This window comes from Sorangium sp. So ce887 (genome assembly GCF_051521455.1).
GTDB lineage: Bacteria > Myxococcota_A > Polyangia > Polyangiales > Polyangiaceae > Sorangium.
On record NZ_CP150354.1, the window covers coordinates 2,710,563 to 2,767,386 of the forward strand.

Annotated in this window: 50 protein-coding genes (2 of these 50 only partly in view); 15 read left to right on the forward strand and 35 right to left on the reverse strand. The window is 71.8% G+C overall.

Going from position 1 to position 56,824, the window contains the following annotated elements:
• From WMF36_RS10315 to WMF36_RS10330, 4 genes are all read right to left on the reverse strand, one after another.
• Positions 1 to 377, reverse strand: partial view of a DUF2169 domain-containing protein gene (locus WMF36_RS10315; RefSeq protein ID WP_437579436.1) — the beginning only. It extends 2,053 nt beyond the left edge of the window; only the first 377 of its 2,430 coding nucleotides appear in the window; it begins with the start codon at positions 375 to 377; its stop codon lies off the left edge, out of view.
• Between the two features lie 25 nt (positions 378 to 402).
• Positions 403 to 1,497: a hypothetical protein gene (locus WMF36_RS10320; protein WP_437579437.1), complete on the reverse strand. Its 1,095-nt coding sequence runs from the start codon at positions 1,495 to 1,497 to the stop codon at positions 403 to 405.
• Positions 1,498 to 1,551: 54 nt separating this feature from the next.
• The gene (locus WMF36_RS10325) at positions 1,552 to 2,811 is read right to left on the reverse strand and encodes a hypothetical protein (protein WP_437579438.1); all 1,260 of its coding nucleotides are present in this window, start codon (positions 2,809 to 2,811) and stop codon (positions 1,552 to 1,554) included.
• Positions 2,812 to 3,007: 196 nt separating this feature from the next.
• Positions 3,008 to 4,129 (reverse strand): DUF4419 domain-containing protein, encoded by a 1,122-nt coding sequence (locus WMF36_RS10330; RefSeq protein WP_437579439.1) that lies wholly within the window; start codon positions 4,127 to 4,129, stop codon positions 3,008 to 3,010.
• Positions 4,130 to 4,557: 428 nt separating this feature from the next.
• Between WMF36_RS10330 and WMF36_RS10335 the strand changes: the two genes are divergently transcribed.
• Complete coding sequence (locus WMF36_RS10335) at positions 4,558 to 5,304, forward strand: Bax inhibitor-1/YccA family protein (protein WP_437579440.1); 747 nt, start codon at positions 4,558 to 4,560, stop codon at positions 5,302 to 5,304.
• Between the two features lie 133 nt (positions 5,305 to 5,437).
• On the forward strand, positions 5,438 to 5,833 hold the full coding sequence (locus tag WMF36_RS10340) for a cupredoxin domain-containing protein (RefSeq protein ID WP_437579441.1): 396 nt from the start codon (positions 5,438 to 5,440) through the stop codon (positions 5,831 to 5,833).
• A gap of 43 nt (positions 5,834 to 5,876) precedes the next feature.
• Here the strand turns inward: WMF36_RS10340 and WMF36_RS10345 are convergent, their stop codons facing one another.
• On the reverse strand, positions 5,877 to 6,383 hold the full coding sequence (locus WMF36_RS10345) for a hypothetical protein (protein ID WP_437579442.1): 507 nt from the start codon (positions 6,381 to 6,383) through the stop codon (positions 5,877 to 5,879).
• A gap of 362 nt (positions 6,384 to 6,745) precedes the next feature.
• On the opposite strand from WMF36_RS10345, the gene rplC reads away from it, so the two are divergent.
• Together rplC and WMF36_RS10355 are read left to right on the forward strand one after the other, a co-directional pair.
• Complete coding sequence (gene rplC, locus WMF36_RS10350) at positions 6,746 to 7,447, forward strand: 50S ribosomal protein L3 (RefSeq protein WP_437579443.1); 702 nt, start codon at positions 6,746 to 6,748, stop codon at positions 7,445 to 7,447.
• 77 nt (positions 7,448 to 7,524) lie between these two features.
• Positions 7,525 to 8,142, forward strand: a complete 618-nt coding sequence (locus WMF36_RS10355) for an SAM-dependent methyltransferase (protein WP_437579444.1) — start codon at positions 7,525 to 7,527, stop codon at positions 8,140 to 8,142.
• Between the two features lie 18 nt (positions 8,143 to 8,160).
• On the opposite strand, the gene WMF36_RS10360 is transcribed toward WMF36_RS10355, so the two are convergent.
• From WMF36_RS10360 to WMF36_RS10410, 11 genes are all read right to left on the reverse strand, one after another.
• Entirely contained in the window at positions 8,161 to 9,345 is a 1,185-nt protein-coding gene (locus WMF36_RS10360; RefSeq protein ID WP_437579445.1) for an acyl-CoA dehydrogenase family protein, read from the reverse strand.
• A gap of 92 nt (positions 9,346 to 9,437) precedes the next feature.
• On the reverse strand, positions 9,438 to 11,375 hold the full coding sequence (locus tag WMF36_RS10365; protein WP_437579446.1) for a L,D-transpeptidase family protein: 1,938 nt from the start codon (positions 11,373 to 11,375) through the stop codon (positions 9,438 to 9,440).
• 201 nt (positions 11,376 to 11,576) lie between these two features.
• Positions 11,577 to 13,475, reverse strand: a complete 1,899-nt coding sequence (locus tag WMF36_RS10370) for an SUMF1/EgtB/PvdO family nonheme iron enzyme (protein ID WP_437579447.1) — start codon at positions 13,473 to 13,475, stop codon at positions 11,577 to 11,579.
• A 608-nt stretch (positions 13,476 to 14,083) separates the two neighbouring features.
• Entirely contained in the window at positions 14,084 to 14,878 is a 795-nt protein-coding gene (locus tag WMF36_RS10375) for a creatininase family protein (protein WP_437579448.1), read from the reverse strand.
• Positions 14,879 to 14,881: 3 nt separating this feature from the next.
• Positions 14,882 to 16,579, reverse strand: coding sequence for a benzoate-CoA ligase family protein (locus WMF36_RS10380; protein WP_437579449.1), 1,698 nt, complete (start codon positions 16,577 to 16,579; stop codon positions 14,882 to 14,884).
• 2 nt (positions 16,580 to 16,581) lie between these two features.
• On the reverse strand, positions 16,582 to 18,066 hold the full coding sequence (locus WMF36_RS10385; RefSeq protein WP_437579450.1) for an NADH:flavin oxidoreductase: 1,485 nt from the start codon (positions 18,064 to 18,066) through the stop codon (positions 16,582 to 16,584).
• Between the two features lie 2 nt (positions 18,067 to 18,068).
• On the reverse strand, positions 18,069 to 19,346 hold the full coding sequence (locus WMF36_RS10390) for an acyl-CoA dehydrogenase family protein (protein ID WP_437579451.1): 1,278 nt from the start codon (positions 19,344 to 19,346) through the stop codon (positions 18,069 to 18,071).
• Complete coding sequence (locus WMF36_RS10395) at positions 19,343 to 20,263, reverse strand: enoyl-CoA hydratase family protein (RefSeq protein WP_437581885.1); 921 nt, start codon at positions 20,261 to 20,263, stop codon at positions 19,343 to 19,345. Before WMF36_RS10395 ends, WMF36_RS10390 begins: the two co-directional genes overlap by 4 nt.
• Positions 20,260 to 20,835: a MarR family winged helix-turn-helix transcriptional regulator gene (locus tag WMF36_RS10400; RefSeq protein ID WP_437489184.1), complete on the reverse strand. Its 576-nt coding sequence runs from the start codon at positions 20,833 to 20,835 to the stop codon at positions 20,260 to 20,262. The genes WMF36_RS10395 and WMF36_RS10400 overlap by 4 nt, the downstream gene beginning before the upstream one ends.
• Positions 20,832 to 21,290 (reverse strand): RidA family protein, encoded by a 459-nt coding sequence (locus WMF36_RS10405; protein ID WP_437579452.1) that lies wholly within the window; start codon positions 21,288 to 21,290, stop codon positions 20,832 to 20,834. Before WMF36_RS10405 ends, WMF36_RS10400 begins: the two co-directional genes overlap by 4 nt.
• Complete coding sequence (locus WMF36_RS10410; protein WP_437581886.1) at positions 21,287 to 22,048, reverse strand: SDR family NAD(P)-dependent oxidoreductase; 762 nt, start codon at positions 22,046 to 22,048, stop codon at positions 21,287 to 21,289. Before WMF36_RS10410 ends, WMF36_RS10405 begins: the two co-directional genes overlap by 4 nt.
• Positions 22,049 to 22,513: 465 nt before the next feature.
• On the opposite strand from WMF36_RS10410, the gene WMF36_RS10415 reads away from it, so the two are divergent.
• Positions 22,514 to 24,526 (forward strand): hypothetical protein, encoded by a 2,013-nt coding sequence (locus WMF36_RS10415; protein WP_437579453.1) that lies wholly within the window; start codon positions 22,514 to 22,516, stop codon positions 24,524 to 24,526.
• A complete protein-coding gene (locus tag WMF36_RS10420) occupies positions 24,523 to 25,284 on the forward strand; it encodes a hypothetical protein (RefSeq protein WP_437579454.1) in 762 nt (253 codons plus the stop codon). The genes WMF36_RS10415 and WMF36_RS10420 overlap by 4 nt, the downstream gene beginning before the upstream one ends.
• Before the next feature lie 14 nt (positions 25,285 to 25,298).
• Here WMF36_RS10420 and WMF36_RS10425 read toward each other — a convergent pair whose 3' ends face one another.
• From WMF36_RS10425 to WMF36_RS10440, 4 genes are all read right to left on the reverse strand, one after another.
• Positions 25,299 to 25,529 carry a hypothetical protein gene (locus WMF36_RS10425; protein ID WP_437489200.1) on the reverse strand — a complete coding sequence of 77 codons (231 nt, stop codon included), beginning with the start codon at positions 25,527 to 25,529 and terminating at the stop codon, positions 25,299 to 25,301.
• Between the two features lie 183 nt (positions 25,530 to 25,712).
• Entirely contained in the window at positions 25,713 to 26,354 is a 642-nt protein-coding gene (locus tag WMF36_RS10430) for a Uma2 family endonuclease (RefSeq protein WP_437579455.1), read from the reverse strand.
• Positions 26,355 to 26,621: 267 nt separating this feature from the next.
• Positions 26,622 to 28,019 (reverse strand): Si-specific NAD(P)(+) transhydrogenase, encoded by a 1,398-nt coding sequence (gene sthA / locus WMF36_RS10435; RefSeq protein ID WP_437579456.1) that lies wholly within the window; start codon positions 28,017 to 28,019, stop codon positions 26,622 to 26,624.
• Between the two features lie 43 nt (positions 28,020 to 28,062).
• Positions 28,063 to 28,590: a tetratricopeptide repeat protein gene (locus WMF36_RS10440; protein WP_437579457.1), complete on the reverse strand. Its 528-nt coding sequence runs from the start codon at positions 28,588 to 28,590 to the stop codon at positions 28,063 to 28,065.
• A 61-nt stretch (positions 28,591 to 28,651) separates the two neighbouring features.
• Here WMF36_RS10440 and WMF36_RS10445 point away from each other — a divergent pair, with 61 nt between their 5' ends.
• From WMF36_RS10445 to WMF36_RS10460, 4 genes are all read left to right on the forward strand, one after another.
• The gene (locus WMF36_RS10445; protein WP_437579458.1) at positions 28,652 to 30,712 is read left to right on the forward strand and encodes a hypothetical protein; all 2,061 of its coding nucleotides are present in this window, start codon (positions 28,652 to 28,654) and stop codon (positions 30,710 to 30,712) included.
• A 70-nt stretch (positions 30,713 to 30,782) separates the two neighbouring features.
• The gene (locus tag WMF36_RS10450) at positions 30,783 to 31,550 is read left to right on the forward strand and encodes an esterase/lipase family protein (RefSeq protein ID WP_437579459.1); all 768 of its coding nucleotides are present in this window, start codon (positions 30,783 to 30,785) and stop codon (positions 31,548 to 31,550) included.
• A 37-nt stretch (positions 31,551 to 31,587) separates the two neighbouring features.
• A complete protein-coding gene (locus WMF36_RS10455; RefSeq protein WP_437579460.1) occupies positions 31,588 to 32,154 on the forward strand; it encodes a hypothetical protein in 567 nt (188 codons plus the stop codon).
• Between the two features lie 1,451 nt (positions 32,155 to 33,605).
• Positions 33,606 to 34,049, forward strand: coding sequence for a helix-turn-helix domain-containing protein (locus tag WMF36_RS10460; RefSeq protein WP_437579461.1), 444 nt, complete (start codon positions 33,606 to 33,608; stop codon positions 34,047 to 34,049).
• A gap of 46 nt (positions 34,050 to 34,095) precedes the next feature.
• Here the strand turns inward: WMF36_RS10460 and gcvPA are convergent, their stop codons facing one another.
• From gcvPA to WMF36_RS10505, 9 genes are all read right to left on the reverse strand, one after another.
• Positions 34,096 to 35,460 carry an aminomethyl-transferring glycine dehydrogenase subunit GcvPA gene (gene gcvPA, locus WMF36_RS10465; protein ID WP_437579462.1) on the reverse strand — a complete coding sequence of 455 codons (1,365 nt, stop codon included), beginning with the start codon at positions 35,458 to 35,460 and terminating at the stop codon, positions 34,096 to 34,098.
• 43 nt (positions 35,461 to 35,503) lie between these two features.
• A complete protein-coding gene (gene gcvH, locus WMF36_RS10470) occupies positions 35,504 to 35,905 on the reverse strand; it encodes a glycine cleavage system protein GcvH (RefSeq protein WP_437579463.1) in 402 nt (133 codons plus the stop codon).
• 103 nt (positions 35,906 to 36,008) lie between these two features.
• Complete coding sequence (gene gcvT, locus WMF36_RS10475) at positions 36,009 to 37,130, reverse strand: glycine cleavage system aminomethyltransferase GcvT (RefSeq protein ID WP_437579464.1); 1,122 nt, start codon at positions 37,128 to 37,130, stop codon at positions 36,009 to 36,011.
• A 104-nt stretch (positions 37,131 to 37,234) separates the two neighbouring features.
• Positions 37,235 to 37,795 (reverse strand): hypothetical protein, encoded by a 561-nt coding sequence (locus WMF36_RS10480; protein ID WP_437579465.1) that lies wholly within the window; start codon positions 37,793 to 37,795, stop codon positions 37,235 to 37,237.
• Entirely contained in the window at positions 37,774 to 41,391 is a 3,618-nt protein-coding gene (locus WMF36_RS10485; protein WP_437579466.1) for a hypothetical protein, read from the reverse strand. The genes WMF36_RS10480 and WMF36_RS10485 overlap by 22 nt, the downstream gene beginning before the upstream one ends.
• A gap of 16 nt (positions 41,392 to 41,407) precedes the next feature.
• The gene (locus WMF36_RS10490; RefSeq protein WP_437579467.1) at positions 41,408 to 41,947 is read right to left on the reverse strand and encodes a hypothetical protein; all 540 of its coding nucleotides are present in this window, start codon (positions 41,945 to 41,947) and stop codon (positions 41,408 to 41,410) included.
• Positions 41,948 to 41,997: 50 nt separating this feature from the next.
• Positions 41,998 to 43,341: a PilW family protein gene (locus WMF36_RS10495; protein ID WP_437579468.1), complete on the reverse strand. Its 1,344-nt coding sequence runs from the start codon at positions 43,339 to 43,341 to the stop codon at positions 41,998 to 42,000.
• Positions 43,338 to 43,949, reverse strand: a complete 612-nt coding sequence (locus WMF36_RS10500; RefSeq protein ID WP_437579469.1) for a type IV pilus modification PilV family protein — start codon at positions 43,947 to 43,949, stop codon at positions 43,338 to 43,340. Before WMF36_RS10500 ends, WMF36_RS10495 begins: the two co-directional genes overlap by 4 nt.
• Entirely contained in the window at positions 43,946 to 44,779 is an 834-nt protein-coding gene (locus tag WMF36_RS10505; RefSeq protein ID WP_437579470.1) for a pilus assembly FimT family protein, read from the reverse strand. Before WMF36_RS10505 ends, WMF36_RS10500 begins: the two co-directional genes overlap by 4 nt.
• 137 nt (positions 44,780 to 44,916) lie before the next feature.
• Here WMF36_RS10505 and WMF36_RS10510 point away from each other — a divergent pair, with 137 nt between their 5' ends.
• Complete coding sequence (locus WMF36_RS10510) at positions 44,917 to 45,936, forward strand: DUF6599 family protein (RefSeq protein WP_437579471.1); 1,020 nt, start codon at positions 44,917 to 44,919, stop codon at positions 45,934 to 45,936.
• A gap of 79 nt (positions 45,937 to 46,015) precedes the next feature.
• Here the strand turns inward: WMF36_RS10510 and WMF36_RS10515 are convergent, their stop codons facing one another.
• The 5 genes from WMF36_RS10515 to WMF36_RS10535 all read right to left on the reverse strand — a co-directional run bounded on the left by WMF36_RS10515 (position 46,016) and on the right by WMF36_RS10535 (position 51,286).
• Positions 46,016 to 46,738 (reverse strand): peptidylprolyl isomerase, encoded by a 723-nt coding sequence (locus WMF36_RS10515; RefSeq protein WP_437579472.1) that lies wholly within the window; start codon positions 46,736 to 46,738, stop codon positions 46,016 to 46,018.
• A 51-nt stretch (positions 46,739 to 46,789) separates the two neighbouring features.
• Positions 46,790 to 47,638: a MaoC/PaaZ C-terminal domain-containing protein gene (locus WMF36_RS10520; protein ID WP_437579473.1), complete on the reverse strand. Its 849-nt coding sequence runs from the start codon at positions 47,636 to 47,638 to the stop codon at positions 46,790 to 46,792.
• A 121-nt stretch (positions 47,639 to 47,759) separates the two neighbouring features.
• The gene (locus tag WMF36_RS10525) at positions 47,760 to 48,605 is read right to left on the reverse strand and encodes a hypothetical protein (RefSeq protein WP_437579474.1); all 846 of its coding nucleotides are present in this window, start codon (positions 48,603 to 48,605) and stop codon (positions 47,760 to 47,762) included.
• A 4-nt stretch (positions 48,606 to 48,609) separates the two neighbouring features.
• Positions 48,610 to 50,871, reverse strand: coding sequence for a protein kinase domain-containing protein (locus tag WMF36_RS10530; RefSeq protein ID WP_437579475.1), 2,262 nt, complete (start codon positions 50,869 to 50,871; stop codon positions 48,610 to 48,612).
• 112 nt (positions 50,872 to 50,983) lie between these two features.
• The gene (locus WMF36_RS10535) at positions 50,984 to 51,286 is read right to left on the reverse strand and encodes a hypothetical protein (protein WP_437579476.1); all 303 of its coding nucleotides are present in this window, start codon (positions 51,284 to 51,286) and stop codon (positions 50,984 to 50,986) included.
• Between WMF36_RS10535 and WMF36_RS10540 the strand changes: the two genes are divergently transcribed.
• Together WMF36_RS10540 and scpB are read left to right on the forward strand one after the other, a co-directional pair.
• A complete protein-coding gene (locus tag WMF36_RS10540) occupies positions 51,273 to 52,670 on the forward strand; it encodes a segregation/condensation protein A (protein ID WP_437579477.1) in 1,398 nt (465 codons plus the stop codon). The two genes, WMF36_RS10535 and WMF36_RS10540, sit on opposite strands and share 14 nt — an antisense overlap.
• Positions 52,657 to 54,441 carry an SMC-Scp complex subunit ScpB gene (gene scpB / locus WMF36_RS10545; RefSeq protein ID WP_437579478.1) on the forward strand — a complete coding sequence of 595 codons (1,785 nt, stop codon included), beginning with the start codon at positions 52,657 to 52,659 and terminating at the stop codon, positions 54,439 to 54,441. The genes WMF36_RS10540 and scpB overlap by 14 nt, the downstream gene beginning before the upstream one ends.
• 42 nt (positions 54,442 to 54,483) lie before the next feature.
• Here the strand turns inward: scpB and WMF36_RS10550 are convergent, their stop codons facing one another.
• Positions 54,484 to 54,828 carry a helix-turn-helix domain-containing protein gene (locus tag WMF36_RS10550; RefSeq protein ID WP_437579479.1) on the reverse strand — a complete coding sequence of 115 codons (345 nt, stop codon included), beginning with the start codon at positions 54,826 to 54,828 and terminating at the stop codon, positions 54,484 to 54,486.
• A gap of 77 nt (positions 54,829 to 54,905) precedes the next feature.
• Between WMF36_RS10550 and WMF36_RS10555 the strand changes: the two genes are divergently transcribed.
• On the forward strand, positions 54,906 to 56,498 hold the full coding sequence (locus WMF36_RS10555; protein WP_437579480.1) for a lamin tail domain-containing protein: 1,593 nt from the start codon (positions 54,906 to 54,908) through the stop codon (positions 56,496 to 56,498).
• A 200-nt stretch (positions 56,499 to 56,698) separates the two neighbouring features.
• On the forward strand, positions 56,699 to 56,824 hold the 5' end (the start) of the coding sequence (locus tag WMF36_RS10560) for a helix-turn-helix domain-containing protein (protein WP_437581887.1). It continues 501 nt past the right edge of the window; 126 of the gene's 627 nt are visible here — the first part of the coding sequence; the start codon lies at positions 56,699 to 56,701; its stop codon lies off the right edge, out of view.

Sequence of the window (56,824 nt, forward strand, 5' to 3'; positions counted from 1 at the left end):
TCCATCCACACGCGCTCGCCGACCACGCGCAGGATCTTCGACCAGGACCCGACGCCGAACCGCACAGGACACTCGGTCACGCGCGCCTTGCCCGGCGTGTGGCACGTGCCGAGCAAGAGCACGTCGGCGTGAGGCTTGTAGTCCGCGAGATCGCTCGGATAGAGGCACTCGCCCGTCTGGTCGTGATCGTCGTCGTGGAACACGTTGCCCCGCAGCGTCTCCTGCGCGAGCACCGGGTGGCCCTCGGGCAGGGAGAGCGGCGCTCCGGGCCTGAGCGTGAATTTCGCCCGGACGATCAGGGTCATCTCCGGCTGGGGCGGTCTCCGCGAGGTGACCTTGCTGCCGAAGAGGAAGGGGGTGAGGTTCTTGTTCGCCATTCGTGGGCTCGCCGCTCCTCGGGCGTCACACGATGAGGTGGACCGCCGAGATATTCGTGCGGACGGGCGCGGCCTTGCTCCGGTCCAGGGAGACCTTCTCCCGCGCCGGCCCCATCGAGAGCCTGGGGCCGACGCTGGCCTCGAGGGTCGCGGTCACGCTGATGGACGCCTCCAGCCCGAGCGTCGCGTCGACCGTGGCCCCGATCGACAGCGTGGCCTCCCCGCCGAGCGTCGCCTCGATCATCGCCCCGAGGACGACCTCGTTCACCACGCCGAGGTTGATCGTGGTCTCGATCCCGTCGACGACGGTCTTGCTGTTGCCCTGCGTGTAGGAGTCGGCGTCGCCGTACTTCTCGTCCTCGGTGTCGGCGCGCGTCTCGGAGATGATCTTGTCCGCCGTGGTCTTGTTCCTGATGGTCCCGGCCTTGGTCGTATCCGAGAGGGTCTGTTCGACCGTGGTGGTGGACGTGATCGACCCGGCCTTCATGGTCTCTTTCGACGGTCCCTTGACGGTCGTCTCATCGGTCATCGTCTTGACGTGGGTCTTCGACTCCATCGTCTCGGCCCAGGTCTCTTCCTTGATCGAGGGCACGGGCAGCTTCGCGGAGCCGGTATAGGACGAGATGCTCTTCGCCCACGTCCTGGCGATCATCGTGGGGTTCTCCGTCATCACCGACGGGTAATCCTCGATCGGGGTCGGCGTGTCCTCGTGGCCGGTGCGGCTCACCAGCTTGGGGCCGTAATGGTACTCGAAGGAGTCGCCGTGGTAGGTCGAGTGCACCTCGCCCTTCACGGTCGTCTCGCGGATCTTCCTCTGGCCGCGGGCGCCCTTCACGAACTCGATATCGCTCCGCCCCTGGAAGGTGATGCCGCCCTCCTTGATCCGCCCCTCCTCCACCTCCGTGGTGGCCTTGAAGGCCCGGCGGCCGAGCACCTTCATCGTGTAGGTGCCCCCGATGACCTCGATCTTGTCGCCCCGGGTGGTCGTGATCCGGTTGCCGTCGGTCTCGTCCCGCCAGGTGTTGTCGTCGTCCGGGGTCGCGCCGACGCGGAGGTACGACGACATGCCGTCGCCGAAATCGGGGACATGGAGGATACCGTACTTGCCATCGCCGGCCATGGGAGCTCCGTCATCCGGTGGGAGCGTGGAGCGTCGTGCTCGCCGCTCGCGCCCTCAGAAAAAGAGATTGAACGGCGAGAGGACCTTGTTCATGAGCGAGACCTCCGTCTTGCTGAGGTGGAGCTCCACCCCGGCGGTCCCCAGCTCGAGCTTGGGACCGACCGAGAAGTCGACGCTCGCGGTCATGCTGAGCTCCACCTTGGCGCCGATGGTCACGTCGAGGGAGCCCCCGGCCGTGAACGTCACCTCCCCGCCGAGCGTCGTCTCGATCATCGCCCCGAGGACGACCTCGTTCACCATGCCGAGGTTGATCGTGGTCTCGATCCCGTCGACGACGGTCTTGCTGTTGCCCTGCGTGTACGAGTCGGCGTCGCCGTACATGTCGTCCTCGGTGTCGGCGCGGGTCTCGGAGATGATCTTGTCCGCCGTGGTCTTGTTCCTGATCGTCTTCGCCTTGGTCGTGTCCTCCATGGTCCCGTCGACCGTGGTGGAGGACGTGATCGACTCGGCCTTCATGGTGGAGACCGACGCTTCCTTGACGGTCGTCTCGTCGGTCATCGACGTGGCGTTCGTCGTCGAGACCATCACCTCCGCCCAGGTCTCGTTCGTGATCGTGGGCACCGGCAGCTTCGCCGAGCCGGTGTAGGACGAGATGCTCTTCGCCCACGTCTTGTCGATGATCTCGGGGTTCTCGGTGGGGATCGCCTGGGGCGAGGGCGGGTTCGTGTCGTCGAGGTAGTCGTCGGTGACCTGCAGCGTGGGGAACGTGTCCGTGCCGGTCTGGCTCTGCTTGATCTTGCCGTAATACGTGTCGTAGACATCGCCGTGGTAGGTGGTGTGCACCTCGCCCTTGATGGTCGTCTCGACCACCTTCCACGTCCCGCCGTAGTTCTGCACCCACTCGATGGTGGTGCCGCCGCCGAAGGTCTCGCTCACCTCGGTGAGGTGCCCTCCCGAGATGTCCCAGCCGGCCTGGGTCTTCCCGCCGCCGTGGCCGAGGATGAGCAGGCGGTAATTCCCCCCGATCACCTCGACCTTGTCGCCCGCGGTCGTCGAGATCCGGTTGCCGTCCGAGTGGTCGCGCCAGCCGCCCTTCGTGTGCAGCTTCGCCGTCTCGGCCTGGCGCTCGCCTTCGGGCACGAAGTCGGGCGAGCCGTCGCGCTTTCGCGTGTCGTCGGTGAAGGTCTGAATCCGCTCTGCGAGGTCGTCGCCCGCGCTCTCGCCGAGCGGCGCGGCCGCCCCGAGGCGCAGGTACGACGGCTGTCCGCCATTCAGATCCGGTACTTCGAGGAGAGCGAACTTGCCTCCGGGCACTGGAGCCTCCGTGTCGAGCGTGATGAACGGCGCATGGCGTCGCCCCGTCGCGAGCGCCCTATCCTAGGTCACGGTGAGCCGGCCGTCCATGCCGAACCGCTCGCCGCGTCCTTCCGCGTGGCGCGCGGTCCGTTGCCATGCGCCATGCGCATGGCGCATGCGCGGGCGGCATGCGCGGGCGGCATGCGTGGGCGGCTCAGGAGGCCGCGGCGGGGCGCTCGGCGATCGACTCGGCTGCTTGGTGCACGACGGCCCACGCGAACTCGGGGAGGAGCGCGAGCGAGTGCGGGTCCTGCGTGACGCCGATCAGGCCGCTGATGAACTCCATGCGGTGCGCGCGGCGGCCCCGGTCGACGAAGCGCAGCTGGGCGCTCGTCAGCCCGGGCGGCAGCTCGGAGAGCCCGGGCCCCTGCGGGTTGCCCAGCCCTGCGAGCGCGTCGCTGCGGGCCTCCGCCTTCAGCCATCGCTCGTGCCAGGTCTCGATATAGGGGTTCGGGGCGAAGTAGTCGTTGGGCCAGGCGCGCAGGTAAGGAAACAACACGTGGATCCACCCGGTGATCTCGTCCGCCGGGGGCTCGCACCTGAAGAAGGCGCGCCAGAACGCCCTGTCGGCGCGCCCCTCGGACGAGGCGGCGATCTGGTCGAGCACGGGCAGGAGGGCGCGCGTCCAGCGCTCCTGCCCGACGGCGCCGAGCATCGCCACGCGCTGGCGCACCCAGCGCCAGTCATCGGAGGTGCCGAGCAGGTACACGCGCGGAATGCCGCGCTGCGGGCGCGCGAGATCGCCCGGAGACGGCGGCTCCCAGTCGAAGTGCGGCGCGAGCGGGGTCGCCACCGTGAGCTCCGACGACACCCGCTCGACAGGACCCGTGGTGGAGAAATTGCTTGCCACGAGATCCCGCAACGGGCCGACCCGCGCCGAAACCTGCCTGGAAAAGTCCGGAAACAATGCGGGCCACGGGTTCACCTCGCCGAGGGTGAAGTCCGGCCGCTCGACGACGAGCTCGAAGGGGTGATCTTCGGCGAGGAAGCGGCGCCGTTGCTCGTTGTTCGCGGCGAGGTGGAGCGTGAAGCCGCGCGCCAGGCAGAACCAGACCACGTCCGGCGAGATCACGAGGGGATAGCGCCGGGTGAAGGCGGTATAGGCCGCCTGGACGAGCGGGTGCAGGTCCGTTCGTCCCACGAGCGGCAGCCGGTGCCGGTAGGTGGCCTCGATCGGCGCGACCAGCAGGCTTTGCACGGCAGCTTCGCTGTCGAACCCCGGCAAGGGCGCCGTCGCTGGCTCGACCTCCGCGACGGCGATCGTCGTAACGTTCATGACCCCTCGTCCTCCTGGCCCGGCGCGACGCCGTCGTGATCTGGCGCTGTCCTTTGTCCTTCCGTACACGAGCGTGCTGCGCGCGACAACCGGACGGGTCGAGCGGCCCATGTCGTCGGCGCAGCATGAAACCAAGGCGAAGCGTCCTCGGAGGCGCGTGATGCGAAGGCCGCGCGATGGCCGGTGGCCTCGCGGACCCGACACCCCGCCGGGGCGCCCCTCGTGCGAGGTCCGCCTCGGGCCGGCGGCGCGCCGTTCACGCCCCGCCGCCGCTCGCGTCGCGCGCGGTGCCTGAGGGTGTGTGATTTTTCGTGGATGGCGGACATTTTTGGGGCCTCACCGCGGCGGTGTTGCACGTCCGTGGCGAATGGTGCACGACTAGACGATCGCGCAGCCGCGGCGATCACCTTGAAGGAGGAGCGCAGCAGATGAGTTCACGCCAGGCGGGGTCGTACGTGGCGGGGGCACCGGCCAACCCGAAAGCGGCGCTGCGGATCGACTTCCTCAAGAAGGTGTATGGGCTCTTCACGGCGAGCCTGGTCGTGTCCTCCCTGGGCGCCATGTGTGCGCTGTACATCGGGGCGCCGGACGCGGACGAGGTGGCCCCGGGGCGCGCGATGCCGCCGGTGGTCGAGCTCTTCGCGGATCACCCGATCCTCTCGATGGGCGTCGTGTTCGGCGTGATGTTCGGCGCCCGCGCCGTGCGCCGCATCCCCGGCGTCAACGTCCTCGCGCTCTTCGGGATGGCGGCCCTCCTCGGCGTCACCACGGCGCCTGCGCTCTACATGGCCCAGGTCGCCGCGGGCCTCGGCGGCACCCTGTCGTCGGCCCCGGTGCGGGACACCTTCATCCTGACGGTCCTCACGTTCGGCAGCCTCACGCTCGGTGTCTTCCTCTCGAAGGAGGACCTGTCGTTCCTGGCCAGCGGGCTGGTGATGGGCGCCATGGTCGTCCTCGGCGCCATGCTGCTCAACGTCCTGCTCGGGAGCACGCTCCTCGGACTGGCCATCTCCAGCGTGTCGGTCCTCGTGTTCGGGGGATACGTCCTCTACAACACGTCGCGCCTGCTCCACTCGGACGACGACGACCCTGTCGGCGGCGCGCTCGACCTCTATCTCAACTTCATCAATCTCTTCTCGTCGATTCTGCAGATCCTCTCGGGCCGCCACGTCTGACCGGCCGTCGTCGCGGCGCGCCCGCCTGCGCCTGATCGTGCGTACCCGGGGCCCGGGCCTCGAGCGCGCCCCGGGCGGACGCCGGGGAGGGCGGCTTGACGTCCCTTTTCCGCTGGGTAAGAACGCGCGGACCATGGGTCGTCCGCTCCTCCTCGCCGCGCTTGCCCTCTCCCTGTCGCCGCTCGCCGGCGTCGCTTGCAGCAAGCCCGTCGAGGAGACGAAGGTGGTGGCGGCCGCCGAGCTCGCCGCGCCGGCGAACGTCAAGCGCGTCGACATCGCCGTCAACGACAGCGGCTTCTCCCCGTCGACCATCGAGCTGAAGAAGGGGGAGCCGGTGGTGCTGCGCTTCACCCGGACGACGAAGAGCGAGTGTCTGAAGGCGATCGCGATTCCGGATCTGAAGATCGAGAAGGACCTGCCGCTGAACACGCAGGTCGAGGTGGCCGTCACCCCCGAGAAGGAAGGGAAGATGGTGCTTCAGTGCTGGATGGCGATGGTCAAGGCGACCATCAACGTGGTCGGCTCGTGACGCGGCCGCGCCCTCGTCCGGGGCGCGGCGCCGCGCGGAACCGTCAGAGGATGAGCCAGAGCTCGGCGTCGTAGCGCCTCGCGCCGCCGCCCGCGTCCCGCGCGGCGCGGCGCGGCCCGGAGGCGGGCGCCTCGGCGCGGCCCGGCTCGCCGGGGGAGCCGGCCTCCCGCGCCGCCGGCGCGCCGGTGTGGGTCAGGTCGATGCCCGAGGCGGCGCAGCGGGCCACGGCGAAGCGGAGCATCTCGCGCACGTCGCTCGCGGCGAGCATGCCCCTCGTCCGGTGGCGGGCGAACGCGGCCGCGCGCTCCACGCACGCGACGCAGGGCGCCGACTCCGACCTGAACCTGAAGAGCAGCGTCCCCTCGGGCCATCCGAGCCATGTCGCCTCGATGCTCACCACGACGAACTCGCCGTCACGGACCACCTGTGTGCCGGCCACGCCCGCGCCGTCCTCGCCGGCGCCGGGCCCGCCGCCTCTCAGCAGAAACCAGTAACGTTCCATGAGGCGCTCGACGTCGCGCGGCTCACCGTGAGCGATGATGTCTGTCATCCACGACCTCCGACGTCGGAATTTGAGGCCTGCTTCCCGGTTCGGCGATGCCGCGGAGAGTCAGGAAATGTCCGTCGAGACGGACAATGTCCGGGTGGCCTCTGTTGTGTGAGAATGTGATAAATCTCACGAGAGACGCGGATGCGTGATCCAGGTCACGTCAGAAGCGGAAACTTTCGCTTCCCTTTGGGTTTGCCGTGGGTAAGCTCTGCGCCCCCCAACGCACCCGGCGGGCGACCGCCCCGGTTCTTCGCTCCGAACCGGCTCGTACAGAGGCGTGCCGAGGGGATCACGCTCGCGGCGCGCTGCGCGCGCGGAGCCAGTCCGAGCCACCCCAGACGGAGCGAAGAGGCAATCGCATCATGAATCAGCATCCCGGCATCATCGGCAAGAAGATCGGCATGACGCAGATCTTCAGCGAGACGGGCGAGGTCCTGCGCTGCACGGTCGTGCAGGCGGGCTGCGTCGTCATCGGCAAGCGCACGCTCGAGAAGGACGGCTACAGCGCCCTCATCCTCGGCCTCGGCGAGCGGGCGGAGCGGCACACGACGAAGCCGCTCGCCGGCGCCTTCAAGAAGGCGGGGCAGACGCCGAAGCGCATCGTGCGCGAGCTGCGCTGCAGCCCCGAGCACGCGGCGAAGTACGAGCTCGGGCAGACGCTCAAGGTCGACGAGATCTTCGAGGTCGGCCAGCGCGTGGACGCGCAGGGCCGCTCGCGCGGCCGCGGCTTCAGCGGCGTCATCCGCCGGTGGAGCTTCGCCGGCGCGGTCAGCTCGCACGGTACCCACGAGTACTTCCGCCACGGCGGCTCGATCGGTACGAACATGACCCCCGGCCGCACGCTGCCCGGCCTGAAGATGCCCGGCCACTACGGCGACGAGACGGTGAGCGCGCTCAACCTCAAGATCGCGAAGCTCCTCCCCGAGGACAACCTCATCCTCATCGAGGGCCCCGTCCCCGGCCCGAAGAACCAGGTGGTCACGATCCGTGGCGCCGTGAAGAAGCGCGGCGGCAAGGGTCTCCCCAAGCCGGTGCAGCCGACCGGCAAGAAGAAGGCCGGCTGAGCCCCGTCCGCTCGGCGGGACGCGCGCGCCGCTGAGCGAGCGCGCGCGTCCCGCCGGCGGAGCCCTCCGGTCCTCCCGTGCCGCCGAAGTCCAGGAACCCGTACCAGCGCCCCGACGCCTTCACGAAGGCGGCGAAGGCGCAGGGCTACCCTGCGCGCAGCGTCTTCAAGCTCGAGGAGATCGATCGCCGGGTGCGGCTGCTCCGCCCCGGCCAGCGCGTGCTCGACCTGGGCGCGGCGCCCGGCTCGTGGTCGATGTACGCGGCGCAGCGGATCGGCGCGGCGGGCAAGCTGCTCGCGGTCGATCTCTCGCCGATCACCGCGGCGCTCGGCCCGCAGGCGACGGTGGTGCAGGGGGACGCCCTGTCGCTGACGAACGAGGCGCTGGCGCAGTTCGCGCCGTACGACGTGGTGCTGTCGGACATGGCGCCCGCGACGAGCGGCAGCAAGATCGCCGACCAGGCCCGGAGCTACGAGCTGTTCATGCGCGCCGTGGCCGTGGCCGAGGCGCTGCTCGCGCCGGGCGGCGCGTTCGTCGGCAAGATCTTCATGAGCGAGGACTTCGTGAAGGCCCGGGACGCGCTGCGGAACCTGTGCGAGGAGGTCCGGAGCATCCGGCCCGAGGGGACGCGGTCGAACAGCGTGGAGCTCTTCCTGGTGGGGTTGCGGCGGAAGGCGCCGGGGAAGACGGGATAGACGCGCGGGGCTACCCCCTCAGAACGCGCTGTGCCCCGTGATCGCGTTCCCGAGGATCAGGCAGTGCACCTCGTCGGTGCCCTCGTACGTGTACACGCTCTCCAGGTTGAGCATGTGCCGGACGACCGGGTAATCGAGCAGGATCCCGTTGGCGCCGAGCACGCTCCGCGCGGTCCGCGCGATCTTGAGCGCCCAGGCCACGTTGTTCCGCTTGCACAGGGAGACCTGCACCGGGCTGATCCCGCCGGCGTCCTTCTGCCGCGCGAAGTGCAGCGCCATGATCTGCCCCTTCGCGATCTCGGTCGCCATCTCCACGAGCTCCGCCTGGATGAGCTGCCGCGACGCGATCGGCTGGCCGAACTGGACGCGCTCGCGCGCATAGGAGACGGCGGTCTCGTAGCAGGCGCGCGCGGCGCCGAGCGCGCCCCACGCGATCCCGAAGCGCGCCTGCGTCAGGCAGCCGAGCGGGCCCTTCAGGCCGACCACCCCCGGCAGCAGGTTCTCCTCCGGGACGCGCACCTCGTTCAGGACGATCTCGCCGGTCGGGCTCGCGCGCAGGCTCATCTTGCCGTGGATGAGCGGCGTCTCCAGCCCCTTCATCCCTCGCTCCACCACGAAGCCGCGGATCGACTCGGCCCCTCCGTCATCCACCTTGGCCCACACCACGCAGAGGTGCGCGATCGGCGCGCTCGTGATCCACATCTTCGTGCCCGTGAGCACATAAGAGCTCCCGTCCTTCCGGGCGCGCGTCTTCATCGAGCTCGGGTCCGAGCCGCTGTCGGGCTCCGTCAGGCCGAAGCAGCCGATCAGCTCGGCGGCGGCCATCCCCGGCAGCCAGCGCTGCTTCTGCTCCTCGGAGCCGTATTTCCAGATCGGATACATCGCGAGAGAGCCCTGGACGCTGACGAAGCTGCGCAGGCCGCTGTCGCCGTACTCGAGCTCCTGCAGCGCGAGGCCGTAAGCGACCGAGTTCATGCCGGCGCAGCCGTAGCCGGTCAGCGAGCCGCCGAGCAGGCCGAGCGCGGCGATCTCGGGGATGAGGTCGGTCGCGAACTCCTCCCGGGCGAACAGGCTCGCGGCGCGCGGCAGGTACCGCTCGCGCACGAAGCGACGGACGGCGTCGCGGATCATGCGCTCCTCGTCGGAGAGCAGCGGATCGATCGCCATGAGCTGATCGAGCGAGACGGGCTCCTGCGTGGCCATGGAGCAAGCGTGTAGCGTGCCTTCGAACGGCGCGGAAGACGGAAGGGGCACAGCGCCGGCGAGCGCCGCGGCTCACGGGCGGATGGGCCGGCTCACGGACGGATGGAGACGAGCGTGCCCTTCCGCAGCGAGAGCGCGCCGTGCCAGTCGGCCGGCACCTCGGGGGTCGTCCACTCGAACAGCCAGGCGGCGTCGAGCGGCGAGAGGTTCACGCAGCCATGGCTGCGCGCGGTGCCGAAATCGTCGTGCCAGTAGGCGGCGTGGAACGCGAAGCCCCCGGTGAAGTACTGGACGAACGGCACGTCGCGGAAATCGAACGGATCCTCCTCCTCCTCGTCGCCATCCATCGTGACCGTGACGTGCTTCGTGTGGATGCGGAACAGGCCCTGGATCGTCGAGCGCGTCGTCTCGGGGTCGCCGAGGCCGTCCGCCCCGGTCGAGACAAGGGTCACGTAGACAGGGCGGGTGCCCTCGTACGCGACGAGGCTCTGCTGGTGGATGGAGACGTCGATCCACTTGCGCCCGCGCACCGCCCACGCGGGCGTCCTGGGGAGCGGGTCGACGCGCACGAGGTCGTCGGCGCGGACGAGCGAGCCGTCCCGCGCCTCGAGGTAATCGATGCCGCCGACGCGCCGGGAGGCGCCGGACAGCGGGAGCGCCTCGCGAAAGCGGAGCGGGGTGCGGGTGAGGCCGCCGCGCTCGCCCGGGACGAGGCGCACGGCGTGGCGGCGCCGGGAGAAGGCGACGGGCAGGGGGACGTCCTCCGGGAGCAGGAGCCCGGAGAAGGCGCTCGGCCGGATGACGCGGGTGCGGTCGAGCGGCAGGGCGGCGAGGTCGGTGGTCAGGCCGAAGCGGCGCCCGTCGTGCTCGAAGGTCGAGAGCAGCGCGAAGCCGGAGCGCGTCCGGGCGCGGCCCAGGACGAGCGCGTCGGGCGCACGGCGGTCGCCGGCGAGCCCGGGCGCCGGACGGCCGTAGAGCAGGACCGAGGGGGTCGCGTCGAGGGGCGGCGGCGCGACGAAGTCCGGCGCGCGCGCGGCGGTCGCGGCGCGGAGCAGGTGCGCGGCGAGATCGGGCTCGGCGCCGCGCTGCTCATCCTCGCTCGGCAGGCGCGCATAGAGCGGCGGGGTGGGGGAGCGCGACATCACGTACGTGTAGGGCAGCCCGCCGAGCAGAGCTGTGGTGTCGCGCGCCTCCGGCGCGGTATCGCCCGCCTGCATGGCGCCTGGCGCGATATCGCCCGTCTGGATAGCGGCGGGCGCGGTATCGCCCGTCTGGATAGCGGCGGGCGCGGTATCGCCCGTCTGGATAGCGGCGGGCGCGGTATCACCCGTCTGGATAGCAGCCGGCGCGATATCGCCCGTCTGGATAGCCGCCGGTGCGACCTCGCCGCGGACGTCCGGTGAGGCGGGCGAAGCGAACCGGCGGACAGGACGGCGCGACGAGGCCTCGACCGCGAGGTCGTGAATGTTGAGCGTCGCGCTGGCGCCGATGCAGACATAGCCGTTCGGCTCGATGCGGTACCAGCCCCCGGCGCACGACTCTCTGCCGGACGGGTCCGGCCGGCGCGCGACCACGGCGCCGGCGCGCAGGTACCCGATGCGCCGGCCGGTCCAGCGCGGCTCGGCGAAGATCCACGTCTCCCGGGCGATGCTCGCGAGCTCGTGGACCTCCTCGGCCACCGTCGGCGAGGTGACCGGGGGCGGATCCAGCTCGGGCAGCTTGTCGGATCCGTCATCGACGAGCTCCGGCGGCAGCGCCGGCAAGGCGAGCGGGTCGCCGCCCGGCGCCGCGGCGTCCGCGGGCGGCGGCGTCACCACGGCGCCCGCGCCGGTCAGCGCGGCGTCCTCCGCGGCGGCGGAGGGCGCCGGGGCAGCGACGGCGGGCACCGCCACGGCGAGCGGCGCGGTGACAGCGGACGCCGGCGCAGGCGCCTGGGAGGCCGCCGTCGGCTCGGAGGCAGGGCGCGGGCAGCTCGCGCTCAGCGTCGAGAGCGCAATCGCTGGCAGCAGGAGAAAGCCTCTCACGCGCATGGAGCGCGCGTATCAGGAGGCGCGGGCGAGGGCCAAGTTCAAGAGGGGAGCCACGAGCGCGCGCGGGGCCGCGAGCGAGCGCCTATCGGCGGAGGCGCTCGCCTGGCGCTCCAGGGCGGCCGGCGGCGGGGATACGGGCGGTGGCGGGGGTGAGGGCGCGGCGGACCCGCGCCCGGAGGGCCTCAGCTCACAGATCTCAGCTCACAGATCGCGCGCGCACATGGCCGTGACGTAGTAGCGGCGCGAGTTGCTCGCGTAGGAGACCTGGTAGTCCGTCGTCTGCTTGAACCCGGCGGCCAGGAAGCTGCCGCCATGCATGAAGCGCGCGACGGAGTTGTTGTCGAGCCGCGAGCAGTTGTTGCAGGGCGTGAGCAGCTGATAGATATCCGATCCGTCGCGGGTGGCCTTGTACGCATTGCCGGCCAGGTCCAGGTGGCCCCACCGCCCGGCGCCGTTCGGGAACTTGCCGACGTCGGTGAGGTCCGTGTGGCTGCACGGGTAGAGCGAGGGATACGACGTCTTGCAGGAGCCAGCGACGCTCCCGTCGCCCTGGCAGCACCACGAGGCGTCGTCGATCTCGATGTCCTCGACGCTCGTGCCGCCCCAGGGATAGATGCGCTGCTGGTTGCCGCCGGCAGACACGTAGTTGATCTCCGCCTGGGTCGGCATCCGGCCGCCGTCCCACGCGCAGAACCCGAACAGCTCGTACCACGTCGCGCAGACGATCGGCTTGTGCTCCTTGCCTCCCGGGGTGTCGCTCCAGGACGGCCAGCCGTACGGATCGCAGATGAGCGCCGACTTGAGACCGCTCGTGTCGGCCGCGAGCCGCGAGTTCCACGACGGGTCCCAGCCGCTGTTCGGGATCTTCGGGTGGGCGCCCGCTCCGACGGCCGGCGGGTTGGCCTGCGTCGGGCCGCCGGTCCGCTCCAGGTACTGCCGGAAGCGCCCCACCGTGACCGTGTACTTGTCGAGATAGAAGTCGCTGACCGTGGCCGGCAGGCCCGCGTTGTTGAGCCGGTTGAACGTGCCCCCGGGGACCGGAAGCGTCGAGCAGCAGTCATCGCTCCCGTTCACGCCGCAGTTCTCGCCGGCGCCCGGCGTGTTGCTGGCGCAGCTGATCGGCAGACCAGGCACGCCGCCGCCTCCGCCGCCTGCGCCGCCGGCGCCACCCGAGCCGCCGGCGCCGCCCGAGCCGCCGGCGCCCCCGGAGCCCGACGTGGAGACGCTGGTCGTGGTCGTGGTGGAGCTCGAGCTCGAGGCGGTCGTGGTGCTCGTGGTGGAGCTGGCGCTGGTGCTCGAGGCCGACGTGGAGCTGGCGCTGGTGCTCGAAGCCGACGTGGAGCTGGCACTGGTGCTCGAAGCCGACGTGGAGCTGGTCGTCGAGGTGGCCGATCCGGAGCCCGTCGCGCTGTCGTAACAGACATAGAGGTCCGGTCGCTTCGCCTTCGCGTCTTCCGGCATCTCGCTCGTCCTGATGTGAGTGCGGCCCGAGGACTGCCTCAGCATCATCCCGTGGTTCGGATAGACACCGTTCACCCAGCTCTGCACGAGCCCGGTGACGCTGAACGTGCGGTGGAGGTTGTAAACAGCGGCGGTGCTCGTGCTGGGAGAGAAGCTGGCCTCGATCGTGGAGTTGAATGCCGTCGAGAGACCGCTCCACATACCCGAGGCGTCGGCCTCGCCCCAGGTCCATGTCGGGCTGGACCCGGCGGGCCGCTCCACCCGGTGTACGTTGACCACCTCGGGACCGCCGGAGCCGATGTAGAGGGTGACGTCCGCCGAGACGATGGTGGCGTTGGGGGGGATCGAGGAGAGGTCGAACTGCAGCAAGGAACGCTGAGCGTACGCGGTGCCGTTGCTGAGGCGCACGCCGGCATACATGTCGGTGCCGTTGTGCGAGGCGCCGCTCTCCTCATAGATCAAGATGTCTTTGACGACGCTCGTCCCGACGCCGCGCTGGATATGTACACAGACCGTCGCCGCCTGCTGCGCCTCACCGAGCAGCTCGCTGCCCGCGTCCTCTGGGCCGACGCACCCGGCGAGCGCCGCGCCGGAGGCGGCGGCGAACGAGGCAAAGAGCAGATGCCGAGACCCTCTCACGATCGTCCGATTCCTCATGATGCTCTCCGATCCGCGTCGTCGGGCGAGCTGCGCCCGCGAGGCCCCATGTGATGCCGTCGCGCAGGAGCGCCAGAGAGCGCGCCTGCCAAAGCCAACTTCTGCCTGCGCGCCGTAAAGCATCACCTTCAACAGGTCAGCCGTCGGATCGTTCTGGCGTCGAAACAGCGCGCGAGGAAAACGATACCTTTTTACGTCTTTGATCTGAAGCCGTCAATTGTGAATCGATGTTTGCTACCAAAAACCTGTTGAGACGAATCGTGGTGTCGGGACAAAACTAAACAGTATCGCCCGAACCCCTCGCGGATGTCGAGCGCCGCGGAGGCACTTTCGGCGATGTCGCTCACGTTCTCCTCAACCTCCTCAATCGCCTCGGCTTCTGCTCAGCTCGCCGGTGCCACGTGGGTGGCATGCGTGGGTTGATGGCGGATTTTGCCGCTCCAGAGCGACCGGGAGCGGGCGGCGTAGGAGCAGAGAGGCCGGACTCCACCTACCTGACTGCCTGTTTGCCTACCTGCCGGCTCACGGCTCACGGCTCACGGCTCAGATTGCCTGTCGGCCGGTCTGTTGCCTGAGCTGTCGCGCCCTATCTACCGGTTGCCTTGTGCGGGCGCGGGATCGTGGCCGGCGGCCGTGGAGAGGCCCTCTTCGACCTCCGTGACGATCATCGTCGCGAGGAGATCGAGCAGCGCGCGGCCCTCGTCCTCGGAGGCCTCGCGCGGAGCGCCGGTGTAGGCGGCGTCCATACCCAGCTCGCGGAAGCTCTTCACCCCTGCTTTGATGCCTTCTGCCAGGCTCAGATCGAGATCCGGCAGGTCCCGGGCGATGTCGTCCCGGACGAGCGCGGGGGCCGCGGCGAGGACGAGCGATGTCTCGTAACGGCCAGCGTGGCAGGCGCCGCTCCGGAACTCGGCGGAGAGCGTCCTCGCCCAGCGGCGCGCGAGCGGGCAGGCCACCGACGCGCGACCCGGGGGCAGGCCGCTCGCGGCGGCGCGCACCGCGCGGTCGTGCTCCGGCTCGAGGTGGTTGTTGATGAAGCAGACGTGCGCCAGGCCGGCCGACAGGTAGGCCTCCGCGACCGCGCGCAGGAAGGCGGTGAGCGCGGGCGCCGGGATCGAGATCGCTCCCGCGAAGCCCGCCGCGAAGTCGGTCACGCCGTAGCCGACGGGCGGCGCGAGGAGCGCGGCGACGCCCCGCTCCCACAGCCGGCGGCCCGCCCGCTCGGCCGCAGCCTCGCCGATGAGCGTGTCCGTCCCGAGCGGCAGGTGCGGGCCGTGCGGCTCCACCGACCCGACCGGCACGAGCGCGACGCACGGGGCGCCGGCCGACAGGAGCGCGGCGAGCTCCGCCGTCGTCAGCTCGGCGAGGCGCGGCGCGGCCTGCATGCGCTACTGGCCCGCCGGGTCCTCGCCGGCGGCCTCGCGCTGCCGGAGGGCCTTGCGATCGACCTTTCCGCGGTCGTTCCTGGGGACGTCATCGACGAAGACGACCCATCGCGGATACTTGTGCTTGCTCAGCCGGTCCTTCACGAACGCCTTGAGCTCCGCGGCGAGCTCGGCCCGCCCCGCCTCGGTGGCGACGCGGCCGCGCGCGTCGTCGCGGACCACGATGAACGCCTTCGGCTTCACGAGGCCCGCCTCCTCGGCGCCGATCACCGCGGCGAGGCTGACGGCGGGGTGCTCGGTCAGGCACTCCTCCACCTCGACCGGCGCGACCCAGACGCCGCCCACCTTGAGCAGCTCGTCGGCGCGCCCGCTGAACCAGAGGTAGCCCTCGGCATCCATGCGGAAGAGATCCCCGGTGCGGCACCAGTGGCCGTGGAAGGTGCTCCAGCTCTTCTCGCGATCCTGGAAGTAGCCGAGCGCGACCGAGTCGCCCTTCACCCACATCACGCCGGTCTCGCCCGGCGCGAGCTCCGGCGCGCCCGGACCGACAGCGTCCGACGAGAGGATCTTGATCGTGTAGCCCTCCACGGCGCGGCCGAGCGACCCCGGGCGCACGTCGCCGGGGCGGTTCGTGCAGTAGATATGGAACATCTCGGCGGAGCCGATGCCGTCGTAGACGTCGGCGTGGAACCGCGCGCGGAAGCGCTCGAGGAGCGCGGACGGCAGCGCCTCGCCCGCGGAGAGGTGGAAGCGGACGCTGGAGAGGTCGAGGCGCGGCTCGCCGCGCGCCGCGCGGGCGTCGTCGTGCTCGAGCAGCTTGCCCATCATCGTCGGGACGTTCGTGACGACGGTGGGGCGGTAGCGCTCGATGTACCGCGCGAGCGACTCCGGCGTCGGCCGCTCGACGAAGAGGCCGGCGGTCGCGCCGACGGCGAACGGGAACATGAGGTTGGTGCCCGTGGCGTAGCCGAAGAAGAGGCGCGGCACCGAGACGGTGATGTCCTCCTCGCGGTAGCCCACGGTCGCCTTGGCGTAACACTCGGTGTTGAAGGCGAAATCGCGGTGCGTGTGGACCGCCGCCTTGCTCCTGCCGGTCGAGCCGGACGTGAACAGCCAGAGGGCGATGTCGTCGCGCCGCGTGGGGCGGGGGCCGATCGGGGCGCTCCGCGGCACGAGCGCGGTGCGCCCTTGCGCGAGGGCGTTGCGGAGCGAGATGCACCTCAACCGATCGAGGGCCGGCGAGGCGGGGAGGTCGGCCTCGAGGTCGCCGCCGGTCGGGACCTCCGGCACAAGCACGAGCGTCCGGAGGTCCGCGGCGGCGAGCGCGTCCTGGATCGACTCGGCCACACGCGGGATCGTGACGACCGCCGCGGCCCGCGTGTACTCGACGAGGTACGCGAGATCGGCGGCGGGCGCCTCGGGGTTGCCCAGCGCCACGACGGCGCCGTGGTGCAGCGCCGCGAAGAACGCCCAGACGAACGCGGGGGAGTCGTGCAGGACGATGAGCACCCGCTGCTCGGGCGCGACGTCCTCGACCGCGAGGTGCGCGCGGAGCCGGCGGACCTGCCCGGCGACGTCGGCGTAGGTGTGCCGCTGATCGCCGAAGAGCAGGGCGACCTTGTCGCCGAGCCCTTCGCGCAGCCGATCGAACAGGTAGTAGTCGGCGAGGTTGAACTCTTCAGGAAATGTCGGTGCGTCCATGGTCACGCCTCCTCGCGCCTCCACGGCGGCGCCGTGAGCCGCCGCTTTCCCCCGTCCGTCGTCGCGACACCCGGCTCGTCGAGCCCCTCGCGATCCCAGAGCTGGCACGTCACGGGCCGGTGCCGCTGGTCGAGCGCCTCGCAGTAGTTGGAGTAGATGCAGCGGCGCACCTCGCCGCCGCGGCCGAGGCGCGCCTTCAGGAACCAGTCCGGATCGGCCAGCGTCTGCCGGGCGGCCCCGATGAGGTCCGCCTCGCCGCGCGCGAGGATCGCCTCCGCCTGCGCGAACGTGCAGATCCCGCCCGCCACCACGACCGGCGTGTCGAGGCCGGCCTCGCGCACGGTCCGCCGGATCTGCGCCTGCTTCGGGACCTGCCGCCCGAACGGCCCGGCCGCGTCCGAGAGCGCCGTCGGCATGCACTCGTACCCGCTCGGGCCGGTGTAGGGGTACGCGGCCTCGCCGACCTTGGGCTGCTTCGCGTCCTCGAACTTGCCGCCGGTCGAGAGCGAGAGGAAGTCCATGCCGGCGCGCGCGAAGGCGAGCGCGAAGAACGCCGCGTCGTCGACCCGGTTGCCGCCGGCGATGACGTCGTCGCAGACGAAGCGGCAGCCCACCGTGAAGCGGGAGGACACGGCGTCGCGCACGGCCGCGTAGACCTCGAGCGGGAGGCGCGCGCGGCGATCGCGAGCGCCGCCGTAGCCGTCCGTCCGGGTGTTCAGCGCGGAGAGGAACGAGGCCATCGTGTAGGCGTGGGCGTAGTGGAGCTCGACCCCGTCGAAGCCCGCCTCCCGCGCCCTCGCCGCGGCGGCGGCGAAGAGGCCGGGCAGCGAGCGCGGCAGGTCGCGGATGTGGGCGAGCGCGACGTCGGTGACGCGCTCGCGCTCGCCGAAGCGCAGCGCCTCGAGCTCGCGCGGCGCGAGCACGGCCTCGATCTGCGCGTCGTCGAGCGCGAGCAGCCGCGCGCGCACCTCGAGCTCCGGGGCGTCCCGGAGCGGCGGCTCCCTGAGCACCTCGGCGAGGGCGCGCCGGTGCGCGCCGGTGATCTCCAGGAACTGTTGCAGGAACCGCTCCTTCGGCGGGCGCCTGCGGATGCGGAGGAAGTCGATGAGCTGGAGGAACAGGCGCGTCCGGCCCGCGCTCCGGGCGCGGACCGTCCGGACGAGCTCCCGGAGCCCCGGGACGAACCGATCATGGCCGGCGCGGAGCAGCGGCCCGCTCGGCACGTCGCGGATGCCGGTCGCCTCGACCACGAGGGCGCCGGGCTGGCCGTCGGCGAAGCGGCCGTACCAGTCGAGCACGTCCTGCGTGACGCCCCCCTCCTCCGTCGCCCGCCAGGGGACCATCGCCGGCACCCACGAGCGCTCGGCGAGCTCGAGGCCCGAGGCGAGGCGGAGCGGCGAGAAGAGGCGCGCGCCCGCCGCCTCGCCCGCGGTCGGGGGCTCCTCGCGGGGCAGGGCGTGGCGGATCCTCTCCGGCGGCTTCCACATCGCTACCGCGCCCCTTCTTCGCCGCGTTCGCCGCGCGCGCGGTCGTCCTCCGCGCGCTCCGCGGCGGCGCGCTCGAGGATCCCCTTCGCGATGATGAGCTTCTGGATCTCCGTCGTCCCCTCGTAGATGCGCAGCGGCCGGATCTCGCGGTACAGCCGCTCCACCTCGGTCCCCTCGATGACCCCGAGGCCCCCGTGGAGCTGGACCGCGCGGTCGATGATCCGCTGCGCCGCCTCGGTGGCGAACATCTTCGCCATGGCCGCCTCGGTCGAGACGCGCGCGGCCGTGCCGCCCGCGTCGCGCTTGTGGGCCGCGCGGGCCACGAGGAGGCGGGCCGCGTCGAGCTCGGTCGCCATCTCGGCGAGGTAGGCGCGCACCATCTGCTGCTCGGACAGCAGCGCGCCGAACTGCCTGCGGCGCGTGACGTGCGCGATCGCCTCGTGGAGTGCGCGCGCCGCCATGCCGTTCGCCGCCGCGCCGACCGAGATCCGGAAGGCGTCGAGCGTCTGCATCGCGAGCTTGAAGCCGCCGCCCACCTCGCCGAGGCGCGCGCTGTCCGGCACGCGGCAGCCCTCGAAGCGGAGCCGGCCGATGGGGTGCGGGACCGACATCGGGAGCGGCTCCGAGGCGACGCCGGGCGCGCCGCTGTCGACGAGGAACGCCGTGATCTCGGCGCGCCCGCCGGCCGCGCCGCCGCCGCCGCCGTTTTCGCCCGGCGGGGCGCCCGTGCGCGCGAAGACGACGAGGTGGTGCGCGAGCGGGACGTTCGAGATCAGCACCTTCTCGCCGTCGAGGACCCACCCGTCGCCCTCGCGGCGGGCCTCCGTCCGGAGCGAGGCGACGTCGCTGCCCGCCTCGGGCTCGGTCAGCGCGAAGGCCCCGATGCGGCGCCCCGACAGCACGTCGGGCAGGATCGCGCGGCGCTGCGCGTCGCTGCCGGCCAGCACGATCGGGTACGAGCCGAGCCCCTGCACCGCGAAGATCGCGTCGGCGAGCGGAGAGACCTGGCCGAGCGCCTCGCGGATGAGGACCAGCGACCGCACGTCGACGGCCGTCGGGTCCGCGGGGAGGCCGGCGCCCCCGGGCGCGCCGCCGAGCGCCGCGGGGACGAGGTGCGCGTAGAGCCCGAGCGGCTCGCCGAGGCAGCGCGCCACGGCGGCGGGGTCGCGCGCACCCGCGAGCGGCGCGAGCGCCTCGGGGGTGAGCCGCGCGGCGAGCGCCGCGTGGCGCTCCTCGAAGAAGACCGGGAGATCGGCCGAGGAGAGCGCGAGCCGGTTCATGTGCGGGGCGTCGCCGGGCCGGTGGACCTCGGGGTGGGGGCCGCGTCCGCGTCTTCGGGCGCTGCCGCGGCGTCGCCCTCGAAGCGCGGCGGGCGCTTCGCCTTGTTCGCCTCGTAGGCCTCGCGGAAGTCGGGGTGCGACATGCAGAGCGCCTGCGCCTGCGCCTCGGCCTCGATCGCGGCGGCGAGGGGCATCGTGCGCTCGCTCTCCAGCATCTGCTTGGTGATCGCGTGCGCGAACGCCGGCCCGCGCGCGAGGCGCTCGGCCCACGCGCGCGCCGACGGGAGCGCGTCGCCGTCGGGGACCACGCGGTTCACGAGGCCGATGCGGAGCGCCTCGTCGGCGCCGACGAGATCGCCGAAGAAGAGCAGCTCGGCGGCGCGCCCGTGGCCGATGATGCGCGGCAGGAGGTAGGAGGCGCCCATGTCGGCGCCGGACAGGCCCACCTTGGGGAAGATGAACCCGAAGCGGGCGCTCGCCGCGGCGATGCGCAGGTCGCACGCGGCGGCGATCACCGCGCCCGCGCCGACGGCGACCCCGTTGACCGCGGCGATGACCGGGCGCCGGAGCTCGCAGATGCTCTGGATCAGCGCGCCGGTGACGCGGGTGAACTCGAGCAGCCCCCGCGCGTCGCGCGCGAACAGCTCGGCGATGATCCCCTCGACGTCGCCGCCCGAGCAGAAGCCGCGCCCCTCTCCGGTGAGCACGACCGCGCGCGCGGCCGAGCGCTCGAGCGAGCGGAACGTGGCCGTGAGCTCGCCGTAGATCTCGAAGGTGAGGGCGTTCAGCCGGTCGGGGCGGCTCAGCGTGATCTCCGCGACGCCGCGGCTGACCTCGAGCTGGAAGGAGCGGGGAGTGAGGGTCATCGGGGGCTCTCTGTTCGGTGCGCTGCTCTGGGACGTGTCTCGCGCGGTCAGGGCTTGGTTCGCGTGCGCCGCGGCGGGCTCCGCGCGCTGCGCTCCGCGTGCGCGCGGCTGCTGCCGGGGCGGGACGGGACGGGCATGTCCGGCGCGCGGAGCGTGGTGCGCAGCTTGTCGAGCAGCCGCGTCAGGGTGGAGATTTCGGCCTGGCTCAGCCCGGAGAACACCTTGGCGACGCGCGCGGCGTGGCGCCGCTCGGCGTCGCGGAACGCGCGCTGCCCCTTGGCGGTCACGTGCACGCGCCACGCGCGGCGGTCGCTCGGGTCGGCCCGCCGCTCGACCATGCCGTCGCGCGCCGCGCGATCGACGAGCCCGGTGAGGTTGCCCGCCGTGACCAGCATGCTGCGGGAGAGCGACGCGAGCGTCTGCCCGTCGCTGCGCACGAGGTTCGCGAGGAGGTCGAAGCGCGGGAGGGTCATCTCGTGCTCCAGGTCCTCGCGGATGGCCGCGAGCGCGCGCTTGTGGACCGCGAGGATGCGGACCCAGGCGCGCACGGCCGCCTGATCGCCGCGCGCGCTCTCGGGCGGGGGGGCGGCGAGCGGTCGCCTCGCCGGCGCCCCGCGCCTCACAGGCCGCCCTCGTCCCCGGCGCGCGCGTCGGACGCCGCGGCCTCGCCGCGCGCGCCGGGCGCCGCGACGGCCTCGATCTCGACGAGCGCGCGCGGCTCGACGAGCCCCGCGACGCCGACCAGGGCCATCGCCGGGAAGTGCTTGCCGAACCGCGCTCGCCACGCGGCGCCGATCGCGGCGCGCGAGCTCCTGTACGCCTCGAGGTCGGTCACGTAGACGGTCATCCGCGCGACGTCGCCCGGCTCGCCGCCGGCGGCGGCGACGACCGCGAGCACGTTGTCGAGCGCCTGCGCGAACTGCTCGGCCAGATCGTCGCTCTGGATCTGCCCCGACGCGGCGTCCCACCCGATCTGCCCCGCGACGTGCAGCGTCGTGCCGCGCGTCACGACGCCGTTGGCGTAGCCGCGCGGCGCCGGCCACCCGACCGGCTGCACGATCTCGAGGCCGCCCTTCACCGCATCACCTGTCCGCCGTCGACCGGGATCGCCTGGCCGTGGATGCTGCGCGCCTCGTCGCTGCAGAGCATCGACACGACGAGCGCGACCTCCTCGGGCTCGACCATCCGGCCCTGGGGCGACATCGCCTCGAGCGTCCGCCGCGCCGCTTCCTCGCCGCGCCCGGTCTTCTCGGCGATGCGGGCGATCGCCTCGTCCGCCATCCTCGTGTTCGCCCACCCGGGGCAGACGCAGTTGATGGTCACCGGCGTCCGGGCGATCTCCAGCGCGATGGCGCGGGTCATCCCGATCATGGCGTGCTTCGACGCGCAGTACGCGGTCGAGTAGGCGCACCCGGCGAGCCCCGCGGTGGAGGCGATGTTGACGACGCGCCCGAACCCGCGCGCGATCATCTTCGGGAGCAGGGCGCGGCACAGCACGAAGGCGCCGGTCACGTTGACCGCGAGCATGCGGTCCCAGAGCGCATCGGTGGTCCTGTCGAACGGCGCGCTCTCGGCTGCGCCCGCGTTGTTGACGAGCACGTCGACGCGCCCGACCTGGCCTTCGAGCGCGGCGAGCGCCGCGAGCGCGCCCTCGCGATCCCCGACGTCGAGCCGGACGGCGACGCCGCCGACGGCCGCCGCCGTCTCCTCGATCTCGGCCTGCGTGCGGCCTGCGACGGCGACGCGCGCGCCGCCCTGCGCGAGCCGCTCGGCGATCGCGCGGCCGATGCCGCGACCCCCACCCGTGACGAGCGCGACCTTGCCTTCCAGGGACATGTGGAGCACCTAAATCATATATATATGAAGCACAGGCCGAAGTCACCCTCGACGCGGCTCGCTGCGGCGCCCGCTCGCCGGGGCGCCGCGTCTTGCCGTCCCGCGCGCCTTGTTGCTCGGCCCACCCTGCCTGCTCTGCTTACTCTGCCTGCTCTGCTTACTCTGCCTGCTCTGCTTACTCTGCCTACCGTGATTGCGCGCATTCTTTGATAGCGCGCCTTGCCCTGATTGCCTGTCGCGTAGCGGACGGAACGTGGCTGTGCGGAGAACCTGAAACGCGAACGGAGCGGGCGCACCGTGCGCTCTGCCACGTTCGCGTCCGTGACATAGGCGAGCGCGTCGCGAGGAGGCGAGCGCGTCCGCGACAAAGCGCCTTCGCAAAGCACATCGCGTTGCGCCTGTTCGGCTGCTTCTTCGTGCGCTCGGCCTGTCGATCTCGACGGGTGCGTACGCCACTATCTCGTCATGCGTCCCTCCTTCGCGGCGGTGGTGGCCGCGGCATCGTCGCTCGTCGCAGCGCTCGGCTGCGGCGACGCGCGCCCGGGCGTCTCGTCGATCTGGGTCTCGCCGGCGCAGCACCGCGACCTCCGCGGAGAGCGCTTCTTCGACGCGCCGTGGCCGAGCGATCTGCGCCGCGAGGGCGGCGCGGTGCGGCTCGACGGCTACCACAACCCGCGGCGGCTCAGGATCCTCGACGAGTACGTCCGCGAGATGGACTCGGTCCTCGACGGCTTCTCTCCGTCGGCGGCGGGGTTCATGCGCTTCGCCGGGCCGATCGACGTCTCCTCGCTCCCCGCGACGCCCGCGTTCGCCATGAGCCCCGTCGGCGCCGTGCAGCTCATCGACGTCGATCCGGGCTCGCCGGCGCGCGGAGAGCGGCGACAGATCTCGGTCCATTTCCGGCGCGAGGCCGGCGTCTACTGGCCCGAGAACACCCTCGCCTTCATGCCCGTCATGGGCTTCCCGCTGCGGCCGCGGACCCGGTATGCGCTCGTCGTCACGGACGCGCTGCGCGGCGAGGGCGGCGGCCCCGTGGAGGCGAGCCCGGAGCTGCGCCAGGCGCTCGGGATCGATCCGGCCGGCGCCGATGTCGAGGCCGCGCGGGACGCGCTCGCTCCGGCGGTGGACGAGATCGAGGCGGCCGGCGTCGGCCGCGAACGCATCGTCCACCTCGCGGTCTTCACCACCTCCGACCCGACCGCGGAGCTCTTCGCGCTGCGCGATCACCTGCTCGCGAGCGTCCCGCCGCCGGAGGCGCGGCCCGCGCTCTGGCGGCTCGTGGAGCACGCGCCGTCGTGGGACGAGTACGCCGGCGTCTACGGGCCGTCCCCGAGCTACCAGGGCGGCCGGGCCCCGTACGCGAGCCACGCGGACGGCGGCGGCTTCGCGAGCAAGGCCGGCGAGCCGGTGATCTCCGGCTACTTCGACCTGCGCTTCTCGATCACGGTCCCCGCCGCGGGCCGCTGCCCCATGCCGGAGGCCGGCTACCCCGTCGTGCTCTACGCCCACGGCACGGGCGGCGACTACCGTTCCTACGTCCGCAGCCACACCGGCCTTTCGCTCGCGCAGCGGTGCCTCGCGGTCATGGGCGTCGACCAGATCTTCCACGGCGCGCGTCCGGAGGCGCCAGAGGACGCGAGGCAGGCCGGGTTCCTGTTCTTCAACGTGCAGAACGTGGCCGCGGCGCGCACGAACGCGCGCCAGTCGGCGCTCGACGAGGTGCAGCGGGCGCGCCTCTTCACCGAGTCGCGCATGACCGTGCCCGCCGGCGTCTCCAGCACGGGGGCGGAGATCCGGTTCGACCCGTCGAAGATCCTGTTCTTCGGGCACTCCCAGGGCGGGCTGAACGGCCCGCTCTACCTCGCGGCGGACGACTCGGCGCGGGGCGGGGTGCTCTCCGGCGCCTCGGCGGTCATGTCGGTGACCCTGCTCGAGAAGACGAACCCGCCGCCGAGCATCGCGGCGCTCGTCAAGTCGGTCTTCCTCGGGCTCATGGACGAGGAGACGGCCGAGGTGAACGAGTTCCACCCCGCGATCTCGCTCGCGCAGTCGATCGTCGACGTCGTCGACCCGATCCACTACGCTGCGCGGCTGTTCGTCGCGCCCCGCGACGGCTTTGCGCCGAAGAGCATCTACATGACCGAGGGCATCAACCCGGACGGCAGCGGCGACACGTACGCGCCGCCGCGCGGCATCGAGATGCACGCGCTGGCGATGGGCTTGCCGCTGCAATCGCCCGCGCAGCGTCTGATCCGCGAGTACGGCTTCGGCGGCCCCGCGCCCGTCGAGGTGCCGCCCGGCGGCCTCGCCGAGAACCTCGCCGGCGGCCGCGCCTCGGGGGTGCTCGCGCAGTGGCCGGTCGCCGAGGGGAGCGACGGTCACTTCGTGATCTTCGACGTGCCCGCGGCGGCCGCCCAGGCCCACGGCTTCCTCCAGAACCTCGCGGCCGCGCCCCGCGGGCGGGTGCCGGCGCCGTGAGCGCGGCCGGCGACCTCGCGTCGCGCGTCGCCGCGCTGCTCGCGCACCCCGGCGTGGAGGCGCGGCCCGCGCCTCCGGACGCGGGCGCGTGGCCCCACGGGCTGGCCGAGCCGCTGGACGTCGCGGCGCTCTACGCGGCGACGGACGGCCTCGCGCTCCCGGACGGCACGCGGATCCTGCCGCTCGGCGAGCTCGCGCGGGCGACGGCGTGGCTCACGGAGGAGCGCTCGCTCGACTGGGCGCGCGACCTCCTGGTCATCGGCGAGCGCGAGGATCTCGTGATCGTGCTCGACCTCGACGCCGCGGGGGCGCGCGCCGGGGGCGGCGTGCTGGAGGCGCCGACCGACGGGCTCGCCTCGTTCCAGCGCGTCGCCCGCTCGGCGGTGGGCTACCTGGAGCGGCGCCTCGGCGTCGCGGGGGCCGAGCCCGCGGCCCCCGAGGTGCGGGCGCGCGAGGCGGCGGCGCGCCGCGACCTCCCGGCGCTCGTCGAGGTGCTCGCGGAGGCGATGTATCCGGGCGCGGAGCGGCAGATCGCGCACGCGGCGCTCACGCTGGGCGCGCTCCTGTCGGAGCGCGGGGACGAGGCGGCGCTGGACGCCTTCGCGCGCTCGGTCGCGGCGCGGATCGCGGCCGCGCCCCGCGGCGCGGGGGCGCCGGAGCGGCTCGCGGCGTGGCGCGCGTGCGAGATCGCGGCGCGGGAGGCCGGGGCGGAGGCGATCGCCGCGGCGTGCGCGGCGCGGGGCAGGGGCGGGGCGTAGGGGAATCGCCACCTTCACCCGTCGGCGTCGAGGATACGCAGCACATCCTCCGCCGCGATCGTCTCGCCCCGCGCGACGCTTCGGGCGGCGTCCTCGATCGCGTCATCCAGCGCTTGCCGCTCCTCGTCGTCGAGTTCGTCGCCTTGATCGACGATGTAGAGTTGGATCACCGTGCCGTCGGGCAGATCCGTCGACTCGTCGAGCTGGATGCGACCGTGCTGTACCCTGGCGACCACGGCAGTCATACGCAGCAGGCTTAGTGGAGGCGTATCGCGCTGGCCAGCCCAGCGGGGCGCGTGCTCCTGCGGCCGTGCTGTCCAGCGCGCCGCTCGTACCGACCGCCGATCTCGGTCGCCAGCCCCCCTCGGCGGTGCTCGAGAGCGCGATCCCGCGTTCGAGACGGCGCTTCGCCGCTCAGCGGACCGAGCTCACCTCGGGCCCCGCTCCCGGAGCCTCGCTCGCCACGCGCGCACCACCGTCGTCTGGTCCCCCTGGCGCAGCATGAGCTCCGTCAGCTCCCCGACGTCGAGCCCCGGCAAGAACCGGCTTTGCCCCGCCTCGGCGTAGCCCTCCGGGCCGAGGAGGTGAATGGAGAGCTTCCCCTTCTTCAGGAACCAGACCTCGGGCACGCCGAGCCCCGCATAGACGGAGAGCTTGTCGATCGTCCCGCTCTTTTCGATCACCTCGATCGCGAGCTCCGGGATCTCCCCATCCTCCGCTGTTCCGAGCACGTAGCACTCATCCGGCTCCACCCCCCGCTCCGCGAGCCGCTTGCGGAGGGTCATGCTGCCGTACCCGCTGAGCGGCAGCTCCGCCTCCTCCGCGTAGGCCTCGACGAGGCGGGCCAGGATCTTCTTTCGCCTCTCGTGCGGTCCGCCCGGGCTCATCAGCTCCAGCACTCCCTCGCAGTACGTCACCCGCACGCCCGCACGGTCGCCGAGGACCGCCAGGAGGGCCTCGTACTCCTCCCACGAGACGTCGTGGACGACGAAGAGCTGGTCTTCCGAGCCGTCCGCGACCGCGAGCGCGCGTTCGGCAGGGGAGGCGAGGAGGGGTGCAGCGGCGGCCATGACAGCGTGCTCCTCCGGGGAGTATCACCGCCGCGCCGCGCGCTGGCAACCGCCGCGCCCCGCGCTCGCGCGGCGGTGGCCCGATTTGAACATGAAGGCGGGAAGGCGAGAAGAAAAGATCAATGATCTTCCTGCCTTCCCGCCTTCATGGGGATCACTCCGGGGCGAATTAGGCCACCGCTCGCGCGGCGCTGCCCCGCTGGACGGTCCCGACGAGCGCCATGCTCTTGCAGAGCGCCCCTCGGGGCGATCCCGGGGGTGCTCCCCTCAGAACACGCGCCCGAGCCCGTCGAGCGCCGCCACCCGGTAGGCCTCGGCCATGGTGGGGTAGTTGAACGTCGTGTTCACGAAATACCGGATCGTGTTGTTCGGCGGAGGCTGCGACATGATCGCCTGTCCGATGTGGATGATCTCCGCGGCGTTCTCGCCGAAACAGTGGATCCCGAGCAGCGCGAGCGTCTCGCGGTGGAAGACGAGCTTCAGCATCCCGACCTGCTGGCCCGTGATCTGCGCGCGGGCGAGCGTCTTGAACGTCGACTTCCCCACCTCGTAAGGCACCTTCTCCGCCGTGAGCTCCCGCTCGGTCTTGCCGAGCGACGAGATCTCCGGCGTCGTGTAGATGCCCGTGGGGATGTCCCGGACCAGCTTCTCGTCGGCCTGGCCGCAGAGGTGGCTGGCCGCGAACCGGCCCTGATCGTAGCTCGCGCTCGCGAGCGCCGGGAAGCCGACGACGTCGCCGACCGCGTAGACGTGCGGCTGGCTCGTCTGGAAGGTCTCGTTGACCTCGATCTGACCGCGCTTGTTTGCCGTGATGCCGAGGCTCTCCAGGCCGAGATCGACCGTGTTGCCCGACCTCCCGTTCGCCCACAGGAACGCCTCGCTCCGGAGCTTCTTTCCGCTCTTCAGCGAGAGCACGACGCCCTCCTTCGTGGCCTCGACCTTCTCGTGCTCCTCGCCGTTCAGGACGCGGATCCCGGTGTCGCAGAAGTGGTACCCGAGCGCGTCGGTGATCTCGTCGTCGAGGAACTCCAGCAGGTGCGCGCGCGTGTTGATCAGGTTCACGGCGATCTGCATGTTGCGCAGCATCGACGCGTACTCGCAGCCGATGACCCCCGCCCCGAAGATCGTGATGCTGCGGGGGGTGTGATCCATGCGCAGCAGCGTGTCGCTGTCGAAGATGCGCGGGTGGCTGAAGTCGATGTCGTCCGGCCGGTACGGGCGCGAGCCGGTCGCGATGACGAAGCTGTCGGCCGTGAAGCGCCGGCGCTGGCCTCCGTCGCTCTCCACCTCGATCGCGTGCGGATCGACGAACCGGGCCTGCCCCGGGATGAGCCGGACGCGGTTCCTGTCGTAGAAGCTCTCGCGCAGATCGACCTGGTCGTCGATCACGCGGTTCGCGTTCGCGAGGAGCTCGGCGAACGGGTACTCCGGAACCACATCCATCCGCTTGTAGATGGGGCTCTGGTTGATCAGGTTCATGTGGTAAATCGCGCGGCGCAGCGCCTTGCTCGGGATCGTCCCCCAGTGGGTGCAGCCCCCGCCGACGCGCGCGTAGCGTTCGATCGCCGCGACCGATTTGCCGTGCTTCGCGGCCGTCATGGCGGCGCCTTCGCCGCCCGGCCCCGTTCCGAGGATGATGAGATCGAAGTGCGGGGTGGTCGCCATCGCGTTCCTTGCCTCCGGGGCGCGCCGCGCGCGCAGGGAGAGGCTACTCGAACTGGAGCGGCTCGTCGTCGCCCCCGACGCCGAGCATGTCCAGGATCTGGCGCACCTCCATCGCCGCCTCGACCTCGGGGCCCGCTTCCAGGAAGCCCTGGAGGTGCTTGCGGGCGAGCGCGCGGTTCCCGTGGGCCGCATAGGCGAGCCCCATCGCGTGCATCGCGTCGCCGTCCTTCGGGAACCGCCGGAGCGCCTCCTTCGCCTGCGCGACCGCCCCGTCGGCGTCGCCGAGGCGCCGGAGCGCGTGCGACAGGGCCACCCGCGCCCCGAGGAAGCTCGGCGCGAGCCGCACGGCAGCGCGGTAGGCGTCGCGCGCCGGCTCGACCTGGCCGAGCTCGTAGAGCGCCTGCCCGAGCAGGTTGTACGCGTACGGGTTCGACGGGGAGGCCTTGATCACGTCGCGTAGCGCGACGAGCGCCTCCTGGATCTGCTCCGTCTGCAGGAGCTCGGCCGCCTCCTCGACCGCCTCCCAGTGGGCGGCGTCCACCGATTCGTCCACCACAGCTCTCAGCACCATGGCCGCAGTTTAACCAGAATCGTCGCGCCGTCCCGGCCCCTTCGTGGTACCCGGCCGGGCCGTGTGGCGCGCGTCCCGGGTCCGGCTGCTCCTGTGGCACGCGAGCGCCGCGATCCCGGTCGTCGGCGCGGCCGCGGCGTTCTACGCGCCCGCGCTCGCCAGGACGCGCGGCGTCTGGCCGGCGCCGCTCGACGACGTCTACATCCACTTCGGCTTCGCCCGCGCCGCGGCCCTGGGCCACCCGCTCTCGTGGATCCCCGGCAACGGCTACTCCTCGGGCGGGACCAGCCTGACGTACCCCCTCGCCCTCGCGCCCGGGTACCTGCTCGGCTTCCGCGGCCCCTGGCTCGGCCTCTTCGCCGCGCTCCTCGCCTGCGCCGCGCTGCTCGACCTGTGCCGCTCGCTCCGGCGGCTCCTCGAGCCGCGCGCCGGGCCCGGCGCCGCCTCTTCCTGCTGGGTCGCCTGGGTCGCGCCGCTCTTCGTCGTGGCCGTGCCGCTGCTCGACTGGAGCTGGTTTTCCGGGATGGAGGTCGCGCTGCTCGGCGCCGTGCTCGGCCGGGCGCTCGTCGCGGTGCGGCGCGTGGAGCTCGCCCCGCCGGCGCGGCGCCCGGCCGAGCAGCTCCGGGTCGGGCTCCTCGCCGCGCTGCTCGTCGCAACGCGGCCCGAGGCCGTCGCGCTGGCGGCGCCGCTCGCCGTCGCCGCCGCCCACGCGGCGGGCTCGCTCGGCGCGGTCGCGTCGCTCGCGCGCGCGTCGCTGCCCGCCGCGCTGCTCCTCGGCGCGCACGCCGCCGCGAACCGCGCGTTCACGGGGGAGTGGGGCGCCGCCGGGGCCGTGCGCAAGCTCATCCTGGCGAACCCGTACGCCACGCCGATCGAGAAGGCGGTGGAGGTGATCAAGAACCTCGCCGCGCTCCGGGTGCAGGCGCTGGAGAGCGCGCTCGGCGGCCCCTCCTGGGCCCTCCTCTTGCCGCTGCTCGGCGCGATCGCGGCGATCGACCGGCGCTCGCGGCGCCTCGCCGTGCCGCTCTTGATCGGCGCTTACGGCTCGCTGCTCCTCGTCGCGCTCAACGCGACGGCGCGCTACCAGAACCTCCGCTACGCCGCCCCGTCGCTCGCGATGCTGCTCGTCGCCGCGGCGCTCGGGGTCGGAGCGCTCGCGCGGCGGGGCCGGCTCGCCGCGGGGGTCGCGGCGGCGCTCGCCTTCGCGGCGCTCGCCGCGCCCTCCCGGGGGTTCGCGCGGCAGATCGACCACTTCGCCCGCGCCTCGGCGAACATCGCCGGGCAGCACGTCGAGGTCGCGCGACGGCTCGGCGCGCGCGCGCCGCGGCCGCGGCGGGTGCTCCTCGGCGACGCGGGGGCGATCCCGTACCTGTCGGGGATCCCCGCGATCGACGGGCTCGGCCTCGGCGGGTACCGGGGGATGCCGTTCGCGCGGGCCTCGGTGCACGGGGTGCCGGCCGTGGTCGAGCTCATCGAGCGGCTCGACGCCGCCGAGCGGCCGGACGTCTTCGCCCTGTACCCGTCCTGGTGGGGCGGGCTCGCGGACGTCTTCGGCAGGCGCGTCGACGCGGTGAAGATCGAGGACAACGTGATGTGCGCCGCCGACGAGAAGGTGATCTACGAGGCGGACTGGTCGGCGCTCGCCCCGCCGGGGGAGCGCCGCGACGGGGTCGTCGACGAGGTGGACATCGCCGATCTCGTCGACGAGCGGGCGCACCGCTACGCCTTCCCGTCGCCGCGCGGCGGCTGGGTCATCGGCGCGGTGTTGCCGGGCGGCGGCGACGGCGGCGACGGCGGTGACGGCGCCGACAGCGCGCCGCGGTTCGACGCGGGCAGGCTCATCCCCGAGGGGCGCGAGCAGTCGTTCGCGATCGGCTCGGTCGCCGCGATCCCCCGGGGATCCGCCGTGCTCGTGCTGCGCACCGACGGGGGCGGCCCGATCGCGCTCGGCGTCGCGGTCGCCGCCGGCGGCGAGGTGCGCGTCGAGGTGCCCGAGCGCCCGGCGGACCGCTGGTCCGAGATCCGGGTGCCGCTGCGCGACGTCGCGCCGGGCGATCGGATCCGGATCCGGTCGCTCCTCGGGACGTTCCGCAGCTTCCATGTCTGGCTGATGCGGCCGTGATCGGCCGGGACGCAGCGCGTCGGGGGGGCGCGGGGGCATCGCGCGACGGATCCATGGTAAGAGCCACCACGTGGTGAGGTGGTTCCGTGCGTCGGCCTTCGCGGCGAGCGCAGGCAGGGAGGTGGCCTCGTTTGCGCGGCAGGCGGTCCTCCTGCCGTACGACACCCTCGCGCCGGTGATCCCCGCCGGGACGTCCGACGGTGACGACGTGGTGATCATCCTGCACGGGCTCTTCGCGTCTGCCGGCGTGCTCCGGCCGTTGCGGACGGCGATCGAGCGCCACGCTGCCACGTCGCGGGCGCCTAGCCGGCGGGGCCCGGCGCGCGCCGGGCCTCCGGCGGGGTCGGTCCACACGGCCACGATGTCGTACGCGCCGGGGCCTGGCGTCGAGGAGCTGTCGGCGCGCCTCGCGGGCCTTGTCTCGGCGTTGCCGGACGGGGCGCGCTTGCACCTCGTCGGCCACAGCATGGGCGGCATCGTGTGCCGCTTCTTCGCGCAGGAGGTCGTCGATCCTCGGATCGTGCAGACCATCTCCATGGCGAGCCCGTTCGGCGGCATCCCGCGCGCCGGGCTGCTCGGCTTCGGGGGCGCGCGCGATCTCGACGCCTCGAGCCCGCTCCTCCGGCGTGTCCTCCTCGGGACGGCGCGGTCGAGCGTCCCGCACCTGTCGATCATCGCGGGCGCCGACACGCTTGTCCGCTCGCCCATCGCGCACGCGCTGCCGGGCGGCGAGGTGCGCGTGATGGAGGCGCGGGGGCACAACACGCTCCTCTTCGACCCCGAGGTGGCGGCGCTCGTCGCGCGGCGAATCGTCGAGCGGCGGGGCGGCGCGCGCTGACCTATCGCCGCTCGGCGCTTCGTGGTAGCTCGCTCGCGTGCGTTCGCCGATCGCCTGTCTCGTCGCCCTCGGGGCCCTGCTAACCCCGCTTGCCTGGTCATCGCCCTCGCGCGCGGACGCCTCCGCGTGGACCTTCGTCGGCGCCGGCGCGGTCGGCTGGAAGCAGGGAGACGGCGATCTCGTCTTCGACGGCGCGCTGTCGCTCGACGTCGGCGTCGGCACAACGCCCGACGCGCCCGTCATCGTGGGCGGCCTGATGCGCGCGACCCCCCTCCTCGACAGCGGCATCGATCTCGCGTTGCTCGCCCGCGTCGCGACGCGCGGCTTCCAGGCCGGCCAGCTTGGCTTCGCCCTCGACGCGGGCGGCTACCATCGATTCTGGGGTGCGGGCTCCACCGGCGTGGCCGGCGCGCTCACGCTCGGGGCGCCGCTCGGCATCAGCCTGTCGCTCCAGGGGAGCTACGGGACGGACGACGCCGTGGCGTTCGGCGCCATCGCGGGCATCGACCTGCTGCGGCTCACCGTGTACCGCCAGTCGCTCCTGCCGGTGTGGCCGAACCCGTTCCCCGCGCAGGAGCGCGGCCGGGACGTCGCCTCGCGCTGAGGGGCGCGCGAGGGCCTCGCTCGCGAGACGGCGGCGAGCCATCGAGCCGGGAGGCGAGCCGTCGAGGACCGGGCGCGCGGCGCACGGCAGGAGCCGGTTGACCGGTGAAGCGGCGCGTGGCTAGCCTGCGGCCAGGGGTCGTCATGGGAGTCGTCGCTGCGCTGGCCGTTCGCCTCCCGGCGTTCGTCCTCGTTGCCGTCCGCGTGATCGGGCGTCACGCGCGGAGGGTTGTCCATAAGAAGGGGGAGGAGGCGCATGGCGCGGACGATCGCCGCCGCCTGCGGTGCCGGCGAGGAGGGGTGAGCCGGCGCCGCCTTCCGTTCGCGCCGTATTCTTCACCTGCCTGTCTCTGGGACAGAGGATCCTTTCAGACAACCTCGCCGCGTCGTGTGGCCTGCGGAGGGCGTTCTCTCGTCCGTTCGACAGGCTCGCGGACGGCCAGCTTCGCAAAAGATGGCTAGGCGCCGCGCTGAAGGCGCCGCCATGCGCCGCCTTCCTCGCCGCCCTCAGCTGCCCTCGATCAGGTGCCGGGCCGAGCGGGAGTGGTCCGTGTATCGAACCCGGGACAATCCCAGGTGTTACTACCACGAGCAGTGTTTCTCGATGACCTGTCCGCCGCCCAATGGAATCCTCTGTGTCTCGCACGAAAGAATACAGGAAGGAGTCTGCGTGTGTCAGGAGAATGGGCTGGGATTGAAGCCATCCGATCTGGTGGATGCAGGTCCGCCCTGAGCCGGGCCCATCACGCTCTCGATCCTGCCTGCGCACAACCTGGGCCCGGAGTGCCTCGAGGGCCAGACGAGATGGCAATGTGCCGTCAAATCTATCCAGTTCTCGCCGCTCTTGCGCTGGCCTTGACCGGGTGTGACACCTCGCGGGAATGGTTCTTTTATCGACACCGGAACAACCCCAGGTGTCTCTATCACCAGCAGTGCTTCTCCATGGGCTGTCCGCCTCCTAATGGGGTCTTCTGTCACTGGCACGAAGAGGAGTACAACGGAATATGCGTGTGTCAACCGGATGGACTGAAGCCGTCGGACCTGGTGGATGCAGGTCCGCCCTGAGCCTACCCCGGCGGATCGGCCCGATGATGCGGCTCCGGCCCCGCCGAGCAGGGCCACCGTCGCCCTCCGGAAGCCCTGTCGGGCGGTCTGGAAGGCCACCTCCTGCGGTCCGGAGGCCAACTCGGCGGGCCTCGAAGGCATGCATGGATCAGTTCATTTCACAAATCCGGCTCCAAACAGGCTGGATAGAGAGTTTAACGTCTCGCCGTGGGCTTCGGACATCCTGGATGGAGAATTTAACTTCACTATCGTGACAATTTTCTTCGACCCATGTGAAAATAACCGCACAAATAGGTCCAATTCCCGGCAAACCCCGGCCTCGATTCTGTCAAGATTCATGGCAGCTTGCCGCTTTCCCAGGCGATGCTCTGTCCGAGGAGGCAGCCCATGCCGAGGAACGACGGGTACACCATCGGGGAGATCGCCGAGGAAGCCGGGGTGAGCGAGCGCACCATTCGCTACTGGTACAAGCGGGACCTCTTCGTGCCGCCGCCGTTCGCCGGACCGGGGACGCGGTACTTGCGCGAGCATCGGCTCCAGATCCTGTCGATCCAGAAGCTCCGCGAGCACGGGCTCAAGCTGCCCGAGATCAAGCGGAAGCTCGCGACGATGTCCCCCGCCGACATGGAAGCGCTGCTCGTGCCGCCGCCCCCTGCGGTCCGGCCTCCGCCGCCCGAGCCGACCTACGCGGCGGAACGCTGGGAGCGTGTCGTGCTGGTGCCCGGCCTGGAGCTCCTCGTGAGCAGCGCGGGCGGGCCGATCCTGCGGCAGATGGCGCAGCAGATCGTGACTCACTTCGGCGGCGCGGCCCCCGGACCGCACCCGCTCTAGAACACCGAACAGGCCGGTGCTCCCCCCCGCCGCGCCGTGTGCCTCTTCAGCCCGCGAACCCCGCGAGCGCCTGCACGAGCCGGTCGAGGTCCGCGCGGCTGTGCCGCTCGGTCACGGCGACGAGGAGCTCGTCCCGCCGCCGGGCGTCGATGCGGCCGAGATCGAGCCCCGCGATGACGCCCTGCTCGGCCAGCGCCCGCGTGAGCTTGCCGGCGTCGCCGCCGCGGACCTTCACGACGAACTCGTGGAACGTCGGCGCCGGCAGCGGCAACGCGTACCCGTCGAGCCGCGCGATCTCCCGCTTGAGGTGCTCCGCCTTCGCGAGGCACTGCCGCGCCGCCTCGACGAAGCCGCGCTTGCCGAGCATGCACATCCGCATCGTGACCGCCGTCGCGCACAGACCGCTGTTCGTGCAGATGTTGCTCGTCGCCCGCTCCCGGCGAATGTGCTGCTCGCGCGTGGCGAGCGTCAGCACGTACCCCCGGGTCCCGTGCTTGTCGACCGTCTCGCCGACCAGCCTGCCGGGCACCTGCTGGAGGTACTTGCGGTCGTTCCTGCACGCGAACAGCCCGACGTTCGGGCCGCCGTACTGCGGCGGCAGCCCGAGGGGCTGGCCCTCCGCCACCGCGATGTCGGCGCCGAGCGCGCCCGGCGACTCGAGCAGCGCGAGCGCGTACGGATCCAGCGTGACCGTGACAAGCAGCGCGCCCTTCTGGTGGCACGCCTCGGCCACCCTCCGGATGTCGCCCACGGCGCCGAAGAAATTCGGATAGCCGACCACCACGCACGCGGTCGTGTCGTCGATCGCCCGCGTCAGCGCGTCGACGTCCGCCGCGCCGTCGCGGCCGACGCCGACGCGGACCAGCGACGCCTTGCCGGTCCCGATGCCGTGCACGTACGTCTCGACCGTGCCGACGTAGTCGGGGTGCACGCCCTCGGACAGGACCGTGCGCTCGCGCCCCGTGAGCCGGCGCGCCATCAGCACGGCCTCCGCGACCGCGCTCGCGCCGTCGTACATCGACGCGTTGGCGACCGGCAGCCCGAGGATCTCGCTCACGATCGTCTGGAACTCGAAGATCACCTGGAGCGTGCCCTGGGAGACCTCGGGCTGGTACGGCGTGTAGGCGGTGTAGAACTCGCTGCGGAGCAGCAGCTGATCGGCGGCCGGCGGGAAGTGGTGCTCGTAGGCACCGGCGCCCAGGAACGAGAGCATGCGTCCGGCGCGGTTCTTCTGCGCGAGCTCCTCGAGGTGCCTCATGAGCGAGGCCTCATCGAGGGCGGGATCCATCGAGAGCGGGCGCGTGAGGCGCGCCTCCTTCGGGATCGCGCTGTAGAGCTCCTCGAGCGACGACAGGCCGACGGCCTGCAGCATCTCGGTGATTTCCTCGGGCGTGTGGGGCAGGTAGCGCATGGTGTCGTGCAGCGGGAAGGGTGTTCGGGAGGGGGCTCGGCGCTCAGTGCGCCGCGGTCTTCAGGAGCTCGGCGTAGGCGGCGGGGTCCATGAGCGCGCCGAGCTCGCCCGGGTCCGAGGGCGCGACCTCGATCATCCACGCCTTGCCGTAGCAGTCCTCGTTCACGAGCTCGGGGCGGCTCTCGAGGTCGCCGTTCACGCGCGTGACCTTGCCGCTCACGGGCGCGAACAGGTCGCTCAGCGTCTTGACGCTCTCGATCGTGCCGAAGGCCGTGCCCGCGGTGATCGTGTCGCCCGGCTTCACGTCGAGGTTGACCAACGTGATGTCGCCGAGCTGATCGACCGCGAAGGCGGTGATCCCGACGACGACGCGGTCGTCCTCCTGCTTGGTCCACTCGTGGTCCTTCGTGTACCGCCGGTCCGTTCGCACATCATCGCTCGCCATGTGACTTCTTCTCCCTTTGCCTTACCAACCTGGATCTCTGGTCGTCTCGGCGCGGCCGCTCGGTCAACGCGCCGCACGCGCCACGCGCCCGCGCAGCCGCGCGTCAGGCCCGCTTGTAGAATGGAGTCTTGACCACGACCGCCTCGACCGTGCGCCCGCGGCAGTCGACCTGGAACGCGGTCCCCACCTTGGCCATCGACACCGGCAGGTAGCCGAGCCCGACGTTCTTGCCGATGGTCGGCCCCGGGCTGCCGCTCGTGCAGACGCCGACCTTCGCGCCGCCGGCGTCGAGCAGCGGATAGCCGTGGCGCGCGATGCCGCGCCCCACCATCTCGAAGCCGATCAGCTTGCGCGCGGGCCCCTCCTCCTTGATGCGCTGGAGCGCGGCGCGCCCGACGAAGTCGCCCTTGTCGAGCTTCACCACCCAGCCGAGGGCCGCCTCGATCGGGTTCGTCGTCTCGTCGATGTCGTTGCCGTACAGCGACAGGCGCGCCTCCAGGCGGAGCGTGTCGCGCGCGCCGAGGCCCGTCGCCTCGAGGCCGAGCGGGCCGCCGAGCTCGACGAGCGCGCGCCAGAGCCGCTGCGCGTCGGACAGGGAGCAGAAGATCTCGATGCCGTCCTCGCCGGTGTAGCCGGTGCGGGCCACGGTGCAGCGGACGTTGGCGAGCGTCGCGTCGCGGAAGTGGAACGGCGGCAGCTCGCGCAGCGCCGGGCCGTCGCCGCCCGCGAGCGCGACGATGTCGAGCGCCTTCGGCCCCTGGAGCGCCATCATCGCCGTGCGGTCCGACGCGTCCTCGAAGCTGCAATGGCCCTGCGCCGCGCTCCGGAAGTGGGCCGCGATCTTGTCGCGGTTCGACGCGTTGCAGACGATGAGCCACTGCCGCGCGTCGATCCGGTAAACGATGAGATCGTCGAGGATCGTGCCGGCCTCGTTGCACGCGCACGTGTAGAGCGCCTGGCCGTCCTCCAGCTTCTTGACGTCGTTCGTGACGAGGTAGTCGACCACCTGCCCGGCGTGCTCGCCGCTCAGGATCATCTCGCCCATGTGCGAGACGTCGAAGAGCCCGGCGGCGGTGCGCACCGCCCGGTGCTCCTCGGTCACGCCCTTGTACTGGACCGGCATCTCCCAGCCGGCGAACGGGACCATGCGGCCGCCGAGCTTGATGTGCTCGTCGTAGAGCGGGGTCCTGCGGAGCGGAGCGGTGGGGAGCGGCTTGGTCGACACGGGCGCGATCTACTTCGAAAGGTCGGGGATGTCGACCGGCGCGGCGGCCCCCCGCGGCGCGCCATGTCGAGGCCGCCGCCGCCGACGCCGCGCCGGTGCCGCGCTCACTCGAGGCGGGTGGGATCGAGCACCTTGCCGTCCGGCGTGAGCCCGTTGCGACGCCAGCGCTCCTCGACGGACAGCCCCCGCTCCGCAGGCGGTCGGGTCTCGTCGCGGACGACGAGCTCCGAGACGTGCGCGCGCGAGACGACCTCGATGCGGATCATCCGGTGTGGCGCGCTCTTCACGGTCGCGCGCGAGAAGATCGTCTTCGCCGGCCCGGTCTCGACGTTGCCGGCGAGCACGCGGGTGCGCACGTAATTGGCCACCCGCTCGGCCGGGATTTCCCCGACCGCGAAGACGGCATCGGAGAAGCGCGCGCGCACCTTCATGCGCCGCGGGATGGGCAGGCCGAACGCCTGCTCGACGCCCTCGGCGAGCTCGCCCGGCAGCGCCTTGTCGACCGGCGGCCTCGGCGCCGCGGCCTCGCTCGGCGGCGGCGCCGGCGCCGGCGCGCCCGCGTCGCTGCGGCAGCCGAGCGCGGCCGACGCGCACGCGAACACGGCGGCGAGCGCCACGGCGGCGCGCGACAGGACGCCGCGCTTCATTCGACGAGGGTCGCCCACGAGTCGATCTTAACGACCTTGCGCGGCGGCTGCAGCGTCCTCGTGCTCGTGCGCGTCTCGCCCCCCTGGGCGTCCTCCTGGCCCGCGGCGCCGGTGTGGAACACGAGCTGGAACTCGGGCGGGCTGGACTGCCGGCTGATCTTCTGCACGCCGAAGTACGGATCGTTGTACTCCTCCGTGTCCACGCAGGTCGGCTTCTGGGTCACGGCGACGCCGAAGACGACCGTGCCCGGATCCTGAAGCTCTTCGCGTTCGAGAGGCGCGAGCGGATCGAGCGGATCGACGAGGCAGGGGTTCGGGGTTCCCTCCACCTCGGTGTCGAGCAGGTAGTCGACGCCCCAGATCGAGCCGCGCCCGTCCGCGCACGCGTAGGTCCCGGGCGCCACGGGCGTGAACGTCGCGAAGTATGCGCAGCCGTTGAAGAGGGAGATGGGCCCGGTCACGCGCTTGCCGTTCGTGAAGGGCACGACCCAGTTCTCGGTGAAGCGCAGGGTCGTGTTGTGCGGCTTCTCGGTGATCGACCAGACCCGCGTCTCGATGCCGCCGCCCGCCGTGAACGCCTCCTGATCGCCGGTGGAGAACAGGATGACCGTGTTGCCGAGCGGATCGGTGGTCACGACCGGCGTCGTCTCGATCGGCTGGCTGCTCGCCGCGGCGTCGCCCGCGATCGAGTACGCGTCCCAGGCGAGGGACACGTTCCACTGCGCCGGGTTCGTGCTCGACAGGCTGACGCGCCAGAGCGTCCCGTCGGCGTCCCCGACGTAGATGCGCTCGGCGACCTCGCCGACCCCCGCAGGGAACGGCACGGGGATGCCGGTGATCGGCGAGTCGAAGTCGACAACCCGGATCAGCGACGAGTCCAAGGTCGGCGCCTCGGCGGTGTGGCCCCGGAACGTGCGGATCACCTCGCCGGTGTCGAGCCGGACGATCGTGAGCGAGCGCGCCGGGCCAACGGGGTTGCCGCTGCCCGCGCCGCCCCAGCACCGGACCGAGTCGCGGACCGCCAGGTTGCCGGTCGGATAGAAGAGCGGGTACGTCGCGCTCTGCCGGGGGCACGCGGGCTGGCTCGTGTCGAGCGGGGCGGAGCCGCCGGGCAGGATGGCGACCGCGATCTCCCGGATCACGCCCTCGGATTCCATCTCGACCATGCCGATGGCCGGCGTCGGGGTCGTCTCGCCGAACAGCGCGTTGCCGGCGCGGTCGGTGGAGAGCTGCCAGAGGAACCGCGGCGCGTGGGGGTTCGTCACGTCGAGCGCGTAGTAGAAGCCGCCGCCGAGGCCGCCGCCGGCGAGCAGCACCGTGCTCCACGTCGCGCTGGCGCCGCTGATCTGCGTCGGCGTGCGCTCGAAGACGACGTTCTTCACGACGGGCGCGCCGTCGAGCAGGATCGATTGCTGGTTGAACGTCTGGAGGAGCCGGGGCAGGACGTAGGGCGGCAGGAAGGACCAGAGCTCGTTGTTCTGGACCCGGTCCACCTTGAGCGAGTCGATCGCGGTCGCCGCCGTCACCTGGAAGGCGTGCAGCTGCCCGTCGGTCGTGGCGGTGTAGAGCACGAGCGGCCGGTTCGCCTGGGCGGGCTGCTCCGCGAAGAGCCTGTACGAATCGTCGGGGATGTAGTCGCGCGGCGGCCCCACGACGACCGGGGTGGAGTGGTAGATGCTGCCGAGCTCGTGGCCATCGCGGGAGGCGACGTTCGCGGGCATCGCCTCGCCGATCTCCCACTCGATGAGGCGCTCGGCGCAGCTCTCGGCGGTGTTCTCCAGCAGCCCGCCCGAGCACTGCGGGGGGACGGCGACGCTGGGATCGAGGTTGAGCGCGCGCGGCGCGTTGCGGAGCTCGCCCGCGAACGTCCCCGCGATCGCCGGTGCGCCGCCGCCGGTCTCCGTGCCCGTGTAGTCGCTGAGCCCGTCCTCGTTGGCGGCCGCGGCGCGGATGCTCCGCTGCGACCAGATTTCCTGCGTGGTGGGGTCGAGGTCGCCGATCACGCTGAAGAACCTCCGCGGCCGATCGTTCGAGCTGAGGTTGGCCGCGAAGTCGTCGCCCTTGCTGGGGTCGAAGTCCTCCAGCTGCGTCGTCATCACGCCGTTCACCGACTCGCAGACGAAGCGCTTGCGCTCGAGGTTGCCGCTCCAGAGCGAGCCGTCCGGCGGCGGGCTGAACGAGGCGCCGAACTGGTAGGCGACCCCCGCGGCATCGCTGCCGTTGTCCGCGGTCGTGGCCGCCGTGGCGAAGACGGGGAGGGTGCGGCTCGTCGAGTTCGCGGCGATGCGCGCGAAGATCTGCGACATCACGGCGGACAGCTCGTTGGCGTCGTCCGGGAAGTAGCCGCGATCGGTCCCGCCCTCGATGGCGATGCGCGAGAGCGTGCAGCACGCCTTGAGCGCGCCGGTCGCATTGTCGCAGAGGCCGCCGGTCTGGAAATCGGACGAGGAGATCGCCGAGCAGTCGGTGCCCGCCTCCGTGGAGAGGCCGAACCCGACGGTATAGGTCGGCACGCGCCGGTTCGGGTTCACGTGGGTGTTGAGCGCGTGCGCGATGACGTGCGGCTCCTCGTAGGGGCAGCCCGTCCCTTCCGGGCCGGGGCCCGGGCCCGAAGCGCAGGTCGGGCGCAGATCGAGGTTCGGCTCGCCGTCGGAGATGAGCACGACCGAGGTCTTGCGGCAGCCGCCGCTGATGTACGGATCGTCGCGCGGCCCGAGCGGCTGGCCTTCCCAGATCGAGGTCTCGTTGAGGACGTAGTCGCGCGCGTCGGACAGCATCCCCGCGAGCGGCGTGGCGCCGTACGGGCGCGTCGCGATGAGCGCGTTCTGGATGCGATCGTTCCGCGTGCGCACCTCGGTGATGTCGGCGGTGTAGGTCGGGAAGGGGATGAGCGGCCCCTCCCAGAGCGGCGCGGCCGGGTTCCTGGCGCCGACCTCGACGTCCTCGACGGCGCAGTCGGGCGGGTTGCCCCGCGCCGGGTAGCCTGCGCCGCTCTCGAACCCGAGGAAGTAGCTCCACATCCCCCGCATGCCGGTCGCGGCGTTGGGCACGCCGCCGGCGAGCCCGGTGCCCGCGTCGGGGAGCGTGTCGAACGTCATGAGCGAGAACCGGATCCGGTCCCGGTAAACGTCCAGCAGGCCGGGCCCCTGCGCGGGCCACGCGCAGGCCTGGGCCGCATCGTCGTACCTGTGCCATCCCACGCTGCCGTAGGTCGACCCGGGCCCGGGCGTGCAGCCGTTGGAGAGCAGGCGATGGAAGGGGATATAGTAGTTCGCGTCGTACGGCGGCTCCGAGTCGATGCTGAACTCGTCGATGAACTCGGACTGGGTGCGGGGCTGCGCGTAGCACGAGAAGTCCTGGATCGGGCCGGTGAGCGACTCGACGAGCTTCGTCCAGCGGCTCTTCAGGTCCTCCGAGGCGGGGGGCGTGAGCGGGTTGCAGTCCGGCTCTCCGCCCGCCACCGTCTTCTCCATCGAGCCCGACGTGTCGACGAGCAAGAGGACGTTCGGCAGCGGTGGCTCGACATCGACGGCCTGCGCGCGCGCGCGTGCGGCGAGGAGGCTGACCGTCGCCGCGGAGCCCATCGTGACAAGGACCTTCGTCAGGTTTCGCATCGTGAGCTCCCGTTCGTCACTTCGAGCAGAGGACATCGGCAACGACGGACATGGATTCCTGGCTGCCCTCGGCGGCCAGGGCCAGGGCCGCGTTACCGGGCCAGGCGATGAGCCGCGCGTTCATGGTGACCGTGCAGTAATCGGCGTTCACGGCGTTCTGGCCACCCTGATCGCTGCCGGCGCGATTCCCTATCGCGGGCTTGATCTTGTCGGTGATCTCCACCTTGGCGATCCACTGGACGGCGGCGCGACCGAGGCTCCCCGGTGAATTGGGCGCGGGCAGCTCCACGAGGTCTTCCGCCGCGTTGAAGGTGTGCGGCAGGAGCGACCAGCATTGGTCGGTGATGACCGAGCAGGTGGCCGAGCTGGGCATCCCGTCCAGGCCGCCTTGTCGCTCGATCTCGGCGATCGCGAGCAGCATCGCATATTCGGCGAGGTAATGCGTCTGCGTCATCCGGCGCTCATGGCCGCTGGCGATGGTCGACAGCGTGGCGGCGTGGGCCGCGAACAGTCCGATGGCGGTGAGCATCGTGATGACCAGCACGACGATGAACACGGCGGCGCCCCGCTCGCGGGAGCGCCTTCGGGACCGGGCGATGCTTGCGCTTACCATGGGACGTAGGCCTGGTTCGGGAGGGCGATGTCGGCGTAGAGCGTGCGCATCCGGGCGAACACCGGCGGGGCTCCAGCAGGCACCGTGCTCGACAGACTGTCGACGCCGGCGACGATGCCAGGGATCAGGAATCTGCGCCTGCGGCCGTCGGGGCCCCCGGGGAGGTCGACGTCGCGATCGGGCGCCCGGGTGCGGGTCGAGAGCCGGACCTGGACCGACCGCACGCGCTGCGGCCGCCTGCCCACCAACGTGTGGTCCTCGGCGGCGATTTCGTACACGTTCGCGTTGTCGGTCGCGGTGATCGGAAACCGCTGGATGGTAGGATTTGTCACGCCCGGAGCACCGCCCTCTACCGCGGTGGAGATCCCGAACTTGAGATCGACGGCGTACTCGGCGATGAGCTCGAGCGTCCCCGAAATCGGCTGATCTTCATCGTCCAGCTCGACCCGTACGAGCTCGGTGCGGCCGTTGTCGCCGGTCTGCGCCGGCGCGATGGGCGCCACGAGAGGGGCGTATGGCGTCGCTGCGGTGCGGAGGCTCCGGATCTCGTAGCGGACGCGGTTGACGACGTTCACCCATCCACCGTCGCCTGTGTTGCCGCCGGGGGTCACGCCGCACCGAGCGAGCCCCGCCAGCCTCGGCAGGCCGGGAGCCAACTTGAGGGTGATGGCGATGAGGGTGGGCGGAGCGCCCTGCACGTTGGCGCTCGCGATCACCCCATACTGGAACTGGGTCTGACCTCGGACCATGACGCGCAGGATGCGGTTGGGGGCGAAGATCTGGAGCAGACCCTCCCCGCTGCCGCTCGCTCGCGCGAGCGTGCGTTGCACGGCGGCGCTGTTCGGATTGAGCTCGACGATCAGGTTGCCGCTGGCGTCGCTGATATTCCTGAACTCGAAGAGCTCGGTGCTGCTCAAGCTGCCGCCGATGACGATGGAGTCCGGCCACATGTCGTTGGCCACGCTCTGGCCGAGATCCGTCGGGTTGAGGACCGTCGACCCTTGACGCAGGATCGAGATGCCCGCGAGGCGCGTCAGACCGAGCGGCGCGGCCGGGACCTGGCAGACCTCCGGATCGACGAGGATGTTGGGCGTCGAGAGGTACGCGGCGCGCTGCAGGTCCGCGGCGAGCCGGTTCAGCCCGATCGTCGCCGCGAGGTGCGAGGCGGAGGCCCTCGTCTCGTTCTGGAAGAAGCGCGTCGCGTTCTTCGAGAGCAGGAAGGCCGCCAGCGACACGACAAGGCCGGCGGCCATCGCCACGATCAGCTCCACGAGCGTGAAGCCTCGCTGTCCTGAAGCGCGCGCCCGCGCGGGGGAGAGGCGGCGGCTCGTCGTCATCGTCGGTCCTCGCTCGTGTTCCGGAGAATGCCGGTCGTCAGGTACACCGCGCCGAAGCGCTCCGGATTCTGATCGACGTTGACCGGGTCGATCGCGCAGTTGATCGGGTCTCCATTGCGCTCCCAGATGACGCGGATCTCGGCGCGGATGAGGCTGTCCCAGATCCGCGTCCCCGTCGCGGGGTCGTTGAACTGGCGGAGGCGGACGTGCGTGCAGAACGCGGGCTGCGACGTGGTGTCGCCCGCCAAGATGTCGGTCCCGAACACGTCGGCGCTCGGCGCCGCCCCGAGCGCGATGTCCGGCGGGGGCGTCACCTTCGCCGGGAACGGGGAGGCGTTGATCAGCCGGAGCCAGTCGGTGTCGCCGTCAAGGTCGGGGACCCGCATGGGTTCGTTCCACTGGAGCGCGTCCACCCGCAACCGCTCAGCCCAGGTCATGGCGATGTTGTTGGCGATCACGAGGTTGCGCGCGTTCGTGTTGCTGATGAGCGTCGCCTTCTGCAGCGCGAGCACCCCGGTGGCGCCGATCGCGAGCACGCCGAGCGCCGCCATGACCTCGATGAGCGTGTAGCCGCCGCTCGCCGCCCGCCTCGCGCGCGCCGCGCTCACAGGCCGAGCCTCGCGACGCCGTTCGGCGGGACGAAGACCGAGCGCAGGAGGCCGGTCCCGCTGTTGGTCACGTTCACCCGGAGCGCGCCGAGCAGCGGCACGAACTGCGCGCCGAAGTTGTAGCGCACGTACGTCCGCCCCCGCGGCGTGAAGCAGACGTCGGCGTCCGCTTGCACGACGCCGGCGGGAGCGGTGGGATCGCGGAGCTCCACCGCGGCCAGCTCGATGCCCGTGGTGCCGAACGTCGTGACGGGGGCGGTCGTCGTCGGATCCATCCAGTTGGCGACGCTGAGGCAGCTCTGCGAGATCAGCGCGCCGGCGGCGGTGCCCTGGACCTGCGCCTGCCGCACCTGGAAGTTCCCCGTGGAGGCCGTCCACCGCACGAGCACCGCCGTCCCGCGCCCGATCGCCTGGTAGCGGGCGAGCCGGTAGATGCCGCTGATCTCCATCGCGGTGCGGTTCACGCGGCGATCGCGCATGCCGTTCACGAAGCTCGGCGACGCGGCGGCCGCCAGGATGCCGATGAGGACGACCACCGCGAGCAGCTCCGGCAGGGTGAAGCCACGCGCATCGCGACGGCGCCGCGCGCGCGCTCGCGGCGACGAAGCCCGCGCTCGATCGGGATCACGAAGGGGAGGTCGCGAATAGGAGAAAGGACGCACCAGATGCCCGGGAAAGGCAAGCCGCATGCCTTTGGCGGTGCGCGCTAAACCATGGAATTGCAAGGTGAATCTCTCAAAGCGGTCCGGGGCGGGCGCTAACGATTGCGGCGCTATGAAAAAAGGTGCAAGGCGAACGGGCCATGCGATTCCCGCCGGAAAGGTGTTCATCGAGCGTCCCGTCCACCCACAGCGCGCCTGTCGCGTGCCGCGCCAGGCCCCGGCGCTTCCGCGCGGGGAGGTGCGCGCTGCTCGCGGGCGCGCTCGCCGCCGCGCTGTCTGCGGGCTGCAGCAAGAAGGAGGAGCCCATGGGCGCACCTCCGCCTCCGCCGCCGGCCGCCAAGCCGGCGGCGTGCGCCGGGGGAGGCGGGACGATCGGCGACGCGGCGAGCGCGCCGTTCTTCCCGCGCATGACGGGCGGGTTCTGCCTCGACCCGAACGGCGCCGAGAAGACGTTCGGCGAATCGGCGACTCTGCCGCTCGACAGCATCTGCGACATGTTCGACGGGGAGTGCGAGATCTACAAGGGATTCGGCGTGCGGCGGGTGGTCGAGGCGCGGTATGTGAGCGGCGCCGGGGGCTCGGCGACCGTCGATGTGCACCTCTCGAAGTTCGGGTCCACCGAGGGCGCCTACGGGATGTTCACGAAGCGCATCGTGGGCGACGGCGACCCCGCCGACGAGGCGACGCCGCGCCAGATCGACGGCGGCGGCGCGGCCGCGATGGGGGTCGGGAACTCGTACCTCTGGCGCGGGCAGTACCTGGCCGAGATCACGTACAACGACGAGGCGCTGGCCGAGGCGGCGCTCAAGTCGTCGAGCGAGAAGGTCCTGCCCGGGCTCGTGAAGGAGATGGGCTCGAAGCTGCCCGGCGAGCCGTCGCTGCCGCCGGCGGCGGCGGCGCTCCCCAAGGACAACATGATCCCGCTCGGGATCCGCTACGAGACCAAGGACGTGCTCGGGATCGGCGGCGCGGGGCCCGGCGCGTTCGGCTACTACACGGAGGTCGACAAGCGCTACCGGGTGGTCGCGATCGTGCGCGACGACGTCGATCAGGCCAAGGACGTGCTGTCGACGCTGGCGAAGCTGCCGGGCGCCGCCCGGGAGAAGGGCATCGGCGACGGCTCGGTGCGCCTCATGCACAAGGAAGGCGAGGGCCCCGCCACCGAGTGGATCTTCGCCCGCGCCGACAAGACCGTCTACGGGGTCGGCGACGAGGCCCGCGTGCTCCGCAGCGGCATGACGGCCGACGAGCACGCCAAGCTGACGCTGCCCAAGGAAGAGAAGTCGGCGAGGCTGAAGAAGTTCGTCACCGCGCCGGCGCGCTGAGCGCCGCGGCGCGGTTGGAGAACAGAGCGCCCCGGGGGCCTGCGGCGCTATCGGCGCCGCGAGCCGGGGCGCCGCGCGCTCACTGCGTGCGGAGGATGACGTGGAAGCCGAACGGCGTCTCGACGAGCTCGCTCACCTGGCCGACCTTGATCTTCTCGAGGCCCACCTGGAACTCCGGGACCATCGCGCCCTTCGGGAACTTGCCGAGGTCGCCGCCGCGCTTGTCGGCGCCCGGCTCGTCCGAGTACTCCTTCACGATGTCCGTGAACTTGCTCGGGTCGGCCTTGGCCTTCGTCATGGCCTCGGTCGCGCGGGCCTTCGCCTCGTCCTTCGTGCGCGTGACGGTCGGGGGCGCGCGGCGGCTCCCCGTGTACATCACGAGCAGGTGCTTCGCGCCGAACATCTCCCGGGGCGCCTGCGCTGACTGCGCCGGGCGGGGCTGCGCCTGCGCGGGCGCGGGCGAGGGAGACGCGGCGACCGCGTGCGCGTGATCGTCCGGCTCCGGGGCGACAGGAGCCGCTAGGCGAGCGAGCGGCGTCTTGTTGAACATGCCGAAGAAGCCGAGGAGCCCGATCAGCACGAGCGCGCTGAGCACCGCGTGCGGCGCCCACCAGGACGGATCTTCCGCGACGACGCCGTCGTCCTCCGCGTCGTCGTCGTCGTCGTGAGCGTGGCCGCGACCGCGGACCGCGGTGGCCTTCGTTTCTTCCTCCTCCCCGTCGTCGTTGCTTTCGTCGGTCGACTCGTCCTCGTCGAGGTCCTCGTCGTCCTTGGCCCTGTCCTTCTCGGTCGTCTTGCTCATATCGCTTCCCTGATCCGGGCCTCGCCACTTAGCACGCGGCCGCGCCGGCCGTCAGCCGATCTCCGCCCACGCGCTCGTGAGCACGGGATCAGGGCGATCCTTGACGGCGGTGACCACCGCGACCTTGCCGCCGTCGAGCGCGTAGCCCCGCGTGATGAGGGTGTCGCCGGGCCACACCGGCTTGCGGAACTGCGCGCCGTAGGCCCGCAGCCGGCTCGCATCGCCGCCCGCCGCCTTCTGGATGATCGCGCGCGCCGCGAAGCCGTACGTGCAGAGGCCGTGCAGGATGGGGCCCTGCGTGAAGCCCGCCTTTGCCGCGACCTCCGGGTCGGCGTGGAGCGGGTTCTCGTCGCCCGAGAGCCGGTACAGCAGCGCTTGTTCGGGCGCGGTCGCCTGCTCGACCACCCAGTCGGGCTCGCGGTCCTTCGGCACCGGGGCCGGAGGCTCGCTGTGCGGCGGGCGCGGCCCGCCGAAGCCGCCGACGCCGCGGGCGATGATCGACCACACCGTGTCGAAGAGCGGCTCATCGTCGAGCGTCGTCTTCGTCGCGACGATCAGCTGCGCGAACTTCTTGAGATCGTAGATGGCCGTCAGGGTGGCGGTCGTGAGCAGCGTTCCGCTGGTCGGGAGCGGCCGGTGCACGCGGAGCGTCTGACCGCCGTGGACGATGAGCGGCAGCTCGGCCCCGGCCACCTCGAGCGCCTCGAACACGGCGTTCTGCGTGGGGATGACGCCGAACGTGGGGTAGACCTTCATGCCTCCCGGCGCGCCCTCGTAGAGGTACTCGAGCTCCTCGCGCCGGGCGCCGATGCCGAGCGCATACGTGGCCAGGGTCTTCCAGTTGACGGTGAAGGCGCTGGGCTGGGTCGTGTGGCCGACCTTCGAGAGATTCAGCGGCATCGGGGGCTCCTCGCTGGATGAGAACGGCCGAGGAGGCGTACAGACCTGGCGATGTCGCGTCAACTGCCGGCCGCCGGGCGATCACGGGCATGCCCGCCGGGTGATCGCGCGGGCAGCGGGATCAGAGCGCCACGCGGTACGCGATGAGGACTCCGATGTTGAACATGTCGACGCGCTCGGAGAGCGAGGCGCGATCGCCGGTCGGCGAGACCTTGCGCTGCTCCGGGAGGAACCAGCTCGAGTAGCGGAGGTGGCTCCCGACGCTCCAGTTCTCGGCGAAGGCCCAGTCGCCGCCGATCGCGAGCCCCGCGGCGACCCCTTCGGTGCCGATCGTCGCCGCCCTCGGGCCGACGTAGGCCGTGTCCGAGTAGGGGTTGCGATCGGCCTCGACCGACCAGGAGTCGTTGACGACGACGCCGCCGAGCGTCGCGCCGACCCACCACTCCGTCTTGAGCGTGCGGAGGGCGTAGTAACGGAACACCCCATCGAGCATGAAGTAGCGGCGCGAGTGATCGCGCTCGAGGCTGCGCGCGCCGCGCGCGGCGTCGGTGCTCAGCGTCGCCGCCCAGAAGATGCCCGCGCCGAAGCCGATGTCGCCCCAGCGGAAGAGATTGTGGATGCCGAAGGAGACGCTCGTCTCGCCCTGCTCGCACGTGTCGGGGAACAGCGAGACCGGGCAGACGTCGGCGCCGGGGAGCGTCATCACGCCGCCGCTCACCTCCACCATGGTGTAGGGGCGATCTCGCTCGCGCGCGGCGGCGGCGCGGCGGGCGGCCCTGCTCTCGTCGGCGCGCCCCGGGGCCGCGAGCAGGAGCAGGGCGAGCGCGGCGCCGCACGCTGCGCCCGCGGCGCCGCGCTTCGGTCGGGCGCTCTCTCGGCGCGGCGGTGCCGCTCGGTCGCCCTCCCCAGCGCGGACGTGGGTGGGCGCTCGCGATGTCGGGTACCAACCGCCTGGATTCACCTTCATTGAATTATAGCCAAGGACCTGTGGACGAGGGGAGCGGCGACGTGGCGTCCGTGGGCAGCGGCGGCGGCGAGGGGGGCAAGACCGGCGCGGGCGTGTCGCTGGCCGGCGGCGAGGCGGCGCCTGTTTTGGCGGGCGCGCCTGAGCCCCTCGGCGCCGGCGGCGGGGCCGGCGCGCCCCGGGGACCCGGCGCCGGCGGCTGGCCGGGGGGCGCGCCGCGGTCCTCGGCCGGCGGGGGCCGGCGCGGCGGCGGCCTGCGGTCGGGGCCTGCGGTCGGGCGCCCGGTGCTCTGCGGGGCGACCTGGGGGGTCGGCTCTGGGGTGGCGGCCGGCGGGCGGTCCGTGAGCTCGGCGACGAGGTGCTGGGCCGTGGTGAGCTCCGGATGCAGCTCGATCGCGAGCCTGGCCAGGCGGATGGCGCCGGCCCTGTCCCCGGCGTACTTCCGCCCGAGGGCGTCGGCGACGATGCGCTCGGACGACTCGCGGCGGAGCTCGACGAGCCGCGCGTCCCTGGGCCACCGCGCGAGCGCCTGCGAGACGATGTCCCTCACGTTCTCGCCGGGCGGGGTGTCCCACGCGTGCCTGCCCATGCAGTCGCGCGCGCGCTCGACGTGTCCTTCCAGGGAGTCGCGCGCGGCCGGCCCCCCGAAGGCGCCGAGGTGCCGCCCGCCGAGGAACGCGACGAACCCCACCGCGCCGGCGCACGCGAGGAGAGCGGTGGCGCGGGCGATCATCGCGCGGCGGGGGAGCGGCGGCGCCGCGGACGCGACGCCCTGCATGGTCGACGGGGCGGGCGCGGAGTCGCGCAGGGGGTCGATGCCGAGGCCGACCGGCGTCCGCGCGGGCTCGTCCGCCGCGCTGCTGAAGTCCGCCGCGCTGCTGAAGGAGGAGCGCTCGACGCCGCTCGATCGGGGCGACGAGGCGCGGTCCGCGTCGCTCACGGAGGAGAGCTCGACGCCGCTCGATCGGGGCGACGAGGACCGCTCTGCGTCGCTCACGGAGGATCGATCCTCCGCGTGGCGAGGCGACGGAGGGTCTCCGTAGAGCGCTGCCGCGCTCCCCGGGAGGAGCGGATCGAGGTCGCTGACGTGGGCGCTCTCCAGCGTGGGCGCGGCGATGCCTCCGATCTGGGCGGCGAGGGCGGGGGAGAGGTCGAGCGACTTGGTGCGCGACTTCGAGGCCAGCTTCATGACCGCGCTGGCGCGCAGGAGCCCCGGCTGGGCGGCGATCTCGTCGGGGTCGAGGCCGCTCGCGCGCACGGCGAGGGCGAGGTCGCGGCCCAGGGCGCGCGCGTCGGGGGCGCGCTCCGATGGCTTCTTGGCGAGGTTCTGCATCACGAGCTGCGCGATGGGCGCGGGCACGTAGCTCGAGCGCGCGATGCTGCGCAGATCCGCCGGCGGGGCGTGCGTGTGCTGGACGAGCAGCGCGACGGGGGAGTCGCCCTCGAACGGGGCGCGCCCGGCGAGGCACTGGTAGAGCATCGTCGCGATGGAGTAGACGTCCGCCGGCGGGCCGACCCGCTGCCCCTCGGCGCCTTCGGGCGAGATGTACTTGGCGGTGCCGAAGATGAGCCCGGCCTGGGTGGTCATCGCCTTGTCGGCCCAGTCGAGGCGGGCGATGCCGAAGTCGAGCACCTTCACGTAATCCGGGTCCTCGCCGCGGCGGACGAGCATGATGTTCTCGGGCTTGAGATCCCGGTGGACGATGCCCTGCGCGTGCGCCTCGCCGACCGCGTCGCAGACCTGGAGGATGATGTGGAGCGCCCTCGGGAGCGGGAGCGCCTCGCTCTCGCCCGCGGTCCCGGCGGCGGCGAGCGCGGAGAGCAGCGAGAGGCCGTCGAGGTGCTCCATGACGAGGTAGAGCTCGCCGCCGATCCGGGCGTCGGTCGTGGCGGGGATGCTCCCGGTCATGAGCACCTGGACGACGTTCGGGTGGACGAGCCGGCTCGCGATCTTGGCCTCGCAGTGGAAGCGGCTCACGAGCTCGGCGTTGCTGCTGAGCTCGCGGTGGAGGACCTTCACGGCCACGTCGCGCTCGATCCCTGCCTGGAAGGCGCGGTAGACGCGGCCCATCGAGCCGATGCCGATGAGGTGGCGGATCTGGATCTGCCCGCCGAGCGTGAGGCTCACGTAGGGGTCGCGCTCGGCGGCGCTGAACGAGGCGCTCTTGCGCGAGCTCGCGAGCGGGGTGCCGTCGAGCGGGCAATAGAGCACGCCCGCGTCGTAGCGTTCACCGCACGAGGGGCAGCTCTTCGCGGGGGACGGCTTCATCGACCGCGCTGATCCTAGCACCGCTCCCGCCATAAATTCTCGCACGGAGCGGCGTTTTGGCGCGTCGCGCCGCCCGGGGGCGCTCGGGCGTGGACCGACCGGCGCCTTGCGATTACGGTCGCGGCGTGAGCGGTTCCAAGGCGGGCGCGGCAAGGGCGCGCAGCGGCAAAGGGCGCGGCAACGCGGGCGCCACCCCTGCGCCCGCCGCCCGCCAGGGCGCCGCCTCGGCCCGCGACGCCGCCTCGCGGGCCGCCGACGCCGCCTCGCCGGTCCGCGAGGCGGCGGCCGACGCGGGGCCGCGGGAGGGCGAGTACGTCGTCACGCTCCCCTCGTTCGAGGGGCCGCTCGACCTGCTGCTGCACCTCATCCAGCAGCACGAGCTCGACATCCTCGACATCCCCGTGAGCTTCGTCACGGAAAAGTACCTCGAGTACCTGAAGGTCATGGGCTCGCTGTCGATCGACCTTTCGAGCGAGTATCTCGTGATGGCGGCGACGCTGGTGCACATCAAGTCGAAGATGCTGCTGCCGAGCGTGCCTGCGGGGCAGGACGACGACGGGATGCCGGGCGAGGAGGAGGATCCGCGGGCGGAGCTCGTCCGTCGGCTGCTGGAGTACCAGAAGTACAAGGTCGCCGCGGCCGAGCTGACCGAGCGCGGCACGCTGGGGCGCGATGTGTTCACGCGCGGCATGAGCGAGAGCGAGGTGCCCCAGGGCCCGGCTCCGTTCACGTCGACGCCGATCTTCAGCCTGCTGGACGCCTTCGAGCGGGTGCTGAAGCGGACGAACGTCCAGATCGATCACGAGGTCGTCTTCGATCGCATCAGCATCACGGATCGCATGGTGGAGCTCACGGAGAAGCTCTCGGCGCGGCGGTCGATGCGCTTCGAGGATCTGCTGCTCGACAGCGTGTCGAAGGGGGGAGTCATCCCGCGCTTCGAGCTGGTCATCACGTTCCTGGCCGTGCTCGAGATGTGCAAGCTGAGGCTCATCCGGGTCCACCAGACGGACACGCTGGCGTCGATCTACATCCAGCTCTCGGCGGCGGATGGCGCGCCAGCGGTAGATTTCGAGCTCGAGGACGGGGCGCCGGTGGTGGAGCGGATCGAGACGGCCGGGGGGGAAGAGGCAGGAGCGCCGCCTGCTGCCGGCGAGGGCGGCGTGGCGGAGCCCGCGGAGGTGGAGGGCGGCGAGCCGGCATGGCCGGAGGGGGTCGAGCCGATCGAGCCGAGGAGCGGGGAACGGGCGGGAACGGAGCCGGCGGAGGCTGTGGAGGCACCGAGCGGCGAACCGGGGTGGCCCGAGATGGCCGAGCCAGCCGAGGAATCGAGCGGCGAACCGGCAGGGCCGGAGCTCGCCGGGCCGGCGGAGGAGGCGAGTCGCGCACACGACATCGCAGGGGGCGAGCCTGCGACGGAAGCAGAAGCCGGCCCCGCTCTGGAAGCCGAAGCCAGCCCCGCTCTGGAAGCCGAAGCCGGCCCCGCTCTGGAAGCCGAAGCCGGCCCCGCTCTGGAAGCTGAAGCCAGCCCCGCTCTGGAAGCCGAAGCCAGCTCCGCTCTGGAAGCCGAAGCCAGCTCCGCTCTGGAAGCCGAAGCCAGCCCCGCTCTGGAAGCCGAAGCCGGCCCCGCTCTGGAAGCCGAAGCCGGCCCCGCTCTGGAAGCCGAAGCCAGCCCCGCTCTGGAGGAGACGGAGCGCGATGCGCTCGCGGGCCCGAGCGACCTGTCGGCCTCGGAGGACATCGCAGCGCCGCCGACCGAGGTAGATGAGGTGGACGCAGGGAGTGGCCGTGACGGTGGCTGATGCCGTGGCGAAGCGGCGGCGTGTGGCGAAGACGACAGGACAGAGCGCGCCGGCGCAGCTGAGGGCGGCGGCGCACGCGTGGCTCGGCGGAACGAAGCGGTCGCGGGGTGCGAAAAAGGAGCCGCGGGCGCCGAAGACGGCCGGGCAAGGCGCGTCGGCGAGAGGCGGCGCGCAGGGCACGCCGGCGCGGCTGAGGGCGGCGGCGCACGCGTGGCTCGGCGGAACGAAGCGGCCGAGGGGCGCGAAAAAGGAGCCGCGGGCGCCGAAGACGGCCGGGCAGGGCGCGCCGGCGCGGCTGAGGGCGGCGGCGCACGCGTGGCTCGGCGGAACGAAGCGGCCGAGGGGCGCGAAAAAGGAGCCGCGGGCGCCGAAGGCGGCCGGGCAGGGCACGCCGGCGAGAGCGGGCGCGCAGGGCACGCCGGCACGGCTGAGGGCGGCGGCGCACGCGTGGCTCGGCGGAACGAAGCGGCCGAGGGGCGCGAAAAAGGAGCCGCGAGCGCCGAGGGGGGCACGACAGGATCCGGCCGCTCGCCTCCGCGCCGGCGCCTGGGCCCAGCTCGGCCATCCGGCGCGCCGCACCGATGTTCCTGCCCGGAGCGTGACCTCGGCGCCTGCGCCCGGTCTCTCTGCGGTCGCGCGCAAGCACCTGAAGGGAGTGCTGGAGGCGCTCATCTTCGTGGCGGAGCGACCGGTGCCGGCCCGCGAGCTCGCGCGCTCGGCGAACGCAGAGCACCGCGTCGTGCGCGAGCTGCTGGCCGAGCTCGTCGCGGAGTACGACGGGCGGGGATTCCGCCTGGACGAGGTCGCCGGAGGGTACGTCTTCCGGACGAGCCCTGCATTTGCGCCCTTCGTTCGCGAGGTGACCGATCAGAAGCCGGTCAAGATGTCTCGCGCCCAGACCGAGGCGCTCGCGATCGTGGCTTACCGGCAGCCGATCACGCGGCCCGAGATCGATGAGATCCGCGGCGTCGATTCCGGCGCGGCGCTCAAGTCGCTCCTGGAGCGTGATCTCGTGAGGATCCTCGGCAAGAAGGACGAGCCCGGTCGCCCGATGCTGTACGGCACGACGGCGCAGTTCCTCGAGTTCTTCGGCCTCAAGGCGCTCGGCGAGCTGCCGACGCTGCGCGAGTTCACCGAGCTGACCGACGAGTCGCGCCGCACCTACGAGCGCGAGCTCGGCGAGGAGCCGCCGGAGGTGGCGGTGGCGACAGCGGGACACGAGAGCTTCGCCGGCGCGGAGGGATCGATCCGGACGACCGTCACCAGCGCGGGGGAGGACCTACCGGAGGACGTCGGCGTGTCGCCTACTGCGCCGCGGGAGGGAGATGTCGCGATGGAAGCGATGGAAAACGAGGTGCGTGAGGAGCGCTCGGTCGTCGGGGCGGATGCCGGGGCTGGCGAGAAGGACGCTGTCCGGCACGGCAACGATGTCGAGGAGGATGCGCTGCGCGACGAAGAGGACGAGGACGACGACGACGAGGACGAGGACGACGAGGACGACGAGGACGACGAGGACGAAGAGGGCGACGAGGACGAAGAGGGCGAGGACGCCGAAGACAAGGACGAAGAGGGCGAGGACGCCGAAGACAAGGACGAAGAGGGCGAGGACGCCGCCGCCGCCGACGACGAGGACGAGGACGAGGACGAGGACGAGGACGAGGACGAGGACGAGGACGAGGACGAGGACGAGGACGAGGACGAGGACGAGGACGCCGACGACGAGGACGACGAGGACGAGGACGAGGACGACGAGGACGACGAGGACGACTGAATCGTCATCTCTTGCTGGTCCTCAGGCGCATCGGCCCGTCGCTCACGACGGTGGAGCGTCCGTCGGGTCCGGATAGGCTTCGGCCAGCTTTATCGCGGCGCTCCTCAGCTCGGGGTGGGAGAGGAGCTTGCGGAAGAGCCGCCAGAGCTCGGGGTCGGAGAGCAGCTGGAGCGGCGAGGCGGTCGCCTGCTTCCTCTTCTTGCGGGGGATCGCCTCCGGACCTTTGCTCCGCAGCTCCTCCATCCTCCCGACGAAGCGCTTCGTTGGAAAGAGGTCGCCGTGCTCCCAGGCGAGCACCGTCTCCTGCTCGATGCCCAGCGCTCCGGCGAGCTCGCGGGCCGTGCAGCCAAGCTCCTGCCGGAGCTTCTTGATGTCCTCGGGGGCCATGCGAGGCGAGGGTAGCGGCCTCGAAAAAAAAAGCGACGCCGAGCAACCGGCGGCGAGCTCCCGCCGAACTCCGCGTCATGACCCAGCACCCCCCGACGCGCCCCTCGTGCACCCCCCGCGCTCTCCGCGCCCTGCCCCTCGCGCTCGCGCCGCTTGTGGCCTCGCCCCTGTCCTGCGCGCCGGAGCTCGCGGCTCCCCCTCGCTTCGAGGAAGCGGAACCCGAGACCGCCGACCCCGCAGACGCAGCCCCCGAGCTCCAGATCGAGCCCGAAGCGCCGCTGCATGCAGCGCCTCCGGTGCTGCGGCTGCGGGTGCGCCTCCCGGGCGCCTCTCTCGAGGGCGTCGATCCCGCGCGTGCGCTGGTCCTCCGCGGCAAGATCGGCGCGGCGCACCTCCGGCAGATAGAGCAAGGCGAGCTGTCAAAGGCGCTCTCGGAGCGCGTCGTCCCGTCGATCGCCTGGCTGAACGGGACGCCCCCGGGCGAGCTCTCGCTGACCGTCGCCCCGCTCGCCCCGCTCGCGCCCGGCGAGACCTACGCCGTCGCGAGCGGCAGCCCTGTCTTCTCGCACACCATCGAGATCGCGACGGAAGGCTCACCGCCGGTGCTCCCGCGGCTCTGGCCGCCGCCCGGCGTCGGGGCGAGCCTTGGCCTCGGCGTGTGGTGCGGCGATACGCCCCTCCCGGAGACGGTCGCCGCGGTGACCCTCGAGCCGAGCGGGACGGCGGGCGAGCTGCGCCGCGGCGCCGTCGACGACATCGGCGCGCGTTGCCTGCGCTTCGAGGGGGATCCGCTCCCCACGGCGCCAGGCGAAGCGGACGAGCTGCGTCTCGTGGGGCCGCCCGTCGCGTTCCCGGGCGAGCCGGCGGCCGTGAGCCTCGACCCCCGTCCGTTTGCGCTGGAATCGGAGCCCCTCCCCGCCGTGGCGGCGGCGTGCGCGCTGGACGAAGTGCCTCTGGGGCCGGGTTGCGCTCAGATCGCCGATGATCGGATCCGCGTCCGTTCGCCGGATGGGCCGCTGCTCTGGGCGATCGCGGGCGAGGGGCTGGACGAAGTCCTCGCCCTGGCGCCGGGCGAGCCGTTCGTCCTCGCCCCCTTGCCGCCCCTCACGCCCGTGGAGCTCGCCATTGCCACCGTCGATAACGCCGGGCGCGTGGAGCGACGGACGTTCTCAGCCATGACGCTCGCGCCCATGCCGCACGTGATCATCAACGAGGTGCTGGCAAATCCCGTCGGGCCGGAGCCGGGACAGGAGTGGGTCGAGCTCTACAATGACGGTGGGGTCCCAGCTGAGCTTACAGGGTATGTCCTTGCCGATGTGGGCGGAGCGACCGAATTCCCCTCTATTTCGCTGGAGCCCGGCGCGTACGCGCTGGTCGTCAACGAGGGATTCGTCTCCGATGATGAGCTCGATCCTCCGGCTCCTCCCGACACGCTCCTGCTCCGTGTGCCAAGACTTGGTAGCCATGGGCTGTCCAACTCGGGAGAACCGCTCAAATTGATGGATGGAGGAGGTGCAGTCTTGTCCAGGTCGCCCGCCACGCCCGAGCCGAAAGCGGGGATGAGCCTGGCCCGCGTCGGGCCCCGCGCTCCCGACGGTTCGGCTGGCTCTTTCATGACCAGCTGGCCGACACCCGGTCGCGTGAACATAATGAACCAGGAGATCCCCTGAAGGATGGGGAGTTTGCCTCCGTACAGGGCAAACTCTCCGAGGGGCCGAGAAAATTCGAGCAAAGCGGGTGACGGACCCGTCTATGAGAGCTAGGTTTCAATCGAGTAGACAGACGGGTGGGGGGGGCCGCCACCTGAGGAGACGCTGCCGCGCTGTGAACGCGAGCTGTGCGGCAGGTGCCTTTCGCGTGGAGTTCGGCGATGGCTGGTGTTCGTGAAAAGCTGTTGACGGCATCGGACCTCGCAGCCTTGTGCGAGGTCGACTTGAAGACAATCCATAACTGGGTAGATCGAGGGAGGATTGCCCATTTTCGTACGCCAGGGAGA

Bases quoted from the DNA above. Each gene is read 5' to 3' on its own strand.
- WMF36_RS10320 (WP_437579437.1), bottom strand. From the start codon at position 1,497: ATGGCCGGCGATGGCAAGTACGGTATCCTCCATGTCCCCGATTTCGGC.
- WMF36_RS10330 (WP_437579439.1), bottom strand. From the start codon at position 4,129: ATGAACGTTACGACGATCGCCGTCGCGGAGGTCGAGCCAGCGACGGCG.
- WMF36_RS10335 (WP_437579440.1), top strand. From the start codon at position 4,558: ATGAGTTCACGCCAGGCGGGGTCGTACGTGGCGGGGGCACCGGCCAAC.
- WMF36_RS10340 (WP_437579441.1), top strand. From the start codon at position 5,438: ATGGGTCGTCCGCTCCTCCTCGCCGCGCTTGCCCTCTCCCTGTCGCCG.
- WMF36_RS10345 (WP_437579442.1), bottom strand. From the start codon at position 6,383: ATGACAGACATCATCGCTCACGGTGAGCCGCGCGACGTCGAGCGCCTC.
- rplC (WP_437579443.1), top strand. From the start codon at position 6,746: ATGAATCAGCATCCCGGCATCATCGGCAAGAAGATCGGCATGACGCAG.
- WMF36_RS10360 (WP_437579445.1), bottom strand. From the start codon at position 9,345: ATGGCCACGCAGGAGCCCGTCTCGCTCGATCAGCTCATGGCGATCGAT.
- WMF36_RS10365 (WP_437579446.1), bottom strand. From the start codon at position 11,375: ATGCGCGTGAGAGGCTTTCTCCTGCTGCCAGCGATTGCGCTCTCGACG.
- WMF36_RS10375 (WP_437579448.1), bottom strand. From the start codon at position 14,878: ATGCAGGCCGCGCCGCGCCTCGCCGAGCTGACGACGGCGGAGCTCGCC.
- WMF36_RS10380 (WP_437579449.1), bottom strand. From the start codon at position 16,579: ATGGACGCACCGACATTTCCTGAAGAGTTCAACCTCGCCGACTACTAC.
- WMF36_RS10385 (WP_437579450.1), bottom strand. From the start codon at position 18,066: ATGTGGAAGCCGCCGGAGAGGATCCGCCACGCCCTGCCCCGCGAGGAG.
- WMF36_RS10390 (WP_437579451.1), bottom strand. From the start codon at position 19,346: ATGAACCGGCTCGCGCTCTCCTCGGCCGATCTCCCGGTCTTCTTCGAG.
- WMF36_RS10410 (WP_437581886.1), bottom strand. From the start codon at position 22,048: ATGTCCCTGGAAGGCAAGGTCGCGCTCGTCACGGGTGGGGGTCGCGGC.
- WMF36_RS10415 (WP_437579453.1), top strand. From the start codon at position 22,514: ATGCGTCCCTCCTTCGCGGCGGTGGTGGCCGCGGCATCGTCGCTCGTC.
- WMF36_RS10425 (WP_437489200.1), bottom strand. From the start codon at position 25,529: ATGACTGCCGTGGTCGCCAGGGTACAGCACGGTCGCATCCAGCTCGAC.
- WMF36_RS10430 (WP_437579455.1), bottom strand. From the start codon at position 26,354: ATGGCCGCCGCTGCACCCCTCCTCGCCTCCCCTGCCGAACGCGCGCTC.
- sthA (WP_437579456.1), bottom strand. From the start codon at position 28,019: ATGGCGACCACCCCGCACTTCGATCTCATCATCCTCGGAACGGGGCCG.
- WMF36_RS10440 (WP_437579457.1), bottom strand. From the start codon at position 28,590: ATGGTGCTGAGAGCTGTGGTGGACGAATCGGTGGACGCCGCCCACTGG.
- WMF36_RS10460 (WP_437579461.1), top strand. From the start codon at position 33,606: ATGCCGAGGAACGACGGGTACACCATCGGGGAGATCGCCGAGGAAGCC.
- gcvPA (WP_437579462.1), bottom strand. From the start codon at position 35,460: ATGCGCTACCTGCCCCACACGCCCGAGGAAATCACCGAGATGCTGCAG.
- gcvH (WP_437579463.1), bottom strand. From the start codon at position 35,905: ATGGCGAGCGATGATGTGCGAACGGACCGGCGGTACACGAAGGACCAC.
- WMF36_RS10485 (WP_437579466.1), bottom strand. From the start codon at position 41,391: ATGCGAAACCTGACGAAGGTCCTTGTCACGATGGGCTCCGCGGCGACG.
- WMF36_RS10495 (WP_437579468.1), bottom strand. From the start codon at position 43,341: ATGACGACGAGCCGCCGCCTCTCCCCCGCGCGGGCGCGCGCTTCAGGA.
- WMF36_RS10505 (WP_437579470.1), bottom strand. From the start codon at position 44,779: ATGAACACCTTTCCGGCGGGAATCGCATGGCCCGTTCGCCTTGCACCT.
- WMF36_RS10510 (WP_437579471.1), top strand. From the start codon at position 44,917: ATGGGCGCACCTCCGCCTCCGCCGCCGGCCGCCAAGCCGGCGGCGTGC.
- WMF36_RS10515 (WP_437579472.1), bottom strand. From the start codon at position 46,738: ATGAGCAAGACGACCGAGAAGGACAGGGCCAAGGACGACGAGGACCTC.
- WMF36_RS10520 (WP_437579473.1), bottom strand. From the start codon at position 47,638: ATGCCGCTGAATCTCTCGAAGGTCGGCCACACGACCCAGCCCAGCGCC.
- WMF36_RS10525 (WP_437579474.1), bottom strand. From the start codon at position 48,605: ATGAAGGTGAATCCAGGCGGTTGGTACCCGACATCGCGAGCGCCCACC.
- WMF36_RS10530 (WP_437579475.1), bottom strand. From the start codon at position 50,871: ATGAAGCCGTCCCCCGCGAAGAGCTGCCCCTCGTGCGGTGAACGCTAC.
- WMF36_RS10550 (WP_437579479.1), bottom strand. From the start codon at position 54,828: ATGGCCCCCGAGGACATCAAGAAGCTCCGGCAGGAGCTTGGCTGCACG.
- WMF36_RS10555 (WP_437579480.1), top strand. From the start codon at position 54,906: ATGACCCAGCACCCCCCGACGCGCCCCTCGTGCACCCCCCGCGCTCTC.